47 protein-coding genes and 2 pseudogenes (1 of these 49 only partly in view) are annotated in these 49,666 nt (G+C 70.4%); 37 read left to right on the forward strand and 12 right to left on the reverse strand.

Going from position 1 to position 49,666, the window contains the following annotated elements; all coding sequences use genetic code 11:
• The 6 genes and pseudogenes from QCN29_RS07365 to QCN29_RS07390 form a co-directional block, all read left to right on the forward strand.
• Nucleotides 1–92, forward strand: the final stretch of a protein-coding gene (locus tag QCN29_RS07365; RefSeq protein ID WP_279926959.1) for a hypothetical protein. Its footprint begins 604 nt before the window's first position; 92 of the gene's 696 nt are visible here — the last part of the coding sequence; its start codon lies off the left edge, out of view; its stop codon occupies nt 90–92.
• 36 nt (nt 93–128) lie between these two features.
• A complete protein-coding gene (locus tag QCN29_RS07370; RefSeq protein ID WP_279926899.1) occupies nt 129–1,505 on the forward strand; it encodes an SCO6881 family protein in 1,377 nt (458 codons plus the stop codon).
• Nucleotides 1,506–1,586: 81 nt separating this feature from the next.
• Nucleotides 1,587–3,059 carry an SCO6880 family protein gene (locus QCN29_RS07375; protein ID WP_109296481.1) on the forward strand — a complete coding sequence of 491 codons (1,473 nt, stop codon included), beginning with the start codon at nt 1,587–1,589 and terminating at the stop codon, nt 3,057–3,059.
• A gap of 133 nt (nt 3,060–3,192) precedes the next feature.
• Nucleotides 3,193–3,657 (forward strand): DUF6238 family protein, encoded by a 465-nt coding sequence (locus QCN29_RS07380; RefSeq protein ID WP_279926900.1) that lies wholly within the window; start codon nt 3,193–3,195, stop codon nt 3,655–3,657.
• A 28-nt stretch (nt 3,658–3,685) separates the two neighbouring features.
• Nucleotides 3,686–5,200 (forward strand): VirB4 family type IV secretion system protein, encoded by a 1,515-nt coding sequence (locus QCN29_RS07385; RefSeq protein ID WP_279926901.1) that lies wholly within the window; start codon nt 3,686–3,688, stop codon nt 5,198–5,200.
• A 139-nt stretch (nt 5,201–5,339) separates the two neighbouring features.
• Nucleotides 5,340–6,195: pseudogene (locus QCN29_RS07390) on the forward strand (hypothetical protein).
• A gap of 167 nt (nt 6,196–6,362) precedes the next feature.
• Here QCN29_RS07390 and QCN29_RS07395 read toward each other — a convergent pair.
• Nucleotides 6,363–6,527, reverse strand: a complete 165-nt coding sequence (locus tag QCN29_RS07395) for a hypothetical protein (RefSeq protein ID WP_279926903.1) — start codon at nt 6,525–6,527, stop codon at nt 6,363–6,365.
• Nucleotides 6,528–6,614: 87 nt separating this feature from the next.
• On the opposite strand from QCN29_RS07395, the gene QCN29_RS07400 reads away from it, so the two are divergent.
• The 31 genes from QCN29_RS07400 to QCN29_RS07550 all read left to right on the forward strand — a co-directional run bounded on the left by QCN29_RS07400 (nt 6,615) and on the right by QCN29_RS07550 (nt 32,276).
• Entirely contained in the window at nt 6,615–7,400 is a 786-nt protein-coding gene (locus QCN29_RS07400) for a hypothetical protein (protein WP_279926904.1), read from the forward strand.
• A 291-nt stretch (nt 7,401–7,691) separates the two neighbouring features.
• Nucleotides 7,692–7,961 (forward strand): hypothetical protein, encoded by a 270-nt coding sequence (locus tag QCN29_RS07405; RefSeq protein WP_279926905.1) that lies wholly within the window; start codon nt 7,692–7,694, stop codon nt 7,959–7,961.
• Between the two features lie 166 nt (nt 7,962–8,127).
• On the forward strand, nt 8,128–8,547 hold the full coding sequence (locus tag QCN29_RS07410) for a hypothetical protein (RefSeq protein ID WP_318036699.1): 420 nt from the start codon (nt 8,128–8,130) through the stop codon (nt 8,545–8,547).
• A 45-nt stretch (nt 8,548–8,592) separates the two neighbouring features.
• Nucleotides 8,593–9,333: a glycosyltransferase gene (locus tag QCN29_RS07415; RefSeq protein WP_279926961.1), complete on the forward strand. Its 741-nt coding sequence runs from the start codon at nt 8,593–8,595 to the stop codon at nt 9,331–9,333.
• Nucleotides 9,326–10,438: a hypothetical protein gene (locus QCN29_RS07420; protein ID WP_279926906.1), complete on the forward strand. Its 1,113-nt coding sequence runs from the start codon at nt 9,326–9,328 to the stop codon at nt 10,436–10,438. Before QCN29_RS07415 ends, QCN29_RS07420 begins: the two co-directional genes overlap by 8 nt.
• Nucleotides 10,439–10,478: 40 nt before the next feature.
• Nucleotides 10,479–10,937, forward strand: coding sequence for a hypothetical protein (locus QCN29_RS07425; RefSeq protein ID WP_279926907.1), 459 nt, complete (start codon nt 10,479–10,481; stop codon nt 10,935–10,937).
• Nucleotides 10,934–12,118, forward strand: a complete 1,185-nt coding sequence (locus QCN29_RS07430) for a hypothetical protein (protein ID WP_279926908.1) — start codon at nt 10,934–10,936, stop codon at nt 12,116–12,118. The genes QCN29_RS07425 and QCN29_RS07430 overlap by 4 nt, the downstream gene beginning before the upstream one ends.
• A gap of 27 nt (nt 12,119–12,145) precedes the next feature.
• The gene (locus QCN29_RS07435) at nt 12,146–13,417 is read left to right on the forward strand and encodes an MFS transporter (RefSeq protein WP_279926909.1); all 1,272 of its coding nucleotides are present in this window, start codon (nt 12,146–12,148) and stop codon (nt 13,415–13,417) included.
• A gap of 38 nt (nt 13,418–13,455) precedes the next feature.
• On the forward strand, nt 13,456–13,953 hold the full coding sequence (locus tag QCN29_RS07440; protein ID WP_279926910.1) for a hypothetical protein: 498 nt from the start codon (nt 13,456–13,458) through the stop codon (nt 13,951–13,953).
• A 101-nt stretch (nt 13,954–14,054) separates the two neighbouring features.
• Nucleotides 14,055–14,486: a hypothetical protein gene (locus QCN29_RS07445; protein ID WP_279926911.1), complete on the forward strand. Its 432-nt coding sequence runs from the start codon at nt 14,055–14,057 to the stop codon at nt 14,484–14,486.
• Nucleotides 14,483–15,256, forward strand: a complete 774-nt coding sequence (locus QCN29_RS07450; RefSeq protein WP_279926912.1) for a hypothetical protein — start codon at nt 14,483–14,485, stop codon at nt 15,254–15,256. The genes QCN29_RS07445 and QCN29_RS07450 overlap by 4 nt, the downstream gene beginning before the upstream one ends.
• Nucleotides 15,253–16,110: a relaxase/mobilization nuclease gene (locus QCN29_RS07455; RefSeq protein ID WP_279926913.1), complete on the forward strand. Its 858-nt coding sequence runs from the start codon at nt 15,253–15,255 to the stop codon at nt 16,108–16,110. The genes QCN29_RS07450 and QCN29_RS07455 overlap by 4 nt, the downstream gene beginning before the upstream one ends.
• Nucleotides 16,111–16,123: 13 nt before the next feature.
• The gene (locus tag QCN29_RS07460; protein WP_279926914.1) at nt 16,124–16,819 is read left to right on the forward strand and encodes a hypothetical protein; all 696 of its coding nucleotides are present in this window, start codon (nt 16,124–16,126) and stop codon (nt 16,817–16,819) included.
• 23 nt (nt 16,820–16,842) lie between these two features.
• Nucleotides 16,843–17,592 carry a hypothetical protein gene (locus QCN29_RS07465; protein ID WP_279926915.1) on the forward strand — a complete coding sequence of 250 codons (750 nt, stop codon included), beginning with the start codon at nt 16,843–16,845 and terminating at the stop codon, nt 17,590–17,592.
• The gene (locus QCN29_RS07470; RefSeq protein ID WP_279926916.1) at nt 17,589–18,245 is read left to right on the forward strand and encodes a hypothetical protein; all 657 of its coding nucleotides are present in this window, start codon (nt 17,589–17,591) and stop codon (nt 18,243–18,245) included. Before QCN29_RS07465 ends, QCN29_RS07470 begins: the two co-directional genes overlap by 4 nt.
• A gap of 15 nt (nt 18,246–18,260) precedes the next feature.
• Complete coding sequence (locus QCN29_RS07475; RefSeq protein WP_279926917.1) at nt 18,261–18,668, forward strand: hypothetical protein; 408 nt, start codon at nt 18,261–18,263, stop codon at nt 18,666–18,668.
• A 278-nt stretch (nt 18,669–18,946) separates the two neighbouring features.
• Complete coding sequence (locus tag QCN29_RS07480; RefSeq protein WP_279926918.1) at nt 18,947–19,327, forward strand: hypothetical protein; 381 nt, start codon at nt 18,947–18,949, stop codon at nt 19,325–19,327.
• Nucleotides 19,324–20,127: a DUF317 domain-containing protein gene (locus QCN29_RS07485; protein WP_279926919.1), complete on the forward strand. Its 804-nt coding sequence runs from the start codon at nt 19,324–19,326 to the stop codon at nt 20,125–20,127. Before QCN29_RS07480 ends, QCN29_RS07485 begins: the two co-directional genes overlap by 4 nt.
• Nucleotides 20,128–20,156: 29 nt before the next feature.
• Entirely contained in the window at nt 20,157–20,513 is a 357-nt protein-coding gene (locus QCN29_RS07490; RefSeq protein WP_279926920.1) for a hypothetical protein, read from the forward strand.
• Nucleotides 20,510–21,346, forward strand: coding sequence for a DUF317 domain-containing protein (locus QCN29_RS07495; protein WP_398859139.1), 837 nt, complete (start codon nt 20,510–20,512; stop codon nt 21,344–21,346). The genes QCN29_RS07490 and QCN29_RS07495 overlap by 4 nt, the downstream gene beginning before the upstream one ends.
• A 50-nt stretch (nt 21,347–21,396) precedes the next feature.
• Nucleotides 21,397–21,945, forward strand: a complete 549-nt coding sequence (locus tag QCN29_RS07500) for a hypothetical protein (protein ID WP_279926922.1) — start codon at nt 21,397–21,399, stop codon at nt 21,943–21,945.
• 2 nt (nt 21,946–21,947) lie between these two features.
• Nucleotides 21,948–22,733 carry a DUF317 domain-containing protein gene (locus QCN29_RS07505; protein ID WP_279926923.1) on the forward strand — a complete coding sequence of 262 codons (786 nt, stop codon included), beginning with the start codon at nt 21,948–21,950 and terminating at the stop codon, nt 22,731–22,733.
• 34 nt (nt 22,734–22,767) lie between these two features.
• The gene (locus tag QCN29_RS07510; protein WP_279926924.1) at nt 22,768–24,552 is read left to right on the forward strand and encodes a TraM recognition domain-containing protein; all 1,785 of its coding nucleotides are present in this window, start codon (nt 22,768–22,770) and stop codon (nt 24,550–24,552) included.
• The gene (locus QCN29_RS07515) at nt 24,549–25,487 is read left to right on the forward strand and encodes an alpha/beta fold hydrolase (RefSeq protein WP_279926925.1); all 939 of its coding nucleotides are present in this window, start codon (nt 24,549–24,551) and stop codon (nt 25,485–25,487) included. Before QCN29_RS07510 ends, QCN29_RS07515 begins: the two co-directional genes overlap by 4 nt.
• Nucleotides 25,444–26,016 carry a hypothetical protein gene (locus QCN29_RS07520; RefSeq protein WP_279926926.1) on the forward strand — a complete coding sequence of 191 codons (573 nt, stop codon included), beginning with the start codon at nt 25,444–25,446 and terminating at the stop codon, nt 26,014–26,016. Before QCN29_RS07515 ends, QCN29_RS07520 begins: the two co-directional genes overlap by 44 nt.
• A 61-nt stretch (nt 26,017–26,077) precedes the next feature.
• Nucleotides 26,078–26,557: a hypothetical protein gene (locus tag QCN29_RS07525; protein WP_279926927.1), complete on the forward strand. Its 480-nt coding sequence runs from the start codon at nt 26,078–26,080 to the stop codon at nt 26,555–26,557.
• 96 nt (nt 26,558–26,653) lie between these two features.
• Nucleotides 26,654–27,517 (forward strand): adenine nucleotide alpha hydrolase family protein, encoded by an 864-nt coding sequence (locus tag QCN29_RS07530; RefSeq protein WP_279926962.1) that lies wholly within the window; start codon nt 26,654–26,656, stop codon nt 27,515–27,517.
• Nucleotides 27,514–28,785 (forward strand): DNA cytosine methyltransferase, encoded by a 1,272-nt coding sequence (locus tag QCN29_RS07535; RefSeq protein ID WP_279926928.1) that lies wholly within the window; start codon nt 27,514–27,516, stop codon nt 28,783–28,785. Before QCN29_RS07530 ends, QCN29_RS07535 begins: the two co-directional genes overlap by 4 nt.
• The gene (locus QCN29_RS07540; protein ID WP_279926929.1) at nt 28,785–29,894 is read left to right on the forward strand and encodes a DnaB-like helicase N-terminal domain-containing protein; all 1,110 of its coding nucleotides are present in this window, start codon (nt 28,785–28,787) and stop codon (nt 29,892–29,894) included. Before QCN29_RS07535 ends, QCN29_RS07540 begins: the two co-directional genes overlap by 1 nt.
• Nucleotides 29,895–29,960: 66 nt before the next feature.
• The gene (locus tag QCN29_RS07545) at nt 29,961–31,316 is read left to right on the forward strand and encodes a DUF317 domain-containing protein (RefSeq protein ID WP_279926930.1); all 1,356 of its coding nucleotides are present in this window, start codon (nt 29,961–29,963) and stop codon (nt 31,314–31,316) included.
• Nucleotides 31,317–31,436: 120 nt separating this feature from the next.
• Entirely contained in the window at nt 31,437–32,276 is an 840-nt protein-coding gene (locus QCN29_RS07550; protein WP_279926931.1) for a hypothetical protein, read from the forward strand.
• Here QCN29_RS07550 and QCN29_RS07555 read toward each other — a convergent pair.
• The 11 genes and pseudogenes from QCN29_RS07555 to pglX form a co-directional block, all read right to left on the reverse strand.
• On the reverse strand, nt 32,264–33,070 hold the full coding sequence (locus tag QCN29_RS07555; protein WP_279926932.1) for an aldo/keto reductase: 807 nt from the start codon (nt 33,068–33,070) through the stop codon (nt 32,264–32,266). The two genes, QCN29_RS07550 and QCN29_RS07555, sit on opposite strands and share 13 nt — an antisense overlap.
• Nucleotides 32,980–34,191, reverse strand: coding sequence for a JmjC domain-containing protein (locus QCN29_RS07560; protein WP_279926933.1), 1,212 nt, complete (start codon nt 34,189–34,191; stop codon nt 32,980–32,982). The genes QCN29_RS07555 and QCN29_RS07560 overlap by 91 nt, the downstream gene beginning before the upstream one ends.
• A gap of 9 nt (nt 34,192–34,200) precedes the next feature.
• Nucleotides 34,201–34,377: a hypothetical protein gene (locus QCN29_RS07565; protein WP_279926934.1), complete on the reverse strand. Its 177-nt coding sequence runs from the start codon at nt 34,375–34,377 to the stop codon at nt 34,201–34,203.
• Between the two features lie 435 nt (nt 34,378–34,812).
• The gene (locus QCN29_RS07570; RefSeq protein ID WP_279926935.1) at nt 34,813–35,697 is read right to left on the reverse strand and encodes a DUF5655 domain-containing protein; all 885 of its coding nucleotides are present in this window, start codon (nt 35,695–35,697) and stop codon (nt 34,813–34,815) included.
• Between the two features lie 80 nt (nt 35,698–35,777).
• Nucleotides 35,778–36,941 carry a helix-turn-helix domain-containing protein gene (locus QCN29_RS07575; protein ID WP_279926936.1) on the reverse strand — a complete coding sequence of 388 codons (1,164 nt, stop codon included), beginning with the start codon at nt 36,939–36,941 and terminating at the stop codon, nt 35,778–35,780.
• 6 nt (nt 36,942–36,947) lie between these two features.
• Nucleotides 36,948–37,754 (reverse strand): hypothetical protein, encoded by an 807-nt coding sequence (locus QCN29_RS07580; protein ID WP_279926937.1) that lies wholly within the window; start codon nt 37,752–37,754, stop codon nt 36,948–36,950.
• Nucleotides 37,755–37,910: 156 nt separating this feature from the next.
• Complete coding sequence (locus tag QCN29_RS07585; RefSeq protein WP_279926938.1) at nt 37,911–40,070, reverse strand: DEAD/DEAH box helicase; 2,160 nt, start codon at nt 40,068–40,070, stop codon at nt 37,911–37,913.
• Nucleotides 40,071–40,123: 53 nt separating this feature from the next.
• Nucleotides 40,124–41,476 carry a BREX system ATP-binding protein BrxD gene (brxD, locus tag QCN29_RS07590; protein WP_279926939.1) on the reverse strand — a complete coding sequence of 451 codons (1,353 nt, stop codon included), beginning with the start codon at nt 41,474–41,476 and terminating at the stop codon, nt 40,124–40,126.
• Between the two features lie 121 nt (nt 41,477–41,597).
• Complete coding sequence (gene pglZ / locus QCN29_RS07595; protein WP_279926940.1) at nt 41,598–44,516, reverse strand: BREX-2 system phosphatase PglZ; 2,919 nt, start codon at nt 44,514–44,516, stop codon at nt 41,598–41,600.
• On the reverse strand, nt 44,516–48,409 hold the full coding sequence (pglY, locus tag QCN29_RS07600) for a BREX-2 system ATPase PglY (protein WP_279926941.1): 3,894 nt from the start codon (nt 48,407–48,409) through the stop codon (nt 44,516–44,518). The genes pglZ and pglY overlap by 1 nt, the downstream gene beginning before the upstream one ends.
• Before the next feature lie 23 nt (nt 48,410–48,432).
• Nucleotides 48,433–49,503: pseudogene (gene pglX, locus QCN29_RS07605) on the reverse strand (BREX-2 system adenine-specific DNA-methyltransferase PglX); the annotation flags it as partial.
• Nucleotides 49,504–49,666 lie beyond the last annotated feature (163 nt).

The following is a 49,666-nucleotide window of genomic DNA, read 5'->3' on the forward strand; positions in this document are numbered from 1 at the left end:
GAGCCGAAGAACGCGCCGTGACCCTGGCCGTGCAGTGCCGGCCCAACCACGACTGCGCCCTGGCCGCCATCGCTCCGAGCGTCACGCAGTGACCCGCGCCTGACACAAGAGAGGAGCGGCAACCTCCCGTGGGTTTCTGCGATTTCCCCCTGGCAGACAAGCTGTGCGCCGTCGGCGACGCGGTCGACTTCGCCTCGGATCCCGGCAAGGCCATCGGCGACTGGATGGCGAAGTCGGCAGGTGAACTGGCCGCCGCTGCTGCCGACCTGGCGGCCAAGGCCGTCAACACCACCACCAAGGTCGACCTGAACGCCGGCTGGTTCCGCGACAACTACGAGATGCTGCTGCCGCTGGGCCTGGTCCTGCTGGTCGCGACGTTCTGCGCACAGCTCGTCCGGGCCGCCATCAGACGCGACGGCCAAGCCCTCACCCAGGCATTCACCGGCACGATGTCGGGCGTCCTGTTCGCCTTCTGCGCCATCGCCTTCACCACGGTCGCCGTCGAAGTGGTCGACGCGATCTCCGACGGCCTGTTCAAGGCCGCGAGCCTGGACATCGAGTCGGCCGTACGCCGCATCGTCAAGGTCAGCCAGATCGGCGCCCTGGCCGGACTGGGCTGGCTCGTCCCGGTCGTCGCCGGTCTCGGCGCCGCCATCGGCGCCTTCCTCTACTGGTGCGTGATGATGGTCCGCAAGGTCGGCATCCTCGTCATGGTCACCCTGGCGATCTTCGCCAGCGCCGGCGGCGGCTGGGAGGTCGCACGCCGCTGGCGCAAGGGCTGGATCGAAGCCACCGCCACCCTCGTCGTCTCCAAGCTCCTGATGACCGTGATCTTCGTGCTCGGCATCGCCGCCATGGGCAAGACCGAGGCCAAGGACGGCATCGGCGCTCTCGCCGACGTCATGTCCGGCATCGTGATCATGGTCCTGGTGCTGCTGTGCCCGTACGCGGTGTTCAAATTCGTGCACTGGGCTGCCGACGGAACCGACGGCGAGTCCATCCACCGCGCCGGCGGCGCCGGAGCCCAAGTCGCCAAGGCACACGCCGAGAACGCCACCCGCAAGGCCGCGGCGGCAGCCGCCACCGCCGGAACCGGCGGCGCGGCAGCCGGAGCGAGCGCCGCTCCCCAAGGCCCCGACGCCGCAGGCGGAGGCGGCTTCCCCGGCGACATCGCCTCCCACCCGACCGGTGGAGGCGGTGGCACGGAAGACGCGCAAGGCGGCGGTACGGGCGTCTCGCCCGGTGGCGATGCCCTCAAGTCCGGCCTGGAGAAGGCCGTCCAGCCCCCGCCGACGAACGTCTCCGACGACACCAGCAGCCAGGTGGGCGGCACTCCTGGCCCGGGTGAGTCCGGACCGAGCGCTGCGTCCGGGCAGGGCGGCGGATGGCAGTCCGCTCCCCCCACCCCGACCCCGCCGCCCCAGGGCGCACCACCCACCTCCGGCTCACAGGACTCCACGACCAGCGGAACGGCTGGCCAGCTCCCGCCCCCGTCCGGCCTCTGATCCTCTGCCCGCTTCCCGGGGGCGGGACGTACGTTCGCGCCCCGCTCCCGGGTCCCCACCCGCGCCTCCAGGACCCGCCCCATGACTGACCTTTCCGTCGCCCCGGTCACGGTGAAATTCCCGCACCGGTCCCGTCGCGGCATCCTCCTCGGCCTCTCCCTCCCTCAACTCGTCCTCGTGTCGTGCACGCTCGCACTGCTGTTGATGACGGTGCTCTCCACCGGGCTGCTCGGCGCCGTCGTCCTGACCCCGCTATGGGCCGCGTCGGGTGCTCTCGTCGCGATCCGGCGGCACGGCCGCTCCCTGGTCGACTGGGCACCGATCGTCACGCGCTTCGCCCAGCGCCGGCGTTCCGGCCAGACGCTCTGGCTCGCCCGGCCCGTCACCCGGCCGCGGCAGGAAGGCGTCCTTCATCTGCCCGGCACCGCCGCCTCCCTCAAGGTGGTCACCCCGGGCGACTCGGCCAACGGCGCCGCGGCCGTGCACGACCCGCACCGGCAGACCCTGACCGCCATCGCCCGCGTCAGCAGCCGTGCCTTCGCCCTCCTCGACCCCGCCACCCAGAACCACAACGTGGCCAGCTGGGGACGGGCCCTGGCGGGCATCGCGCGGAGCGGGCACATCGCCACCGTGCAGGTCCTGGAGCGCACCGTCCCCGACAGCGGCGACACCCTCACCCGCCACTGGACCCAGAACGGGCAGCCCCAGACCCCGGTCGCCGGACAGATCTACTCCGAACTCGTCGCCTCGGCCGGCCCCGCCGCCGCCCCGCACGAGACCTACCTCGCCATCTCCCTCGACCTGAAGGCCGCCAAGCGCCTGATCAGCCAGGCCGGCGGCGGGCTGCCGGGCGCGTTCACCGTCATGGAGCAGACCACCGCGTCCATCGCCCAGGCCGCCCGGAACGCCGGACTCATGGTCACCGGCTGGCTGACCGCGCGGGAGATCGCCGCCGTCATCCGCACCGCCTACGACCCCAAGGCCCTCGCCGCGCTCCAGCAGTGGTCCGAGACCGGCCGCGCCGAGGCGGACCCCGCAGCCGCCGGGCCCGTCGTCCAGGTCGAGGAGTACGACCGGCTGGCCACCGACTCCGCCCGCCACGCCACGTACTGGGTGGAGAACTGGCCGAGGACCGAAATGGGCGCGGGCTTCCTGCACGGGATCATGTTCACGGCCGGAGTGCGGCGCAGCCTGTCCCTTATATACGCGCCCCAGGGGCTCGAGTCTGCGCTGCGGGACGTCCAGCGGAAAAAGGCCGCGATCATCGCCGACGCGAACGAGCGAGCCCGCCGGGGGCAGGTCGACAGCGAGGAAGACTCCGTCGAGTACGCCGACGTCAAGATGCGAGAGCGCCAGCTCATCGCCGGGCACGCGGACGTGGCCCTGACCGGCCTGGTCACCGTCACGGCCGAGACCGACGCCCTCCTCGACGCGGCCTGCGCGCAGATCGAGACCAGCGCCGTCACCTCGGGCGTTGACCTGCGACGGCTCAACTACCAGCAGCCCGACGCCTTCACCCTCACCGCGCTGCCGCTCGCCCGCACAGCCCTGTGACCTGGCCCCACTTTCTCGCCAGCAGCGAGCGGTGCCCGATGGTCAGAATCCTGAACCGTCCCTTCTCGATCACACCGCGGCAGAGCAACCGCTGCCTGCCGCCCCTGCCTTTCGGCAGGAAGGACCACCACCTTTGACCCCTCCCACGCGTCCACAAGACGCGCACCCCTACCTCCGTGCCGCGAGCGCCGGAGTCCGCCACCACACCCGTGCTCTGGCACGGCAGGACGCCACCTCGCCCGCGCCGGTGGACCGCCTGCACCTTGACGTGCTGCACGCCCACCTCACCGCCCTGCACCAGCTCCTCGACCGGCTCGCCGAGACCACCCGGCCACCGCACCCCGCCGCCGGCCGCCACCTCGCCACCGCACACACCCGCGTGTGGCAGGCCACCGCCGAGATCCACTCCGCCTTCCACCTGCTGCCCAGCAACGCAGCGGCAGAAGGCGCCGAGGCCAGCGCGTGCCATCCGGAACGGCTGCCCGAGGGGCCGCCCGTGCTGACCATCTGCCAGCGCCACCTCGCCGCCGGTCACATCATCCGGCGCAAGACCACCCCCACCGACCTCCGCACGCACACCACGGCCTGCGCGCGATGAGCACCACCCGCAGAATCGAGGGCCCCCGATGAGCCACCGGCCCGCCCGCCGCGCCCGTCGCGCTTCCGCCTCTCCGCTGTTCACTCCCCACGGAACCGACCGGGCCAGCCGCAAGGCCGCCCGCCGCCAGCTCGCCGAAGCCACCGCCAAGGCCCGCGCCGAAGCCAGCGCCCACCAGGCCGAGAACAGCTCCACTGAGCACGAGACACCCGCCGCGCTCTACCCCCCGAGCGGACGCCCCGGCCCCGCCTCCGCCCGAAGGAACCGGCTGAAGCTCCCCGCACACCGCATGACCACCGCCGTGGCCGCCGGTGCTTACCCGTTCCTCGCCGAAGGCGGCCTCGGCGCCGAGGGCATCTACATCGGCCGCGACGTGCACGCCGAGGCGTCCTTCGTCTTCGACCCCTTCGCGCTGTACGGCAAGGTCGAGGGGTTCACCAACCCGAACATCCTGCTGGCCGGCGTCATCGGCCAGGGCAAGAGCGCCCTGGCCAAGAGCTTCGCGCTGCGCTCGGTCGCCTTCGGGTACCGGGTCTACGTTCCGTGTGACCCCAAGGGCGAGTGGACACCGGTGGCGGAAGCCCTCGGCGGACGGTCCGTGGCCCTTGGGCCCGGGCTGCCCGGCAGGCTGAACCCGCTGGACGCGGCTCCGCGCCCGGTCAGTGTGGCGGAGGCCGACTGGGTCGGTGAGATCCGCAAACGGCGTCTTCTCCTGCTCGGTTCCCTGGCCCGGACGGTTCTGGGCCGGGACCTGATGCCCATGGAGCACACGGCCCTGGACATCGCCCTGGACGCCGTCGTCACGCGCGCCGCCGCCACCGGTCGCACGCCGCTCCTCGGTGACGTCGCCGCCACCCTCAACAACTCCGGCGCGCTGGATGAGGCCGCTGGGATGGTGTCGGGACAGCTCGGCGACGCGGCCCGTGACCTGGCCCACGCGATGCGCCGCCTCGTCCACGGTGACTTGGCCGGCATGTTCGACGCCCCCTCCACCATCACCTTCGACCCGAACGCGCCGATGCTCACGATCGACCTGTCCCGGCTCGGCGGCTCGGGCGACGACACGGCGCTGGTCCTGGCGATGACGTGCGCCTCCGCCTGGATGGAGTCCGCCCTCTCCGACCCGAACGGTGGCCGGCGGTGGATCGTCTACGACGAGGCGTGGCGCCTGATGCGGCACGTCGGCCTGCTGCAGCGCATGCAGGCCCAATGGAAGCTGAGCCGCGGCCTGGGCATCGCCAACTTGATGGTGATCCACCGGCTGTCCGACCTGCTCACCGCCGGCGACGCCGGATCACAAGGCCGCGCTCTCGCCGAGGGCCTCCTCGCCGACTGCAGCACCCGCATCATCTACCGCCAGGAGACCGACCAGCTCCAGGCCGCGGCCTCCCTGCTCGGCCTGACCTCCGTCGAGATGGACGCCATCGCACATCTCAACCGCGGCAGGGGCCTGTGGAAGGTCGCCGGACGATCTTTCATCGTGCAGCACCTCCTGCACAGCCACGAGCTGGCGCTCTTTGACACCGACGCCCGCATGCACTGAGAGGCACATGGATCCCAACATCCAGCGTGAGTTGATTCCTCGCGACGGTGACGGTGAGGACACCCCGGACACCTCCGATCCGAGTACCCGCCGCACGTCTGTCGCGGCTTCGCTCGCTCCACTTCCTGACCACCGCAACGTGAACACCGCCTGGTGGCAGGAGCTGTGGCGTCGTCACGCGCACATCACCACGCCCCTGCGGCAGCGCGGGCTGGAGTGCGTGCGACATCGAGTTCGGACTCAGCACGTACATCGTGCGCGTCGCGCTCCCCGACGGCAGCTACCTGATCGTCGGCCCGCCGCAGGAGCCCTCCTCCGACCGTCCACCGGGGAACCCCGAGGGATGGATCGTGACTCGCCAACACCCCGAAGACCATGCCCTGTTCGAGGTGATCTACGACTCCACCCCATCGACCGACCCTTGTGCCCCTGACCGGCCCGAAACACGTAACGGCGGCAGCGCCACCCACGTGATCGAGGCCATCGATCACCGGCTCACCCAGCTCGGTCTGCTGCCCGTTTCTCGCTCGTCCACCGAAGGCCCGCTCGTGTCCACAGCCTCACAGCCCCACGCACAGGAGTCTCCGGACTTCTCCCACAGCGCGGACCGCACCCCCGCGTACGACTACGGCGACGCCCTCCTCGCTCTCACCGACCGGCTCAACGGGACCGAGTCGCATGCGGACGCAGCCGCCATGCTGCACCAGATCCTGGATCCGACCGACGGCCTGCTGGAGCGGCTCGGCGAGTTCTTCGAAGCAGCCGGGGAGAAGGCCAAGGAAGCCGAGCACGACGACGGCTTCGACTTGTCGTACGACCTCGCCGACGCCGCGGCCGAAATCCGCAACCTCGCGGAAGTCCTGCACGTCGCCGAGGACCGAATGCGGGCGCTGCATACCCCACCACCAGCACCCCCGCGTTCAGCGGCCCCGCCCCGTACCTCACCCCTCCCCCTGCCTGTCCTCCCGCTAGCACAGCCGCGGCACAGACGCTGACGCCCGCGGCTACCTCGCCGCGAGGCGGGCCGGTGCACCCGACGTGGTCGCGCTCTGCGTCGGTGACCGCGCCTCGTCCCTCATCCCGCCGCAACGGCAGCCACATCCACCCGGACGCGCCGGCCTGCCCGCCCGAGCACCACTGGAGTCCCCATCCGCATCACCCGTCACGCCCTGCCGCTGATCGCCTGTGCCGTCGCTGCCTCCTTGGCCCTGACCGGCTGCACCAACGACAGCGACACCGCCGAGTCCAAGCAGACCTCCACGGCCAGCACTGCGCCGAAGCCGACCCCGGTTCCCTCGCTGACCCAGGCGCAGGCGCGCGAGGCCATCGCCCACTACTCGAAGACCAACAACCTCGCTCACCAGAGCCAGGACCACGCCCTTCTCGACACCGTCGAGGCGGGCCCCGATACGCGATGTCGCTGGCCGACATCAAGCAGGACGAGGCCCTGCCCCAGACCGATCGTGAGCCGTACCGAGCGTGGTCGTACGACCTGTCCGCCACCGACGTCTACATCCCACGCCTGAAGGACGGACAGCAGCGGTGGTTCGCCGCCGTTACCCGGGCCGGCAGCCAGCAGCAGTACGCCCGCGTCCTGATCCTGGCGGAGAGTACGCAGTCCAAGCAGCAGTGGGAGATGGTCGCCACCGTCGACATCGACGATCCGAAGCAGCTCCCGAAGATCGAGCTCGACAAGGACGGGTACGCCACCGCGGTCGACGCCGCCTCGCAGTCCCTGGCCGCGCCGGTCGGCGTGCTTCGCTCCGCCGTGACCGACAACTTCGCCACCGGAGGCGAGACGACCGGGAAGAAGGTCTTCAGCCCGTCGAACGCCTCCCAGCGGCAGATCAAGGTCCACGACGAGACGACCCGGAAGTTCGGCCCGCGCGGCACCACACGCTTCGCCTCCGCCGACCCGCGGTTCGCCGACGCTTACGCGCTGAAGACCACCACGGGCGCACTCGTGATCTTCTCCCACACTCACACCCAGCACGACGCGGTGACCGCCCCGGGCCTCGGGATCGTGCCGGAGAAGCAGGACCGCGCCTGGCTCGGCACCAGCCCCGGCCCCGCCTTCACCTACACGTTCACCTGCACCGACATCGCCGCCGTCCCGAGCGCGCCGGCGCCGTCGAGCCTCCTGGGCTACGGCTGCCGACGCACCGACGCCAAGGCCGCTGGCTCCAGCACCTCCGTCTAGAAGGACCCGTGCCCCAAGACCCCGACTTCGAGCTGTACGACAACGTCGGCCGCGACGCCGACCAGATCGCCGCCGCCCGCTACGGCATCGCCACCCGCGGTGATCTGCTCCGGTGGGCAAGGCGGGACGCCGAAGCGTTCCTCGCGGAGCATCCGCTGCCGGACGAGCCCCTGCCCAGCCCTGACCTCGCCCTCCCCCTACCTGGCCGCGCTCGCCGCGGCCCAGACCCCTGCCGAGGTCAGCGCCGTCACCCAGCGTCTTCTGGATGCCGCCGAACCCGCACTCCGGGCGGTGAGCGACTACCTCTTCGCCACCGCCCAGTGGCGCGGCCAGCACCGCGGCGCGGCGAAGGGCTCGCCGCCCAAGCTCCTGATGGAGGCGGCCAGCCGCAGCCTGTCCGTGGCGGCCATCGCGGACGAGGCCGATCTCAGGACTCTGCGCGCTGCGTACGACCCGGCGCCGACGCCGAACCTCCCGCCGCCGGGCCCGGCACGGGCCTCGACGGCACTCCCCCCGACCCCGCCGCACGTTCCGCCCGCCGGCCCGGCACCCAGCCGGTGATCCTGAAACGCCCTGGAGGCCCCTCCTGTCGACCGGTTCCTTCATCGCCCGCCCCACCGAGACCGGCTACACCGGCATATACGTCCATCTCGACGGCCAGCCGAGCGAGAAACTGCCCATCCTCCTCGCCGCACACCGGTACCGGTTCGGCCGTGACGTCGAGGCCATGGTGCGGCATCTCGTGGACGGCGTCGCCGTGGGATGGGACGAGCTGGGCACTGATCTCCTGGACGGTGCCCCGCCCGAGTTCCTCTCGGCGCTGACCGGCGGTGAACAGTGGTCCAGCAGCACCCTGGACCACCTGGTCACCCCCGACGGCTCCCCGCCGGTCCGCATGGCGGTCACCGAGAAGACCGCCGCCGATCTGGACGTGCAGTGGGGGTACATCCTTCGCCCCCACGGGATCGAAGTGATCAGCGTGCTGCACGCCGCCGCCGGTCCCGTCATCGCTTGGGACACCGACCCCCGCGCCCGGTTCAGCAACCACCCGGCGCACTGGTCTGCCCCCGCCTCGGCCGCCGCGCCACCGGCCCGTCCCGCCCCCACCTCGCCTTCGGTCGCTCACCGCACCTCTGCCCGCCGCTGACCCTTCCGCCCGCGCTTCCCGGAGATTTCCCTGCCCACGCCCCCGATCACCGTCGTCATCGCCAGTCGCCTGCGCGAGGACCGCCTCGATTACCTGACCGCCATGCACGCCAGCCTCACCCGGCAGTCCGTACCGTGGGAGGCAGTGATCGCCCTCGACGGCGCCGACCCGAGCCGTCTGCCCGCCCCTCTCGCGGCGGACCCGCGCATCCGTACCCTCACGCTGCCCCGCGCGGTCGGCGCCGCCTGCGCCCGCAACCTCGCCCTCACCCAGGTCCGCACCACGTACGTGAACTGGGCGGACGATGACGACGAGTTCACCGACGACGCCATGACGGCACGGCTGTCCGCCCTCGAATCCACCGGGGTGGGCTGGTGCGCCGGCTGGAGTGAGGACCTGCACCCCGACGGCTCGACCACGCTGTGGCGCTGCCCCACGCCGCCAGGCCGACACGAGGCCGGCGACGTCATGAACTACTGGCCACGGCCACAGGACACGATCCCGATCGGGCCGACCACGATCCTCGCCCGCACCGACCTCGTGCGAGCAGCCCCGATGGGCGGCCTCGTCCAGGGCGAGGACTACATGGCGGCCGTCGGCGTCACGGTCCTCGCCCCGGGGATACTGCTGCGCCTGCCGGTCTACCGGTACCGAAAGCATCCGGGGCAGATGACGCAGCAGGCGTCGTACGACCAGTTGGAGGCGGCGGCCCGCCAACACGCGCACGGCTATGGACTCAGCCTGCGGGCCGCCCTTCGTACCCGCGAGGCCCTCGCCCGTGGCTGACGCGCACATCGTCCTCGCCTACAGCCGGGATGCCGGCATCGTCGCCATCGCCGGCGGCGAGCAGTATCCCTGGGCCCACACGGCGCTGGAGGAGTCCGGCTTCCGCCGTGGCGAAGCAGGCGTCTACCGCCTTCCGGCCGACGACGCGGATGCCTCCCGCGCCACGGTGGCCGGCCTGATCATCTGCGCCGAGCGGCACCGCACCAGCGTGTCCACCAGCAGCCGGCGCTTCATCGGCGACGCCGCTCGCGACATCGCGCGCCTTCTGCCCGGCCAGTGGAGTGCGGCGGTCGAGATCTACTCCCACCCCGTCTGGCAGGAGGACCTCGTGCCCTGGATATGGGACAGCGGCGAACTCGGCCGCGCCCTCCAGACCGAGCGGATCCCCTACGCCGCCACGCTCACCGACATGGTGCACGGCACCACCCTGTTGCTCACCGAGCGCCCCGGACGCCAACTCGACTACCTCGTCGGCGCCTTCGCACCGAAGGGGCTGGAGGAGGGCTACGGCGATCCGCACGCCCCGCGCAGCATCGTCCTGCCGCCATTTCCCGGACGCGCGGCCCAGGCCGTCGCCGACCGGTACCTCCCTTCCTATGAGCAGGCCGTCCATGCCCGCCGGACCGCGGCCATCTCCACCGTGCTCCAGCACATCCGCTCCGAGCGCGACACCTGGCAGGCGATGGCCGCCTCCGCCCGCTACCGCGACGCCACGCCGCTCAGCGTCAATGCCCTCGGCGCCGCGACCGAGGACTTCCTCGACCGCTCCTGGCGCAGCTTCCTCACCGTCGTGGACCACGCCCCGACCCTGCTCGAACGATGCCAGCCCGCCCGCAGCCCATGGCCACAGGACGCCGCCGCGCTCTCCCGCCTGGCCGATGCCGTGGCCGACGCCGAGGTCCTGCTGGAGGAGGCGGTCCACAGCGGGCCTCTCCCACCCCGGGAACGCCAGGCGCGGACGTGGTCGGCCATCGAGACCTGGCTCACCGATGGAGAAGCCTTCCTGCGCCAGGCCCGCGTGAGCACACCGCACCGGCGCCCGGCCCTCGCGGTGTCCGCGCCGCTGCGCCCTCTGCCTGCGGCGCGTCCGGCCCCCCGCCGCTGATCTGCTCCACCACCGACCTCGTGAGGAGTTGCCCGCCCTCTTGGAACCCGGCACCCACTTTGTCTTCGGCACCCACAAGGAACACGGCTTCGTCGCCTCCTTCACTTCCTCCATGCCTTCGCACCTCGCCCAGTGGTTCCTGGTGCGCGAAGAGTTCGAGCCCGTCCCCAGCCAGCCCGGGCTGTTCAGGCTCAGCGAGCCGGAACGGGACGGCCCTCGCCGTACCCGCCAGGCCGTCCACGATCTGCGGCGCCAGGGCTACGCCGTGCACGCCGACATCGCTCTCGACCCGACCGCTTCGGCCGGCCCGCCGCGGCCCGTTCTGCCGAACGGGCTGCTGGAACGCCGCAGCCGTCTCGCGCAGGCCGCTGCCGGCCGCACGACACAGCGCGGCACGGCGCCCACCACCTCGCCCCCGTCGGCCCGGCCCATCCCACCGAAGCCCACCTACGCACCCACCGTCCACCTGACGGCCTCGGGTGGCGGGCGCTCCCGGTGACGCCCGGAAGCGGCCCGGCCCCCGAAAGCCCGCTGCCCGTGGCACCCGACCTCGCAACGCGCGCACGCGACTTCCGACTACGGATGGCCGTCATCGCCCGCGAGACCGAGGTCGCGCTCGACATGACCCGCGACCGCTACGGCCGCACCGTTCACGAAGGCGCCGCGGCAGCCGCGCTAGCCCACCGGGACAAGTCGGCCGTGGAGGCATACGCCACGCACCTCGCCCCGTACGCCGATGCACTGCTCGATGCCGCCCGCCGTGCGCTCGACGAGCTGCCGCCCGCCCGGCACCTGGCCGGATGGCGGACCGTGCTGGACGGTCTCGCCGTCTCCGCCGCCGAAATCCGGAGGGCGCTCGACCGGCCCGCCGCCACTGGTTCCGCCGTACGCACACAGCATGCGGCCTTGTGGCCGCACCTCGCCGCCTGGGCGGACCACGGCTCCATTGCCGCCAACCTCGCCGATCAGAACCAGCACCAGCACCACAAGGCCCCGCCGACCGACGGAGAACAGCAGGCGTGGACCGAGCGGGCCCAGGCCGCGCAGCAGCGAGGCGAGCTGGAGCTGACCGAGTCGTGGTACGCCGCTGACGGGCAGCCCATCACCCTCGCCCATCTGATCGAGGACGACGACTCGAGGGTGGTCGCCCTCCAAGGTGACCCGGACGCCCCCGGCTGGCAGGTGATCGGGCACTTCGCCCACGAATACGAGGCCGGGCAGGTGCTGCCCGCCGCGGTCCCGCCCGGCGTGCTGCGCGCGGACGTCTCGGAGTTCAACCGCCCCGTGCCCGCTCCCGAGGTATCGCTGCAGGAACTCATCCGGGACGTCGTCGAGGCCCAGCACGCCGGCGACGCGTCCAACGCGCTCCTCGGCGCCACCCAGCGCGGCTACGACGCGGGCCCGATGATCCGCCTCCAGGAACTTCTGGAGACGGCAGGCCAGTTCGCTAGCGCACTGGAGACCGTCCAGGGCCGGCAGATCGCCGCGCGGCTCACCGCACTCGGCCGGCAGATCGATTTCTTCACCCGCGAAGTGCACGACGCGGCCGAGGACCTCGGCGCGACCGTCGCCGTCCTGCCGCCGCACCGCACCCCCGTCCTACGGGTCCGCCCGCGCCCCGCCGTGGACACCACACCGCCCACGCCGCCACCCCGCACCACCACCGTCCGCCACCGCTAGGCACCGCTCCCCGAGAGAAAGCACCCGTTGTCCCTGACCGCACCCCCGGCCCCGGCACCGCGCATCACCTATGGCGCGGTGCTGGGCAGCCCGTACGTCGCCCGCCTGCTCGGCGGCACCCTCACCGGCCGCCTCCCCAACGGCATGGCGCCCGTCGCCATCCTCCTGTGGGCCACCGCGACCGGAGGCAGCATCGCCTTCGGCGGACTGCTCAGCGCCCTGTACGGGCTGTCCTCCGCGCTGTCCCAGCCGGTCAAGGGACGCCTGATGGACCGCTGCGGGCAGACCGCCGTGCACCTGCCCGCCGCCCTGCTCAACTCAGCACTGCTGGTGACCCTGCCCGTGGTCGGACCCCAAGGAAGTCCGGCCCTCGCCACGGCGGTCGTCGTCGCAGCCGGACTAACCACACCGCCCCTGGAGGCCGGGCTCCGGGCGCTGTGGCCCAGCGTGCTGCCCAATCCCCGGCTGCGGCACGCCGCGCTCGCCCTCGACACCGGCACGCAGGGCCTGCTGTACATCGTCGGCCCGCTGCTCGTCGCCGCGCTCGCGTCCGCTTACAGCCCGTCCCTCGCGCTCGCCGTCACCGCCGCCCTCGGTCTCGTCGGCACCGCAACCGTCGCCTGCGCACCGCCCTCCCGGCGCTGGCGTCCCGCGCAGCCGACGAGCACGGACGGCAGGCCCGGGCGGCGGCTGACCAGCCCCGGCCTGGTGCTGCTGTTCGTCTCCCTCACCGGCATCGGGTTCGCGATCGGGTCCATGAACGTGTGGTCGATCGCCATGGCCGAGCACCACGATCAGGACATGCTGTCCGGGATCCTCCCCGCCGCGTTCTCGACCGGCAGCTTCCTGGGGGGCCTCGTCTACGGACGCCGCACCTGGACCAGCACCACCACCGGCCGACTGATCGCAGCCGGGGCCGCGTTCCTGGCCGGGTGGCTCCCCCTGCTTGCCCTCCTGGGACCGTACGCGGCCACCTTCGCGGTCATCGTGCCCGGTGCGTTCCTCACCGTCGTGGTCGCCTGCGCCTACGTCACCACCGACGCCCTCACCCCCGCGGGCCGCACGAGCGAGGCGTACGCGTGGCTGATCCTGTCGATCGGTGCCGGCCAGTCCGCCGGCACCGCCCTCGCCGGACGCCTCGCCGAGCACCCCCTCGCCAGCGCCGCACTCCCCGCCGCCGGCGCCGCGTTCGCGCTCACCGTCCTGCTCGCCGCGCGGACGCACCTCGGCCCCGCCAGCCGGCCCTTGCGGCAGGGCCGACACCGCCGCCCGTCCCGGGGCCGGCACAAGACCCCCTGAACCCCCTGACTTTCAGACTCATTTGAGGAGATTCGTATATGGCTGTCCGTACGCAGTGGACTGTCGAGCACTCCTGCTCCCACGAAGTCGTCCATGACCTGTCCAACCGTCCCGCCGACAAGCGCGCCGGATTCGCCCGCTGGCTCGCCGGCCGGGACTGCACCGACTGCTGGAAGGCAGCTCGCGATGCCGACACCGAGTCCAAGGAGGAGTGGCTCGCCGCCAAGCGCGCCGAGGAGCAGCAGGCTGCCGTCGAGTGGGCGAAGCAGTTCGACATGCCGCAGTTGGAGGGACCGGAGAAGGCCCTGGACTGGGGCGAGCGGTCCCGGCACCAGCTGATGACCTCCGCGCAGACCGCGCTGGTCGTCGAGGGGACCTGGGACGAGGCGGACTGGGCGGAGCTGGAGGAGAAGGCCCGCTCCATCACCCGCGCCGGATGGTGGATCGACCAGCGGGATGCGGAGGGCACCGACCTGCTCGAACTCCTCGACGCCGCCGGCGAGGACGACCGCGGGACAGAGAACCCGTTCCGCTGACGGCGGCGGAACATAGCCGAGGATCGCCGGTTAGCCAAACCGGCGATCCTCCGGACCATTGTTCCTCCCACCGCCACCCGCCTCGCGTGGAAGGAACCCCCATGTCCCAGCCCCCGCCCCCGCCCACTCCGGTGTTCACCCCGACACCCGATCCGCTCACCCCCGACCGGGACATCACCCACGCCCACTTCCAGGCCGGCGACACGGTCGTCGTCCTGAAGGGGGCCGCCGGCGGAGAACTGTGGGGAGACGCCATGCGCGTGGTCGCCCCGTCCTGGCACACCCCGACCGATGAGGACGGATGGCGGCTGCGCGATGCGACCGGCGGCGCGCAGTCGTACATCACCGCCCACCCCCGCTCCCTCGTGCACCTCTCCCGCCGCTGCCCAGACTGCCTCATCTACCTGCGGGCCATGGAGGACTACCTCCTACCGAAGTACGCGGACGGCGAGGCGATCGTCGACTGCGGCTGGTACACCACCACCGCCCTCGGCCAGCTCGTACACGTCGCCGACGCCCGGAGCGGCTCGTGACCCTCCCCGGCCGCGAGACCTCCCTCCGCGAAGCCAGGGTTTGTGCCACCGACTATCTGGCCGCCCCGTTCTGGCCTGTCCAGCTGGCGGAAGAACTCCGCGAACTCGGCGTGGACTGGAGGGAATCAGCCGAGGTGTGTGCGGATGCGGCATGGGCCGCCCGTGCCGCTGGGCGCAGCGTTCTCGGCCTGCTGAGTCCGGAAGAGATCACCGCAGCCGACCTCGATCCGGTCATCGCCCGTACGTACCGGCATCTGTATCTGAGCGCCCTGCGCTACGACTTCCGCTGCCCCACCCTCCAGGCGTTCGTCGAACAGCTCCCTCCCAGCGCGATCTCCGAGTTCGACTGCTACAGCCGGGCCCTGTACGCCTTCGCACTGCTCGGCCAGTCCCGCCCCGAGGGCCTGGACCTGATGGACGAGGTTCTCGCCGAAGCCGGCGATCACGCCAAAACCCTCCACGTTCTGCTGCACGGACTGTGGCTCGGGCACGACCTGGACCAGGGGGCGGAGCGGCTCCTCGCCCTCAGCGCGCGGCCGGCCTTCTGCGGCGGCACCGATCCGATCGTGCTGTTCCGGGTGGCCGGCGCCCTGCGCCGACTCGGCCGCTACGCCGAAGGGCTCGCGGCCATCGACCGGGCCCTGGATCTTCTACCGCCGGGCGACATCACCGTGCACGCCGATCTGGTGCGCGAGCGTTCCCTGACCGCCGCTGCCCGTGACGTGCACCAGCACCTGTCCGCCCGCACCTTCGGAGGCGCGGCAGCGTGATAACCCGCAACAACCCGCGCGCCCACGGGCCGTACGAACCGCTCGGTGAAGCGCTGGGGCGTTCGGTGCCCATCGGGGGCGGGCTGCCGGAGGACACCGTCGTGGCCTACTGGCCGGGGCTCGACTCCTACACCCTGGACGACGAGCAGGCCACGTGGACGGCCACCCAGTGGGCCGAGCATCTCGAAGACCCGCTGCTGGAGCACCCCTTCGTCGCCAGCCCACAGGGTGACCGCCGAGCGATCTTCCACCTCGACGTCCGGCTCCACCCCGACGACCGCGAGCTGACCGGCCCCGAATGGGCCGAAGCCGCCCACAGGCTGGCCCGCGCCGCGGGCATCGAAGCCCCCGGCGAGGCGAACGGCTGCCGGTGGATCGCCGTCCAGGCCCAGCCCGGACGCCTTGATCTGATTGCCAACCTGATCCGCCTCGACGGCTCCTGGCACACGCCGCCTGCCGAGGTCCTCCGGTGCCTCTCGGCCGAGGCCCGCCGCATCGAGCAGGACCTGCGCCTGGTCCCCGTCCGAAGCACTTCCCGGCCGCAGGCCGTCGCCCGGCCCGCTCCGACAGCATCAGCCCAGCTCGCGGCCATCATCTCGCAGCTCGCCGACGAGCGGACCGGTCCCTTGGCCACGGTGCGCGGACTCATCGAGCACACCGCCCACCAGGCCGCCCGCCAGCCGGGAGCCGCCGGTGCCGACACGGCGCATCGCCTGGAACTGATCGCCCGCCGCCTCTACGGCATCCAGCAGGACCTCGACACCGCCGCGACCCACCTGAGCGCACCCACCCGGCCACGCACAGGCGTCCCGGCACCGACCGCCATCACGGCACCTTCACGTCGATCACCGTAGGAGAAACGTCTCTTTGCCCCTGGCCGACCGATCCCTGACCGTCCGCCGCGATCCGCACTCCGAGGAGGTCCTCGCCCGCGGCGGAGACCCCGAGGCCCACAGCGTCCTGCAGCGTACGGGCTTCGTCCCGGTGGTCCGCGTCCACGAGACCTACCACCGCGCCCCCACCAACCTCATCGAGGGCGACGACACGCGCCTCGGGATCGAAGCCGTCGCCCGGCTTCGGGCCGTCGGGTACCACGTCGACTGCGACGAGGACTTCGACACCGACCACCGCCCGGTCCACGATCTGCCGCTGGGCGCCACGGTCGCCCATCTCGCCCAGCGCATCCGCGAAGCCACCACCACCTGGGATGCGGCTGGCGTACTCACCGAACTGACCGCCTCCCACGACGGCATCCTCGCCGCCCTCGAAGAAGTCCTCATCGCCACCGCCGAGTTCCACGACGGCCTTGGCGACGCGGCCGACCCGCACATCGCCCGACGGCTGCGCTACCTCGCCGACGAGCGTCTCCGAGCCATCCGTAGCGACCTCTCCGATACCCGTAACGCCCTCACCGACCGGCACATCCCGCACCCGGGCCGCAGCATCTGCGCCGCAGAGGTCCCCGCCACCGAACGCGAGCGCTCCGCCGTGTGCGCCTGCCCGCCCCCGCCGCGCACGCTGCCGGCCCCGCCGCCCCCGGTGGCCGCCGGGCTGCGCCGCTGACCTTCACCTCGCTCAAGGACACCATGCACGATCACGCCAACTCCGAGCGCCTCGCCTCGTACGCCGACGTCCTCGCCGGCGAACTCCCGGGCGCCTGGACCAGCTCCTACCACCCTCCCGAGCACAAGGACGATCTGGCCGAACTGGCCGACCGCATCTGGGACCTGGACCTCGTCGCCACTTCCCTCGCTGAGCACCCGCTCCAGCAGGCCGCCGTCCTCAGCCGCCTGGACGGAGCCCAGCTCGTCGTCCTGGAACGGCACGACGAGCGCGACGGATTCCTCGTTGCCGCCGTCGCCCCGCGCGCACTGCCCGACGAGGCATACCGCGCAGTACCCGAGCCCAACGGCATCGCGCTCGCGGACGACCCGTTCCTGAGCGCCGAGCAGGTCGCCGGCGACCTGCTCGCCCGCTACGACATCGCTCTCGCCCAGGTCAGGCACAACGCCCTGGGCGGCATCCAGCCGTCCCAGCCTGATCGGGTCGTCCTGACCTGGCAGCAGGACGGCAGCGTCGCCGCCGCGCCCGTCGGTGACGCAGCCGGCGCCGTCCTTCTGGCTCACGGCTTCATCCAGGATCGGCAGACCGGTATCTACCGCCTGGGCGCAGACGACACTAGGGCCCAGGCCCGCGCTCTGCGCGCGATCGGCCCGCAGCTCGACGCGCTGGGCATCGGCACGGCGCTCCAGCACCCCGCAGCTCGGACCGCCCCCAGCGCCGTCCTGCCGCCGGCCCCGGCCGCCACACGAACGTCGGCCACCAGGACTCGATGAGGCAAGGGGAGCCCGACTTCCTGGTGCTGGAGTACGTCACCATCACCAAGGACCCACGCACCGGGCTGGTCGTGGCGATCGGCGGGACCGAGCGGGCGGCGGACATCCTCCAGCGAACCGGTGGCTTCCTTCCCGCTCGCGGCCCCCGCGGGGACTACCACCGTCTTCCCCACGGCCTCCCCGTCGAGCAGCAGCGCCTGAAGGCCACCGCGGCATCGCACGCCCTGCTCTGCGCCGGTCACAGCGTCCACCTCGACCCCGCCTTGAACGCGCTGACCGCGCCGAACGGCGAACGCGACGCGGCTCTGCGCTACCTCGCCCAGCTCGCCGAACGGGCCTCCCGCGCCGAGAGCAGCACCGAGGTCGCCGAGGTCCTGACCGAGATCGCCGGGCCGGCCAGTGGCCTGCTGCCGCTCACACGCGACGTTGTCGTCAGGGCCTGGATCGCCTTGTCCCATGAGCCGGACGCCGAGAGCGCAGGCCCCGACCCCGTCGCCGACCTCGGGGACACCGCTGACGCGCTGTCGCGCGCCGCCCACCGGATCCTCGCCGCGCGCAATCACGCCGCGCGGGCTCCCGAGCGGTCGACAGCCAGAACACCGCCGCCGAGCCTCCCGAGGCAGCCGTCCGCCCCCGCACCCCGACGCCGCTGAACTGGAGAACCGCCCATGGGCAATCGTGCCGATGATTACGGCACCGACGTCGAGATCTACGTCAAAGCGTTGACGACCACCATCCACGCCGCCACTCCCACCGGCGCCCCGGCCAAGCTCCACGGCTTGCTGGAGCAGCTCGGTCTGGAACGCCACGAGTACCCCGTCGGCGCCCCTCTGTACGTCTGGCACACCGTGCCGGATCACCTTGGTGCCGAGGAGCAGAAGCGCCTGGCGAGCCGGGCGATCCCGCCGCTGCTGATGGCCGGATACAAGGTCAACATCGACCCCGACCTGTTCGACGAAACCGCCTACCAGCAGGCCGCGCGGGAGGTCCGCGCCAACAGGCCACGCCCCGCCAGACGGCAACCGCCACCGGCTGCCTCCTCCTCGCGCCCCACACCGTCCCGGCTTACCCCGTAACGCCCGTCGGGCGGCCCCGGCACCCGGGGCCGCCCGCTCCCGCACCGACAGCCTTATCGGAGAACCCCGTAACACCCCGCAAGCCCCCGCCGATCAGCCACCGCCTCACACCGCGCCTCGCCACCGCCCTGTTCCGCCGCTACCTGCGCGCCTGCATCACCACCGGCCCCCACCGCCCCTCCCCGCCGGCACATGCACGCCCCGAAGCCGTCCTCGGCGAAGCGCGGCGGATCGGCCACCGCCACCACCACTGATCCCGACCCCCGTCCTGGAGGAGCATGCCCCACTCCAACCCGTACGTACGGCTGGCCGACGAAATCGCCCGTCAGCTCGGCCAGCTCGGCGACCACCTCGCGATACTCCCCCCTCATGAAGCAACACAGGTCATCGCACGCGTTGTCGACCCTGCGGACGGCGTCCTCGCCGGCGTCACCCACCTCGTCTCCGTCAGCAGCATGTTCGCCAAGGTCCAGGCCGAGCGCGGCGCCCTGCCCGCCGAGGTGTGGCTCGCCCTGGGGCGGGCCTCCAATGAGCTCGACGCCATCGGCGGGGACCTGGACGAGCACCGAGAGATGCTCCAGCACGCCGGCAACCGGCCCGATACCGCACCGGCGAAGCCGCCGGCCCCTGCTCCACTCGTCGTCCGGCGGCGCCGGTGAAGAGGAAGCAGTGGCAGGGCTGGGGGGCGGGCGAGCAGGCCCAGCAGCACTACCTCGTCGAGCCCCGCGCCCTCGCCGGCGGTGGTGACCTCCGGCACGTCTCCGAGTTCCTGCGCGCTTCGGGTTGGCGGGACAAGTCCAAGGCCGGCGGTCCTCTCGCCATGGAAAGCCCGGACCGCGCGGTCCGTATCACCTACGACCCCTTCGTACTGCCCGGCGGGTGGACGATCCACGGTGCCGCGAGCGGCCATCAAGACGAGTGGTGGGCAGTCCTCGGGCGGCAAACGCCGGTGGAGATCGTCGCCGGTCTCACCGACGCCCTCAGCCGGCCCCGCTCCGCGCACGCCCCCAACGTGTGGGCACCTTTGCGGGAGCAGGGGTGGGACCGTCCGCCCAACGCCGAGCACGTGACCGCGACCAGCCCCGACGGCAGCGCCTGGATGCAGTTCCACCAGGGGCCTGACGGCGAGGCCATGTGGTGGTCCGGGGCGAAGGACAAGCAGGGCAACGGCTGGACAGCCCAGTTCGCCCCCAGCACCCCGATGCACCTGGTGCAAGCCTTCTCGACCGCGCTCGTCAGCCCCGAGCCCGTGATGCGCCCGCTCGGACGGGTTCCGCAGAGCGCCCAGATCCGCACCACGTCCGTGTCCGTCCTGCCCTCCCAGCTCAGTGCCTGGCAGCAGGCCCGGATCACCGCCGCCCGCGCCGCCACCTGGGCTCGCAACGCCGCCCGGAGCAGCCGGCCGCGCGCCACGGCCCGCCCCCACGCCTACTCCGGTGGCGCCCGCACCTACCGCTGATCACCCACACCCACCAACTGAGGAGCTTGATGCCCGCACTCACCCCGGACACCATCCGCACGGCGACCGAGACCCTGTCCCTTCTTACCGACTACCTGCGCGAGAGCCCCGACCCCGAAGAGGCGCTCGCCCTCGTCGAGCCTCTGCTCGACGAGTACACGGGCCTCCCCGTCCAGCTCGCCGACACCTTGCGCGCCCTCGCCCGCGCCGTGCAGGACCACCCGGACACCCCGCGCACCCTCGAGGTCAGCCTCCTGATCGCGGAACTACGCACCGCCGCATGGGAGCAGGGCGACCAGCACACCCTCCACTACGTCCTGGACGGCCTGCGCGGCCTGTACGGCAGCACCGTCGCCAGCGGACCGGGGTGCGGCCGGTGCCGGTGAGCGAACGACAGCTCGCCGCCTTCGCCGACAAGCACGCCTGGCGGATCCCGTTCGACACCAGCCCCCGCCACCTCGCCGGCCCCGGCGACGCCCGCCACGTCACCCACGGCCTTGCCACAGCCGGATGGACCCGCACGTCCGACCCGCTGAGCGCCGAGATCGTCCTGCGCAGCCCCGACCACCGTCACAGCCTGCAGTTCGACCCGCAGTCCGCCACCTCCGCGTGGTGGCGGCTGCGGGCCGAGCCCACCGGCACCGAGCCGGGCTGGTACGCCGAGTTCGGCGAACTCGTCCCCGCCGAGATCCTCGCCGGCCTCACCGACGCCCTCGTCGCACCTGCACCCGCCGCGCCGGCCAACCCCCTGCCGGCGCTGGAAGCAGCCGGTTGGCTCATCGACGGCCGCGGGGCCGCCGTCTCCGATCCACCGGGGTGCAGGGTGGAGCGTCGGTCGGAGAAGGGCGATGGCACCGTGCCATGGCGCGAACCAGACCGTGCGTCCTGGCACATCGAGGTCCGGGATCACCCCTGGCCCTTCTCTGCGGGCCCCCGGATCTGGCACGCCTGGTTCGACGGCAACACGCCGGAGCACCTCGTGACCGCCTTCATCACCACGCTCGCTGACAGCGCCCCGCTCCAGCGCGGCATGTACGACCGCACCGCCCACGGCGTCGTGCAGAAGCCGAGCCCGCTCACCCCGGAGCAAGTCGTCGAGGCTCACGCCGCCCGACTCGCCGGCATCCGCAGGCAGGCCCGCCTCGTGCGGCGTCGCCAGCCGGAAGCCGTGACGCGCCCGGCGACGGAAAGCACCACCCGTTCCACCGCTCGCCGCTGATCCCGATAGGACACCTCACCATCTCCCTTGAACCCGCCGCACACCGCGAGTTGCTGCGTCACCTCGCCGACTACGTCGCTGACAGCAAGAAGATCCTCGACGCCTGGGACACGTACTCCGACGAGCACACCGGCCTCGACGGCTGGCCGTACGACGATCACGCCTACGGGCTGCGCAAGAGCCAGCGCGACGCCGACACGGCCGCCGCGTTCGAGACCGTGCGCACCGGCGCCCGCCACCTGCTGGCCACAGCCGAGACCCAGCTCGCCCACCTGCCCGCCCACGCAGTGCGGAGCCACTGGGGGTGGCAGCTCGGCGTCCTGCGCGACGCGCTCGACCGCCTGGATGCGCTGCACGAGGAATGGGTCCAGACCCGTGACGGCCTTCCCGCCGCCGCCCGGCCGGGTACCCCGGCATTGGATGACGCCCTCGCCGAGCACCACGCCGAATGCTGGAGCTACCTCGACACCTGGGCCACTCACGGCAGCGTCGTCCGGGACATCAACTCCGCAGCCCGGCAGGCATCCACACCATCGGTCCCGTCGCCAACCGTGACCGCGGTCCCGGCGTCCGACCGTGCCAAGCCGGGGCGGAGGTAACCATGCCGAAGCCCCCCGAGATCGTCGATGTCGACTTCGTCGCCCCTCGCCACCTGGCCGGGGGCGGAGATCCCGCCTGGGTCACCGTCCCTCTCCATCGGGCCTGCGGCTGGAGCTACGGCCACGACCCCCTGATGCCGCGCGTCATCCTCTCCAGCCCCGACCAGAAGGCCCTCTTCCGGCTCGAGCCCGACCCGGACGGCCAGTGGTGGACGCTCCACCACGCCCAGCAGCCGGACCGGCCCGCCTGGTACGCGAGCTTCGGAGCCCGCACCCCGGTCGAGCTCACCGCTGGATTCATCGACGCCCTGACCGACCCCGCCGCGACCGCATCCGCCGAGGCCGACCTGTACGAGCCGCTCCAGCGGCTCGCCTGGTCACCCCCCGCCACCGGGGGCGACGGCCTCGTGTCGCCCGACGGCACCGCGTACGTCGAGCGCGTGGGCAGCGCGCAGGAACCAGGCGCCTGGTTCGTCACCGCCACGCTCGGCCCGGGCCGACAGCCGGTGTGGCAGGCCCGCTTCGGCGAGCACACTCCGCCGCACCTGATCACCGCGTTCACCACCGCGCTCGCCGATCCGAACCCTGTGCTGCGCACCGGCAGCATGCGCAGTCTCCCGATGCGTAACCCGGACGCGGTCACCCGCACGCGCCGGGAGGTTCCCGCCGTACAGGTCGCCTCGGCCCTGGAAGAACGCGTCCACGCCCTCGCCGCCCGCCGCGCCAGCAGGCCGGCGAGTCGGAGCCCCCTTCGACGGCCACCGGACAACAACCGCCGCAGCCGCTAACCCCCTTCGTCCCCGCCCGGAAGCACGTAGCCCTTTGCCACCCTCCTCCAACAGTTCCTCCGACGGGTACGACATCGTCTTCCGTCTCCTCCTCGGAGTGCTCGGCGTCGTCGTCCCGCTGTCCCATCTCGCCTGGCTGTCCGGCAACATCACCGCGTGGCTGGCCGTCGACCACTGGGCGCCTTACCAGCCGACCGCCGCCCTCCTCCACCCTGACCAGCTCTGGCCCCAGGTCGGAGAAACATCCCTGCTTGTCGGCGCTCGCATCGTCCCGATCGCATCCCTGCTCGCCCTCGGCGCCGTGACCGGCGTCCTGTGGTCCCGCCACAAGAGCAGCAGCGGCCGGAAGAAGATCACCGGCATGGCCAAGGCCCGGGACATCGAGCCACTGATGGCCAAGGCGATCACCACCAAGGCCCGCTCGCTGCGCCCGAGCCTAAAGGACGCCAAGCACATCGAGGCCCGCGACACCGGCATCCTGCTCGGCAACCTGCAGGGCACCAAACACGAGGTCCGCATGGGCTACGAGGATGTGGCCGTCGCCATCATGGCGCCGCGCTCGGGCAAGACCACCTCGCTCGCGATCCCCTCCATACTCGCCGCGCCCGGCCCGGTTCTGCTGACCTCGAACAAGGCTGCGGGCGATGCGTTCACCGCCACCTACGACGCCCGCGCACGCGTCGGCCAGGTGTGGTCGATGGATCCGCAGCAGATCGCACACGCAGCACGCGAAATGTGGTGGAACCCCCTCGCCGACGCCAAGACCCTGGACGGCGCCGGGCGGTTGGCCGGCCACTTCCTCGCCGCCTCGGTGGACGCGAGCCAGCAGGGTGACTTCTGGTCCAAGGCCGGATCCAACATCCTGTCCCAGTTGTTCCTGGCCGCGGCCCTCGACGAGCGGCCGATCACCGACGTCATGCAGTGGCTGGCCTTCCCCGCCGACCGCACCCCGCTCGACATCCTCCGTGACCACGACTTCGCCGCCGTCGCCGCCCAGCTCAAGGGAACGGTCGAGGGACCGCCGGAGACGCGCGATGGCATCTACGAGACTGCCCGCCAGTACGCCGCCGCGCTGCTGAACAGTGAGATCGCCGCATGGGTCACCCCGCAGAAGGACGTGCGCGAGTTCCGTCCGGCCGAGTTCGTCACGTCCACCGACACGCTTTACCTCTTGAGCAAGGACGGCGGAGGCGGCGCCAGCGCGCTGATCGCCGCGTGTGCGGACTCGGTGATGCGCGCCGCGACCGCGCAGGCCGAGCGCGCCGGCGGGCGGCTCGACCCGCCGATGCTCGCGATCCTCGACGAGGCCGCCAACGTGTGCAAAATTTCCGATCTTCCGGATTTGTACTCCCACCTCGGCTCCCGCGGGATCATCCCGATCACGATCCTGCAGTCCTACCGCCAGGGCCAGAAGGTCTGGGGGGACGCGGGCATGGACGCCATGTGGTCCGCCTCCACCGTGAAGGTGATCGGCTCCGGCATCGACGACCCCGACTTCGCCGACAAGCTGTCCCGTCTGATCGGCGACCACGACGTCGAGACCACCTCCACCTCGCACTCCGAGTCCGGCAAGTCGACCTCCGTATCGATGCGGCAGGAGCGGATCTTGCCCGCCGACGCGATCCGCGCCCTGCCCAAGGGCACCGCGCTCTGCTTCGCCACCGGCATGCGCGCCGCGATGCTCGACCTGCGCCCGTGGTACCTGGAGCCTGGCGCCGCCGAGCTCACCGCCGCCTCCAAGCGGGCCTCCGACGGCATCACCAAGCGGGCCGTCGCCAAGCACACACCGGGGCAGAGCGACTTCGGGACCGCAGCATGAGATCGATACGGCTCCCGGATGGTGCCCGGCTCGCCACCTACGTCGACGGTCCGGCACAAGCACCGGTGACGGCAGTCCTCGTGCACGGGCTCTCGGTCACCGCTGACCTGTGGCGCTCGCACGTACCGCTCCTGCTCCGTGAGGGGATGCGCGTCGTGCGTTACGACCAGCGAGCGCACGGCTACTCCACCCGCGGCACCGCCGCCCTGCGCCTCGACCAACTGGCCGACGACCTCGCCCAAGTTCTTGAGGAGACAACGCCACAGGGGCCGCTCGTGCTTGCCGGCCACTCCATGGGAGCGATGACGCTCATGCGCTTGGTCGCGCGCCACCCCCACCTCGCGCCGCGCATCCGCGGGCTGGTGCTGATCTCGCCCCCGTACGGTGGCATCAGCACCCGCACGGGCACCGGTCCGACCCAGTCCCTGCTCACGCTGGGCCGCAACCTTCTCGAATCCGCGTGCAGGCACGCGCCGTACCTGCTCGACGCGGTCCGGCGGCGTCTCCCCACCACCAACCGGTGGGCCCTGCGTCCAGACACCCATCCGGCATCCGGTGCAGTGCCGTTGCCGTGCCGGCAGGGCCTGCACACCACGGCGACCGGCGACATCGCCGCCCTGTGGCACGACCTCGCCAACCAACAGCCCGACCTCAGTCCGCTGCAGCAGCTCGGCGGCCGGGTCAACCTTCTGGCCGGAAGCCTCGACGCCCACATCCCGCCCGAGCAGACCGGTCGTCTTGCCGCCTGTCTGCCCGGCGCCCAGCTGGAGACGGTCGCGGACGCCACCCACGCATTGCCCCTGCGGCACGCACAGCTGGTCACCGACCGAATCTCCCGCGGCGCCTCCCCACTGTTCAGCTCTGACCGATCTCCCGGAGCCACACCACCCCATGCCTCCGCTCAGCCTTGTAGAACAGGCAGAACAACTCCGTGACCTGGCTCGCCAGTTCGAGGCCCTGCATGCACGCGTTCGGGACGTCTCCTATACCCCCGGCACCGACGCGCTGCGCCTCATCAGCCCGCTCCTGCTCAAAGCCCAAGACCTGACGGCCACCATTGTCGTCCGCCTGGGCGCGCTCGACGGCAGCGCGTACGCCAGCGTCGCCGGCAGTCGCGCCAGCCTGGAGTGTCTGGCCTCGGTCGTGGTCGTTTCCTCCCTGGCCGGCAACGACCTCGCCAGCGCGCTGTACGCCAACCCGTACGAAGGAGCGCCGTTCCCCGGCTACCCGGCAGACGACGAGGCGGTGCGTACCGCTCGCCACGCCGAGGCCATACCTCGTATGACCGGCCACCTCGCCGATGCCGCCCACCAGCTCGACCTGTGCGCCACCGGGTGCCACTACGTCGCCACCGGCATCACCCGCGACCTCGCCGCCGCACAAGAACAAGCGAAACCCGCGCAGCGAACGACCGGCCCCACCACAGCCCCCTCAGCGTCCCGTACTTCCCGCGTACGGCGTTGACGCTGTCCCCAAGCCGCCGCCGGCCGGACACGCCGACCTTCTCTCCCGCCGAGGACATCTCTTGCACCCCCTCCGCCTGTTCGCTCTCCAGCTCGCCGACCGTCTACCCGGCACCTGGACGGCCCTCTACCGCCAGTACACCCGCGCCGCCGACCAGTTCGCTGACACATGCCGCGTGTGGACGCCGCTGGACGCCCGGCCGCCCATCTCCTTCCGCATCAACGGAATTACCCTGCGGCGGGACGACGACCTGGAGCTCTACCTCGTCCAGCATCGGCAAGGCCGGGTCCTGATCTGCCCCGTGATCCCCCACGGGTTGCACGAGGACGTCACCGACCGCATCCCCGCGCCGCCGACCGTCGCCGGCCCTCTCGATCCGGCCCGCGCCGCCTGGCGGATCACCGACCGCGTCCTGCCCCACTACACCGCTGCGGTCACCAGCGCCCGCCAAGCCACCGCCGCCCTCGTCGCCCGGCGCTCCTTCGTCCCCGCGCTCCTGCCCGTCCCGCAATCAGGCAACTCCCGAGCCCGCGCCCGCTGACCCTCCCCGCCTCCACACTCCGCCCAAGGATTTCCCATTCGCCCCTGCTCCCAGTTCCGCGCCCTTTCTCTCGGTGCTGGCGTCCAGTCCAGCACCCTGCTCGCCCTGTCCGCCGAAGGCATTCTCCCGAAAATCGACTACGCGATCTTTGCCGACACCGGATGGGAGCCCAAATCCGTCTATGACCATCTCGACCGCCTCGAACGCGAAATAGCAAAGCCCGCCGGTATACCTGTTCTCCGGGTTTCCTCCGGAAATATTCGCAGCGACGCCCTGAACCCGGATCACCGTTTCGCCTCCATGCCCCTCTACATCCTGAACACGGATGGGCGACCTGGGATGACCCGGCGCCAGTGCACCGGGGAGTACAAGGTGAAGCCCATCAAGAAGAAGATCCGCCAACTTCTCGGCTACCCGTATCCGGCTCGGGTACCAAAGGGCGTTTTCGTCGAGCAGTGGATCGGCATATCCACCGACGAATTCCACCGCGCCAAGGACGCCGACGTGAAGTACATGCAGAACCGGCATCCGCTGATCGACATGGGCTGGTCGCGTTCCGACTGCGTTCGCTATCTCACCTCGCTCAATCTAGCCAAGACGCCGAAATCGAGCTGCCTGGGCTGCCCTTTCCACGGCAATGCTCAATGGCGGCACATCCGCGACAACTCCCCCGCCGAGTGGGAGGACGTCGTGGAATTCGACGCGGCCATCCGGAAGGGCAATGCCCGCGCCAACGCCAGCGGCAGTCGGCTGCTGGGCGAAGCGTTCCTGCACCGCTCCCGCGTCCCCCTCGGCCAGGCCCCGATCGACCACGTCACCGCCTCGGAGTGGGCGGCCCTCCAGCAGGAGCTCGCCGACGAGGACGAGTTGGAGCGGGGTGTCGCGGACGGCTGCTCGCCCTGGGCGTGCCGGGGGGATGCGGACGCGCTGGCGCAGGGCGGCTTCGGGCTGGCCACGTGATACTCGACCTCTTCGCGGGGCCGGGCGGCTGGAGCAGGGCACTGGGTGTCTTCGGCGTGCGTGACGTGGGGCTGGAGTGGGACGAGTGGGCGTGCAGGACCCGCGCTGCCGCCGGGCAGTTGACGATCCGGACCGACGTGACGATGTATCCGACGTGGCCCTTCCTCGGCCGGACGCGCGGGCTGATCGCCTCTCCGCCGTGCCAGGCGTGGAGCATGGCCGGCAAACGTCTTGGCCTGGTGGACCAGCCGCTGGTGCATGCGGCGGTCGAGGACCTCGCCGCCGGACGCGACACCCGCGAGCGCCTGCTCGCCGCCTGCCGGGACGAGCGCTCCCTGCTCGCGGCCGAGCCGATGCGCTACCTCCACGCCCTGAACACGGTCGGCGAGCCCGAGTGGGTCGCCATGGAGGAGGTGCCGGACGTCCTGCCGCTGTGGAAGCAGTACGCGGCGATCCTGCGCGGCTGGGGGTTTTCGGTCTGGTACGGGATCCTCAACGCGGCCGACTTCGGCGTTCCGCAGACGCGCAAGCGGGCGATCCTGCTCGCCTCCCGGGTCCGTACGGCACAGCCTCCCACGCCGACGCACGCCCGCCTCGCCGAGCCCGAATCGCTGTTCGGTCCGGGACGTGCCCGCTGGGTGAGCATGGCCGAGGCTCTGGGGTGGGGTGCGACCGACCGGCCCGTTCCCACCGTCTGTGCCGGGGGCGGTCCCGGCGGTGGCCCCGAACCGTTCCCGTCGGGCTCCCGCAGGACGCTCTTGGACGCTCGGGAGCGCGGAACGTGGATGCCGCGATCGGACGGAGTGGTTCTTCAGTCCCGCCGGGAAGGCGCGGGGTGGGCGGCGCGGCACGGCACTCGTGAGAACCGTGCTGCCACCGCTCCGGCGCCGACGTTCACCGCCGAGGCGCATCGCTGGTCGTGGTCCCTGCGCAGCAACAACCAGGCCAACGCCACTGTCCGGTCCATCGAGGAGCCGGCAGGCACACTGTTCTTTGGGCACCGCGCGAACGAATGCACCTGGGTCGCCGAACCGGTCTCGGCGCCGGCGGAGGACACGGTCGCGTCGGCAGTGCCGGAGCCGATCCGGATCACCGCTCGCGAGGCCGGCCTCCTGCAGACCTTCCCGGCCGATTACCCGTGGGCCGGGAACAAGGGGCAGCAGTTCTCGCAGATCGGCAACGCGGTCCCGCCGTTGCTCGCCGGCCACCTCCTCGCCCCGCACCTCGGCGTCACCCTCGATCCGAACGACTTCACCCTGGCCGCCTGATGTCCCTCAGTCCCGAAGCAGACGAGGACGACCTCGACACGATCCCGGCGCCGCAGCCGGTGTTCCACGTCGAGCAGGCCCTCGTCGGCGCGCTTCTTCTCGATCCGCACCGTCTCGGCGACGTGACCGGCATCTCCGCCGGTTCGTTCTCCACCGCCGTGCACTCCGCTCTGTTCGCCGCGATCAGCACGCTGCCGCCGCCTGACCCGGCCGAGCACGCGAAGAACACCACGTGGCTCAACCAGGTGCTTGCCGCGGGCCGGGAGCAGGCACGCGGACTGACCGCCTCCTACCTGCACACCCTCATCCAGGTCTGCCCCTGGCCCCGCCACGCACCCGCCTACGCCCGGATGGTCGAGGCCGAACACGCCCGCCGCCGACTGCGGGCCGCCGCCGAGCACCTCCTCCAGACCATCCACGACCCCTCCCTCCCGCACCCTGTCCAGACGGTGCTCGCCGAGGCCGACGCGCTCGCCGCAGTCGTGGACGACATCGCAGCACGCTTCCCGCCACGCGCCGGCGTCCTGCCCCGCACCCCGCCACCCCCGCCGGCCATCCCACCCGACCATGCCGAGGCCGCGGAGGAGGAGCAGTTGCTGCTCGCGACCGCCACCGCCCACCCCGCCGGCATCGAGTCCGCACGGTGGCTGCTCCCCGAGGACTTCACCCAACCGCTGCACGCCGGCCTGTGGCAGTGCCTCACCACCCTCGACCGCCGCCACGAGCCCGTCGACCCCGTCACCGTCCTCTGGGAAGCACAGCAGCGCGGCCTTCTTGAGCACGGCAGCGAACCGGGCGACGTGCTCCGCCTTCTCGCCGAACCGGCCGGCTCCATCGAGCACTGGGGCGAACGCACCCTGCAGCGCTCCCTCCTGGCCACCGCCGACCACGCCGCCCGCCGCATCGAGGCATACGCCGACGACCCGGCGAACACACCGTTCCAGCTCGTCGTCGGCGCCCGCCGATCCCTCGCCGACCTCGGCGCCATCCGCACCCGCTGGCAGCACGCCACCGGACAGATCCCGCCGCAGCGCCCGCGCCCCGCGGCCACCACCCGCGCCGGGCCGCCGACCACCACGGCCGCCCGCAGCGCTCGCGCCACCCGATAGCCCCCCGCATACGCCGGTGGCCGAGCCCGAAGGCCCGGCCACCGGCACAGGAGACGACACCCCCACGTGACCACCGCCCTGCCCATCGACGCGTACGTCCGCCTCGACACCCACCCCACCCACCCCAGCGCCGTGACCGCCGTCCTGACCGGCTCCCAGGCCCACATCCCCCACGTGGGCCTGGAGGCCGCCAACTGGACCGTCGTAGCCAAGAACACCCTGGTCCTGGCCCGCATCGATCACGAGGAGCCCTACTGGGCCGAACAGGCGGCCCAGCAACTGGCCGCTGACGGGGTCAGCGTCGAGATCACCGCGCGGCTCCGAGAAGCCATGGACGAAGAATGGACCTGGGCCGACTATCCGATGCCCTGGTGCACCCGTAGCGAAATCCGCGAGGTCTCCGACGCGGCCCAGAAGATCCATGACGACATTCGCCATGGTCAGCTCCTCATCCACGCCCACGCCGAGGACGGCCACACCACCGTCGCGGTCGGCACCTACCTTGGCAGCGGCAAGAGCGTCTATCTGCACGGCCAGAACCACCTGCGGCAGGTCGCCGACACCTTCAACTCGCCAGCCCAAGCTCTGGTCGCCTTCGAGAAGGTCCACGGCGCCGCCATGCGGCCCGGCCCCGCGCCCCTGACCGACACCGAACGCGCCGCCGCCCAAGCCCAAACGTCCCCACCCGCCACCGAACCTGAGCCGCCGGAAACGGTCCCCGCGTACGCGGCTGATGCCGGCGACCACGATGCTCTGCTGGAGGCGTTCCTCGACACCCACGGCGACTGGGAGAAGTGGCGGACCTGGTCGGACGAGACGACCCACGCGGTCCACGAATCCCAGACCCTGCGCATCGAGCGCATCCACGAAGCCCACCCCCGCGAGACCGCCTGGACCATCGCCGCGTACGCGACGCCCGTCTCCGACCGCATGTGGGTCCTCACCGCGACCGGCGCCACTCCGGCCCCAGTGCTCCAGGAACTGCTGGATCACCTCGCAGACGGCGACGGCTGGGACACGGCCGTCGGTGCCCCGGTGGACGAGAAGACCGTCGCCGCCGCCACGCAGCCCCTCTCCGAGGCCGGGTGGAAGCACACGGTGGACGGGCGATGGATCGGGTGGACTTCCCCCGCCGGGGACGCGGGGGTCCGGTTCGACGCGTTCGCCGCCCAGCATCCGAGCCAGAACCTCGCCACCTGGACCGTCTGGGCCGGCCTAAGTCCCGACCGACCCACCTGGGCCCTCACCGGGTCCCCGCACACCCCAAGTTCGCTGCTGGCCGACCTCTCCAAGACCCTCACCCACGGAACCGGCACCCGACGCACCAATACCGCAAGGCGCCCCCTCAGCGTCCGACTCCGACCCTCGCCGCCAGCTATCTCCCCGCCAGCGACCGGGCACACGATCAGCCGCGGTCTCTGAGCCCTCACCCGCACCTCACCTAGAGAGGCAGCACGGGATCGATCTTTTGGTCAACTACACCTGTGCGCCTTGCCCCGAATCTACCTCGGGACGTGGCTGGGACTTGGTACGTTCGGGCGCATGACACCGCGTTCAGTGGACCTGCGCAAGGAGCCCGTGGAAGCCGTGCTGGACCGTGTCGAACGGTCGCTTGGAGTGCGCCTTAGCCGGGAGGCTGTAGTGCGCAAGCGCCGGTCTCTGGGGGCGCGTACGGACCGCAATACGTGGGTGCGGATCGAGCGGCGCGGACTCGATCGGATTGGGGTCCAGGGAGGGGATGGCACCGCGTCCGCCGAGGCCCTTCGCGGGATCGCGAAACCGGCCTGGCTCACAGGCATCGCGTGGCGGGACGACACGGAGCCAGTGATGTGGCGGGCGGACGAGACGGAGGTGCTGCCGGCGGCGCCAGTGAGCAGCGCCGTGGTGGCGGAGGATCCACAGCTGCCCGAGGAGTGGTGGAATGCGCTGAACGCCTCGCTGGATGCCCTGGCCGCGCAGCACACAAACCGTATCGCGACACCGGATACCGAGACCCTCACTCAGGACCTGGTCAGGGGAACGATCCACAGCGTGTTCCCGGGTGTCGATGCGGCCGTAGTCGAATGGCGGCCGGCCCATGCGGATTTCAACTGGGCGAATATCACGGCGCCGGTGTTCTGTGTGTTCGACTGGGAGGACTGGGGCATGGCACCTCGCGGCCTGGACGCGGCAAATCTGTGGGGGGCCTCCCTCGCCGTCCCAGCGCTGGCAGACCGCGTTCGCAGCGAGCGGCGTGAGGATCTGGAGAGCCGGGACGGCATGCTGATGACGCTGTTCGTCGCTGCGAAGATCCTCGGCCCTTACGCCGATCCCGAGGACCCCCGCCTGGTCCCCGCGAGGAAGATGGCGGAGCAGCTGCTGCAGGAACTTCAGGCGCGCTGACGGGCTTTGAGGAGCTGCCTGTACTCCCGGACCACGTTCTCGTCGACCTCGTACGCCAGGGCCTCGGTCAGCTCCCGCAGATGGGCGACGTCGTCTGTGCCGACCGCGACCGCGTTGACCCGGGGCAGGCCGTAGGAGGATCGGAAGGCAGCCTGGATCTTCGTGGCGGACTGGGAGTTTCGCAGGAAGATCCTCGGATCGAAGCGTTCCCAAACCGCCTCAACCGTACTTCCGCCGAAGGGGCTCATGCCCCACACCTGCGATGGGCACCACCTCATGGCCAGGGCCTCGGCTGCTTCGAGGACCTCGACCCCGACCAGCAGCCCCGCTCGGACCATAAGGACATCAGGGCTTGGCACGTCGAAGTCCATGAGGGAGCGCGGATCCCAGGTTGAGACGCCCCAGGAACGGCAGAGCCCGGCCTGTGCTGCATCGGCCAGGGCCGTGCACGCCTGTTCCAGCGTTTCGGCGTGGGGTGCCGAGTGCTCTGGGTTGTGGAGAAGTACCAGATCAGGCTCCCGCCCGAGGTCCTTGATGGCTTGCTCGGCGGCTGCGAGGAGCCGGGCGGGAGCGAGGCTGTGTCCCTCGGGGAAAAACCCGACCTTGGTGGAGACCGAGAATTTCGGCAGAAGATCGCCGGCCGTCGTCTTCAGGACCTCGTGGGAACGATGGCTGAGGTAGTTGGACGCGGTGTCGAGGCGTGTTACACCGAGGTCGGCGGCTGCTTCGAGTAGGTCACGGGCGTGACCAGACCGGTGTAGCCCGAGGACGATAGTTCCGTCAGCGGTTCGCACAGCCCCTCCGTGATCAGCAAGTCGGCCAACGTCGTGATGTCGTCGGGGGCGCCATCGAGGTAAACCGGGTGACCCGACAGGAGCGCACGCAGGCTCGGTTCTGCGCGCTCGTGGAAGGTCAGCCGCTTGCCGCCACCACACACTTGGACAGTGTCACCGGAGCGGACGATGGAGGGCGCGAACTCGGTGACGGCCGCGACTCCGTCCGGCCGCCCGAAGGCGGCCACGTGCGGCATGTGGCGTGCGGGCGGAGTGCTGGACCGCAGTTCGTCCAGGTACCGCTCCGGGCTGTAGGTGGCACCTAGGGCGCTGAGCTTATCCCTCAGCGCTTGGTGTGCGATGCCCTGGGCACCCTCCAGGTCGTGACGGAACGCTTCGTCGGCGCGGGCGGCATCGGAGAGGAAGTTGGCCCAGGTGACACCGGTCCGTTTGGTGAAACCGAACGTCACGTGCAGGGAGTGTCCACCACTCCCCGAGCCAAGGCGGGTCGCTGTGTGCCAGAAGCCTCGTGGGATGTGCATGACGTCCCCGGTCCGCATCGTGCCCTTCCACAGCACTTCCTCGGAGGGCGTGCGGTTGCGTTCCGCGTCGCGGTACATCGGCGCCGGCCGCGACGGGCCGCGCACTTCCCACGACTTCTCACCCGAAAGCTGCACGGCGATGACCTCGTGGTCGTCCCAGTGCAGATGGAATCCGTCGGTGTCACCAACCGCTAGGTAGGCGTTGGCAGAGGTGAGTTCGCCGGACCACCAGCCCAGGGCCCGGCAGGCGACTTCCAGCGTCGGGTCGAAGAAGTCCACGTGATCCAGGACCACGGTGCCGCCGTCGTTAAGGATTCGTCCGAGGGCCGCCATATCCGCCTGGCTCACGGCCTGCCTGCGCCGGTTGACGTTGGTGGACAGGAACGTGGACGGGTGCACTTCGTCGCCCTCGGCATAACAGCGCAGCTGCGGATTGGCCAGATGGCGGCGCTTGATCAGGTCCAGCAGTCTGAGCGGGGTCAACAGCCGTGCGGGCAACTCCGGGTCCGTGAGACGGCCGCGCGCGAACGCGGACCCCACGGAACCCGGCCCGTCCCAGCCGAGAGCCTTCTCGATGTAGCTGACGAGCCGGTGCTCCATGGGTTCCCCTTACTCCTTCGGGAGGTTCAGGTCGCGGTTGTCGCCGTCATCTCCCGCGCTGTTCTGCGAGCTGGTGATGTCGGACCGCTCGGACTCGCTGCGGTCATGCGCAGTCGCCAGCTCTTCCACCGCGATCAGAAGCGCGGGGCTGGTCCCCGCCACCTGTGTGGATGACCTGTCTGCCATCGAGCTCTCCTCTCAGTTCTCCAACCCAGCTCTGGGCGAACGTCTGAGTTAACCCGCGTCCACCGCGTGGCAGTAGGGCGGGATTCGGACAGTGCTGGGGGATGCTCTTGCCCCTTCTCAGGGGAGGAGGCGAGGCCCTGATTCCGCCTGGACGACTGTCTGGTCTGGGCTGGGCGGAAGGCGTGTGATTCATCGGCCGGGAGCGTGAGCGAGGGCGAGAGCGACAACCACGGCGCTCACCATGGCGGCGAAAGGCAGGACATCGGAGCCCCGTCAGCGGGGCAACGTAGCGCGGGATTGCCGGTTAGCCAAACCGGCAATCCCGCCGATGATTCATGGTCCACCGCCACTAACTGCCCGTACGTCGAGAGGCATCACCGAGACGACGATCGAATCGACGCGTGGAGACGTGATCGGCCAGGACTAGTTAGCGCTTCACGCCGCCGCGTAGCTCATGCGAAACAGCTCCTGGGCGCGCTCCACATCCCGGAGGGTGCGCAGCTGCACCTCCAGGTCGCCCGTGCCGTGGTGACCGAGACCCGTCACGTCACGGGTGAACCCAGGAACGAGGTCGACCTGCTTCGGGTCGACCTTGAGATAGACGAGGAGCTTGGTCCTCTGCGGCGGGCACACGCAGGCGAAGTTCCGCAGGCGCTGGTACGCCCGGTACATCTTGCGCTGGACGTAGTTCACGCCCTCGCCCAGCCCCAGCAGCGACTCGTCGACCGCGTGCGCCAGCTCAACCAGGGCCATGCCGTGGCCGCCGCCCCCAGGCCCGGTCCCCTGTCGGCGAACGTGTCGGGTGACTTGCGACCGGCCGCTGACCGAGGCCACGGTCTCAAGGCCGAGCAGGTCGTTGCCGAAGAGCCGGTAACGTACCAGGTCGATGCTGCGCCGGTGCTCGCGCACGGCATGGACGTCGTAGCGGGTGAAGTCGCCAGCAACGCAGATCAGCCTCGGTCCGCTCCACAGCACCTGGGCCGCGGCCGTGGCCCCGAGCCGGTCGCGGGCCAGGCGCTCGAACTCCGCCCGGTGATCCATGAGCCAGCTGAGGTAGAACAGACCCTGGTTGATAACACCCGAGTCAACGCCCCGCTTGTACTCAACGATGACGGGGGATCCGTTCTCGTCGAGACCGAGCGAGTCGATGCGACCGCCGTGGACTGGTCCCGTGCTGTACTCGCTTGCCAGAAAGCGAACCCCAAGCAGCGCTTCCATGTTGGCCTCGACAAGGCTCTGCACATCTGTTTCGAACTCGGCAAGACGCGGTGCGACCTCGGTCACACCGCCATTCGTGCTGTAGAGCTTCAGGTTCGACACCACCCCTCCCATACACCAGTACCGCCGGTATTCAACAGTGGGAGCCGTCGGATCTATTTCCGACGCTGGCCATTAGACGCTTAGCCCGGAAAAAGCTGAAGCACCTCGGGCCCGTCCGTCGCCACATCTCCCTCATCAACACTCAGAGCGAGGCGGGGACGGGTCATCGTGGCCGTCGCATAGACCTCGTTCGCGAGCTCAAAGGGAAGACCCGACCGAGCAACCAGCTCGTCGAACGACACCCCCGTCTCCTCGCAGAGGCGAACTGCCCTCTCCAGCAGGAGAGGGGCTTCCCGAGGACCCAAGTCGCACGGCTCCGGATCCCCGTTCTGGGAGAGCATCATCATCGCGCGCTTATACGTTGCATCGCGGAAGGCGCCGAGAGCGTGAGCGCGATAGACGATTGCTTTCAACGACGTTCCCCAACGCCGCTTCAGCGCGTAGAGCGCCTCCCAATCGAGCCGTTGCGGTAGCTCCGCAAGGATCTCCGCACTCGGCATCAAGAACTCCGCCGCAAAGTCATGCGCCTGGTTCTCGATGATCCGGCTACCGGGCTCTGCGTCAAGATGCATGACCAAGTGCCCGGCCTCGTGTGCGGCATCGAACCGAGAGCGAGCCCTGTCGTTCTTGGCAGGATTACGGAAGACCATGGGCCTGCTTCCGTACCAGTGAGAAAAGGCGTCCACTCGTTCGGACATTGCTGGAAGCTCCAGAACTACCGCGCCATGAGCTTCCAGAAGCCGCGTCATGTGGGGAATGGGTCCCGTGGGAACCCCTAGCGCATCTCGAGCGTCCCGTGCCACGGCTGCGATGTCCGCCCGGCTGGGCTCGGACGGCAATGCCAGGCGAGGCAGCGCAACAGGAGGCAGCTCCACATAGTGCTCAATTGTGGTAACCAACCTCCATGCAATCTTGCCAAATGCGACAGCCTGGTCCCGTTGCAGTTGAGTCGTTGCCCGAAGGCTCCGGAAGTGGGCAGCGCTGGGCACGGTCGGGTGCGGGTGGCCGGCTGCGAAGAATGTGGCCGGCACTCCCAATGCCATGGCCAGCTGTGCAACCACCGCAGCCGACGGACGGCTCTGGCCCAACTCGTACTGACTAACCGCCGCTGGCGTGAGCGCGACCTTCTTGGCGAGCTCGTTCTTGCGGAGTCCTCGAAGCTGACGGGCCGTCGTCAAAGCTTCAGGTTCGAAGGAGCGGGAGGCGAGCTCAGCGCCTCTCGATCCTCGCAGCGGTGTCGGCATGATCTCTCAGTCTGTCTTCTCGCGCTTTTCACGCGGTTCTTCAGTACGCCGCCGCAGCGGCAGCTCGTGCTCGTCCAGGTCGCTGTAGGCGGGCGCCTTCGAAGCCTCCTTGGCAGTACGGCTCTCGTCGATGCCCGGCTCCGGCAGCTTGCGGTCCACGCCCGTGCTGACCTCTGGGGGCAACCCTTCCTGCTCGACCATGACGTCTTCGGCCGAGCGGGGAGCCGGAAGGCCGACCTGGAGATCATTGTGGATCTCGACCGTGCCATCAAGCCAAGGCGACCCACCCTCGCGGTTGTCCCGCGGGAGACCCACCTCGATGACACAGTTGCCCGTCTCGGGGTCGCCCATGTGCATGACCCGCACGTGGCCCTGGCGAACGGCTTCAGCGAAGCTCTCGGCCCAGTCGGGGTCTTGATCGAAGGTCAGCTGGTCGTTCATCGCACTGTTCGCTACCGCACCCCTGAGCCGCGCAACGCTACCGTCCCAGCTCAGTTGCTCCAGCTTGTCCCGCACCTTGCCAGGTGCAGTCAGCGGAAACTTGTAGATCCTCAGGACCCACGGCCCTGAGATGACCTCGATCGCTCCGCCGGCGACCTTGCGGACCGGAATACCTGCTTGGTTGAGCCTCTGGAAGGAGAGGTTGGCGATGTTGCGCCAGACCAGTTGGGCAAAGGTGCCGTTGTCATCCCCATGCGAGGGGTCATGACGGTCGGCGTTGGTCGCGTACACCTCGCGCGCGACATCCCGGATGATCTCCAGCGCACCCGCCTGCCGGAGATCACTCAATGCCTGCTGCAGAGTGATTTCCACACGCCGACGATAGCAGAAGCCGCCCATCTCTGCGCGAAAATCAAGTAGATGGGTCCTGTGCGTGTCGTTCCTCAAGCGGGAACACGAACCGGGAGGCTCGCCAAGTTGCTCGAGCTGAACCACTGTCAGCGGGCGGCGGGTCCTGATCTGGGTTGTTCAGCCGCCCCATTCCAGGCGCACGGGTTCGCGGGCAGCGGCGAGGGCGCCCTCTAGGTCGGCGAGTCGTTCGGCCAGCGTGGTGGTGGCGAGTCGGGGCGGGAGAGCGGCTGAGAATTTGAGGCCACGAACCGCACGCGGGTCGACGGTGGGCAGGGTGAGGGAGTCGGGGAGTTCCGCGCGGGCGGTTTTCCAGTCCTCGGGCGCGAGGTCCTGGCGAAGTCGGACGTGGGTGTCGGTGGGGCGCTGGACAGGGTCGGCGAGCTTGCCGAGGGAGGCTGCGAGGGTTGCGTTGGCACGGTAGCCGGCCCAGGTCCACCAGCGAGTGGCATCGGCGTCGCGGACCAGCAGGGTGCCTGCCGGGTGTACTTCGTGGGGTGCACGATCCATGCGAAGTTCGGCGAGGGCGGCGGTTGCGCGGCGGGTGAGGCGGACGTCCGGGTCTGTACCAAGGAGAACATCGCGCATGGCCCGGGTGAGGGCGTAGGAGAGGCCGCGGGCTTCGCTTCCCTGCCATTTGGCGATGCCGCCGTCTTCGACGGGTTCGACAAAGGCGCGGCGTCGGGCCCAGTCGATGAAGGTGACCTGCCAGCTGCGGCCGGCCAAAAGCAGGCGGCGCGGGCCTGGGCGTTCCTCGGTGAGGACGGTGGGGTCGGTGGTGCCGATCTCCTTGCGTCCGGCGAGCACGGTGAACTCGGGCGGTGCAGTGAAGGAGGCGGTCAGCTCCATGAAGTGCCGTCGGCCGAAGTGCTTCTCGGCTTCGGTCCCGATAAACAGCATGCCTCCGTCACTGTCGAGGAAGCCGCCTTCGACGAGGTGGGACAGGAGAGGGGCAGCGGAGCGGTCAAAAGGAGCAAGGCCGTTCCATTGTTCGGGCCACAAGCGATCGCCAAGGCGGTGCTCCTGCAAAGTGACGGCGAGGAGTTGCTGTGCAACGAGGTGGCGGGGCGAGGGGGGCGGGGTGACGGGTTCGACCCAACCGCGGGTCCACAGGGTGAGCAGGCCGGCGGCTTGGAGGAGAGTGTCGGGCCGGGTGGCGAGGAACAGGCAGTTGCGGCAGGTTCCGGTGCGGCGGCCTGTGCGGCCGATGCGCTGCAGGAAAGAGGCCACGGTACTGGGCGAGTCGATCTGGATTACGCGGTCGAGGTCGCCGACGTCGATGCCGAGTTCGAGGGTTGAGGTGGAGACGATGACGCAGTCGCGTGCTTCGGCGAATGCCTGCTCGGAGCGGGCGCGTTCGTCGGTGGAGAGGGAGGCGTGGGAGAGAAACACGGTGACGTCGCGGGCTCGTAGTGCCGCCCCGAGCTCCTCGACCTGCTTGCGGGAGTCACAGAAGACGAGCCGCTTTTCGCCCTGGTGCAGGGCAGAGATCACCTTGCCAGCGTTGGCGAGAGATCCGACGTAGTCAAGTTCCACCTCTCCTGCGGGGCGCGGGAGATCTTGGGTTTCCGCTGCAGCAGCGCTGGCCGCTGGCAGGGTGACGCCGGGGGCGACGACTCGGCCAGGGCGGTCGGCGGGGCTTGCGCCCTGTAGCCAGGTGAGCAGGGTGTCGGGGTTGCCGACGGTGGCGGAGAGGCCGATGCGTTGGATCCGGTGGCCGGCCAGTCGCTCCAGGCGTTCGAGTACGGCGAGCAGGTGCCAGCCGCGGTCGTCCCCGGCGAAGGCGTGCACCTCGTCGACGACGACGGCACGCACCCGGCCCAGCATGTGCGAGTGGTCGGTCTTGACGCTGATGAGCATCGCTTCGAGGGACTCGGGAGTGGTGAGCAGGAAGTCGGGGGACTCGGTGCGGATGCGCCGGCGTACGGATTCGGGGGTGTCGCCGTGCCAGAGGGCGGCTCGGCGTCCCAACCACTGGGCGTAGGTATCGACTCGGTGCACCAGGTTGTTGAGGAGCGCCTTGAGCGGGGCCAGGTAGAGGACGGAGGTGCCGGTCCAGCGTTTCTCCCGCATTGCGGACAGCATGGGGAAGGTGGCGGCCTCCGTCTTCCCGCCTGCGGTAGGCGCGAGCAGGATCGCGTCCTCGCCGTCCATCAGCGGGTGCACGGCGGCTTTTTGCAGGGGGCGTAGGTCTGGCCACGCGAGCGTGTTGATGATGTGGTGCAGGACGACCGGGTCGAGGCGTTCCACTGGGTCGGTGCCGCGCGGCTGATCCTGCACGTCTGTGACTCCTGCGCTGGTCGTCAGAGTTTGGGTCTTCGGAGAATGGGACTTCAGATCTCGAGGTCGAGGTCGTCCGCAGAGGCGGCTGGCGCGGGTGCGGCGAAGTTCCGTTCGGTTGCGGTGAGATCGCCGCTGGCCACTGTCAGCTTGTAGTGCGTGCGCGGGTCGAAGTCAGTGAACTGGTCGATCCGGTCGAGCACGTCCCCGACCAGCTTCTTCAGGTACAGCCGTGGTGCCACTCCGACCTTGCCGCCGAGAGCCCCACCCACTGCCCGCGCCAGGTCCGTCAGGTACGCGTCGTCGGCGAGCTGCTTGATCCGGTCAGGAGACCGGGAGCCTTCCGCGTACAGGTCACGGATGGTGGCACCGAGGCTGGTCAGTGATTCCTCGGTGAATCCGGGCAGCCGGATCTGGACAGCCCGAGGGTTGTCGAAGCGAGGATCGGTCGTGAAGTCGGTGGCAAGGCGCTGGGCGAGCGGCGCGAGTCGCTGTACGCCCTGCTGTCCGTCATAAAAGGCGGGCGTGCCGGTGATGACGAGGTACAGGCCCGGGAAGCGGCCGGAGTGGACCTCGTCGATGAGCTGCCGGAGCGCGTTCAGTGCCTTGTCGCGGGCGTCGGAGCGGACCCGTTGCAGGGTCTCCACTTCGTCCAGGACGAGGACGAGTCCGGCGTGCCCAGCATCCCGGAGCACGGTGAGCAGGCCCTGCAGGAAACCGAAGGCGCCGAAGTGGTCAAGATCGCCGCGGACCCCTGCGCTGCGCCTGGCGGCTGCGGCGACGTGTGGTTGGCCACCGAGCCAGGCCATGACCGCGGCGGCGGTGGCCTCGTCTCCGGCGTCCAGGGACTGCTTGTATCCACGCAGGGCGGTGGCGAACGCGGGTGCGTGCCGGGAGACCTCGGCGAGGCGGGCGGTGAGCAGCCTCTCCACGGCCTGCGGCAGCTCGTTCTCGCTCGCACCGTCGGCGAGCGCATCCTCTTCCAGTGCATAGAACCAGGCGTCGGCGACCGGCCGCAGAGCGCTGGGCGGGAAGCTCGCGGTGGTCAGGCGTTCGGTGAGTCGCCGGTAGACGGTCTCCAGCTTGTGCAGCGGGGTCTCGGTCTCCGACACCTGCACTTCAGCTACGGCGAAGGTGCGTCGTTTGGCGCGTTCGCCGAGCCAGCGGGTAAAGAAGGTCTTGCCGGATCCGTACTCACCGCGCACAGCCTTGAACACCGAGCCGCCGGCAGCAACAGTCTCCAGTTCCTCGTCGACTGCCTGCTCGAAGCGCCCGAGGCCGGTGGCCAGCAGGTCGAGGCCGCTCTCAGGGACGGCGCCGCGCCGCAGCGCGTCCACCACGGCGCGCCGCCGCACAGCGCCGACCGGGGTGGCGGCCCCGGATACTGAAGATCCAAACGCGTTCACCCGAACAGTCTCCCATCCGGCCGCCCACCTGGCCGGACGTCGATGCGGACGCCGGACCGCCGACACGCGGACCAGGCGGGCAGGGAAACCGGCCCGCACGTCGCAGTCGCAGTACGCCGATTCACAGCCCGAACTGCTCGATCAGCTGGGCGCGGTGCAGGCGCAGGGTGCGGTTGTCGGGCAGGATCTCCAGGATCTGAGCCCCGTCGTAGTTGAGGAGCTGGGCGAGGGTCGCTGCGAAGCCCGGCGCACGGGTGGCGGGCTGGCCCGCTCGTTCGGCAAGAGCAGTCATCGGCAAGGTGCCGGCCTCAACGAGCGCGGCCAGCGCCTTCGGGAGGACGGTCTTGTCGCGTGGCTTACGGGCGAGCAGCTCCAGCTGTGCCTGGTACAGCTCGGTGGCCATGAGGCGCTCGACCAGAGCGACAGCAGGGTCTTCGGACTGGTTGGAGGAGGGCGCGCTCTCAGGCTCGGCCGCCGACTCGGCGGGTTCCTGCCGTGTGGGGGGCGCCACCTCGTCCTCGCCGAACAAGCTGATGGCGCCCTCGGGCGCGGCCGGGGCGGCCTTCCTGGTCTGCTTGCGGCGCGGGCTCGCCACGGAGGCGTCGGGCACGGCACCTGCGTCAGCTTCGTTCTTGGCGCCGGCCTCGACTGCGGCACCGCCCTCGCCGTCCTCCGTCCACCAGGAGGGCGTGGGGTCGCCCAGCTCCCGCCATCCGATCGGCGGCTCGGCGCCGAAGGGAAGCAGGGCGAGGAGCGGGATGGTGAACTCTGCGAGAGTTGCCCCGCCGTGGTAGCCGGCCTTGAGTGCGATGTACCGGGTGTCGTGGTCCCGCAGCGCGACGATCCGCGATCCGGGCTCTGGCCAGACCACCCGAGGTCCGGACAGCTCGATCTCGGCCGGGGCGACGGGTCCACCAGGAGTGCGGTGGCGGGCCGAGCCAATCGTGCCGCTGGCCGCGTCGAGCTTGGTGCCGCGCCGCTCGACTACATGGCCGTGGTCGGAGGTGAGCAGCACGGTCATGCCATGCGCACGGGCAGCCCGCAGCAACGGTTCCAGACCGCCGATCTCTCTGGCCCGCCACGCGCCGTCGCCGAGTTTCTGCTCCTTGCCGAGGCGGTCATCGACCGTGTTGAGTACGACCGCGACATGGGTGCGCTCATCGGCGAGGGCTTCGGTGAGGGCGGTGGAGAACGGCGAGCCGGTGTCGGGGCCGCGCAGGTCGTCCTTGTGAAAGACGACCGCCGGTGCCCCGTTCCAGCAGGAGTGCTGGGGGAAGAGCCGCTTCTCGTCGTTCTGGTCGCCCTTCATCAGGGTGCCCGCGAACAACGAAGTCCGGGATACGGTCGTGAGGGTGGGCAGCGCGGCAGCCACGGCACGCCGGACGGGCGGTCCGGCCACAGTGGGCAGTGGGTCGAACTCCGCCCACTGTCCCCGGAGTTCTTCGCCAAGCTCCGCAGCTATCGCCGCGCTCATCCCATCCACGAGCAGGAGCAGGACCCGTCGGCCGGGGCTGGCCACGACGGGTGCAACAACACGGTCCAGCAAGCTCTCCACGGTGAGCATGGCGCCGGGGGCGGTGCCACCCGCGGTCCACACCGCGAGCCGCTCGGAGAATGCACGGTCCAGCTCGCGGCGCTTGTCCCGCACCTGCGCGCCGATCCGGCTGTACGCGTCGGCGAGTACGTCGTCCGGGTCGCCGCCCGCTTCGAGGTGTTCCAAGGCCCGGTCTACCCAGCCGAGCTCGCAGATCTGGCGGGCGGTGCCGTCAGCGACCGAGGCGATATCGGCCTCAGGCGAGCCGTCGAGCCACTGCCGCAAGCGCGCCGCCATCCTCACCCGCTCGATTCGCGCGCGGGTGGCGCCGTCGGCGGCCAGAGCATGGTCGGCCAGCGCGATGACGGCAGCGGTGATCGTGTCGGTGCCGCCGTCGGCAAGGGCACGACCAGCCGCGGTGAAGCGGGCATCGAGTCCGGCCGAGAGCAGCGGGCTGGCAGTCGCGGCAGCCTGTGCCCCGAACTGTGCCACGAGCTGTGCGGCCCGAGTCAGAACCGGGTCGGCGAGCCGGTGCTCGCCTCGGTCGACAAGCCCGCGGACGAACGCCTCGCCACTGGATCCGAAGGAGGCCAGGAGTCTGTCGAGGTCGTCGCCCTGGGCAGGAGGCTGTTCACCGAGCCAACGCTCGGCGCGCCCTCGTGCCCGGTACAAGTCGTGGTCGGCCTCCGCATGCCCCCACAAGGCGGCGCAGACGACCGCGTAGGCGGCTGCGTCTGCCCCGTGTTCGGCGTTCACCAAGGCGGTGATGATCTTTCCGGTCGAGCCGCCTTGTTCGGGTTCGGCGAGGAAGCGGGCCAAGCCGGCCCGTTCCGGTCTGCGAAGGTCGCGCAGGAGGTCGGGGCCGCCAGGGGTGAGGGTCCATCGGAACAGTGCGACGGGGTCGATGCGATCTCCGTCGTCGTGTGCGGCCGGCCCGCCCAGCGCATCCGTGTCGTGACGACCGATCCTGAGACGGCGCCTGGCCAGCCGGGTGAGCGCCTCGTCTCGGGAGAGCACTCCCTTACCCAACGATGGCCAGCCGCGGGTGGCCGCCGCGTCCAGGAGCGCTTCGGCCGCCCAGGTCTCGCTGCGCAGTCGCCCGTCGAGACCGCGTGCGTCGAACGCCTCTTGCACGACTTCCCAGTTGTCGACGGACCGGATCCCGCCACCGTAGACGCGGGCGAGCAGCCCGGGGTCGAGGTCGGTGTCCTCGCAGTCGGTGAGGACGACCAGGACCTTGGGGTCGGGGGCAGTTGCCGCGTCGAGATGGCCCAGGATCTGCTCGTGTACGGCCAATACCGAGGGCCCGACGGCCACGCGCGCCCGCAGTCCGCCCGCTGTCTGTTGCACTGCGGGCCCGTCCCAGGCCGGATCGGCCCGCAGCAGCAGGACGCGGACCGTGCCGTCGCCAAGCCGGCTGCGGGCGGCGAGATACTGGCGGACGGTCCCCGCCGGCAGCCGGGCGAGACCGGCGGACTCGGGCGCTGTGGTGACGGTGTCGGACATCAGTCGACAACCTTCCAGACGACCTCGACGGTGGCGTTGGGGTTCTCGGCCGCGAGCGCCGCGATCTCCGCCTGCAGCTCGGCGGCAGCCCGCGAGGCGGTGGTCCGCCCGCCGCCGGAGCGGACAACGGGCCGAGACGGCGTGCGGGGCCCCGGCTGCGCCACCGGCTCCGGCAGCACCTGTGGGTGGGCGGAGCCGCCGATCAGGTCCACGTCGTCCGAGCTCGGCGACGAGGTGGCGGGGGTCTGGGGCTGCTCGGCCGTGGTCTGTCGGGACCTCAGCAGGGACAGCACCTCCCGTCCACTGGCCTGCAACACGCCCGGCAGGTCGGGGTAGTCTCCCGGATCGCCGGCGGCGGCATCTCGCACCCGCTCCAGGACGGCCGCGCCGTCCACCCCGAGGGTGTCGGCCAGGCCCAGCTGGTCCCAGCTGGTGTTCTGCAGCGCGGCAGCGACCTTCCCCGCGCCCTTGAGGGACATGGCGTAGCGGTGTGCGGTGAAGTCACCGAGGTCGAAGCGTGCGATCCGGTCGACGACGGTCTTGGCGTCTATGCCGACCTCTGTCACCGACTTCACCAGCTCCTGCGCCCGCCGGGCGAGGACGAGGCGGGGCGAGTCGTCGTCGAGGCGCAGGAAGGAACGGTGCTTCTCCAGTTCCCCGACGAGCCGTCCTGCGTCCTGGGCGAGCGCGGCGGCGGCCTGCTTGATCTGTCCGGCGAACTGGTTGACGATCCGCCCGCGACGCAGTTGCGGCGCCCGGTCCCCGAGCACGGTCTCGTACCGCTTGCGCGCCTCGGTCCAGTCTTCCTCGCTGGGCAGCGCCTGCTCGCGCAGGGCGTAGTCGCGCTTCAGCTCATGCGGTGCGGGTGCCGGTTCGACGGGGACACCGCCGCGCACCCACACCCGGTCGGTCATCTCCGCGTAGGCGGCGGCGAGCAGCCGGCGAAGCGGCTCGGGCAGTCCGCGCGGCTCGGGAAGGTCGCTCCAGTCGGAGAGCTTGACCAGAGTCGGCTCGGCGGTTCCGTCCCGGCGGGCCTGGCTGGTGAAGTGGTCAGGCCAGGTGGTGGACTGCCGGTAGTACGCCTCCCGCATGGTGCCGAGGCCGAGGCCGCCCGCGATCCGCGCCATGGTCTTGCGGTCCTTGCCATCGACCTCGACCTGTCCGTCGCGGTCCTCGGCGGCCTTGCGCACGTACTCGAAGACGGTTTTGATCTCGGCAGGCTTCACGGGCTTGCCGGTGCCGTCAGGGTCCAGGTCGGGGTGGGCGGGGTACTGGTGGGCAAGCAGCTTGCCAGCCAGGTCGCGGGCGGCGGCGTCCAGCGGTGCACCGAGCGGAAGCCGAAGCTCGGGCACATCCTGCTGGGCGACCAGGTGGGTGTCGAAGCCGAGGTCGACGACCCCTTCCTGCTTTTGTGCGAGCCCGTACGCCTGCCGCAGCGCCTGGGTGACGCGCTCGGTGAGGATGTTGCGCTGCGACTGCAGCATGCTCTTGGCGCGCGCCTTGTCGTCAGCGTTGAGGCTGCGCGCGAATTCGGAGTCGAAGCGGGCCTCGTCGGCGAGGGCCTTGTCGATGACGACGAGACGCTCGAAGTCACTGCGGGAGGCGTCGGTCAGGTGTGTGGGCAGCCAGGCCAGGGTGCGCGAGTCGCCGCCCGGCTTCTCCCGCAGGGCACGCAGCCGCTGCAGGTCGTCCATCGGGCCGAACTCGCCCTCGTCGTACGGGAAATCGACGACGAGCCGCCAGGCGTCGTCCTGGCTGGGCCGCAAGGTCGCCTCGGACAGCGAGTCGACGTCGGCGACGTGGCCGAAGACCACTTCGATCTGTCGTTCGGTGCCCTTCCACACAAGGTCAAGCACGTCGTATGCGTCGAAGCCTCCGGGCCCGTCGCCAACCCCGAGCGCGTCCTTGAGCAGGCTGCGCATCTTGGCGCGCCGGTTGCCCAGGTTGTTGTGGACCTGTGCGTTGGCGAGGACGGCGTCCAGGTCGACGCCGGTGAGCTCTAGACGGACCACCGCGCCCGGCCCGGTACCGGCGACCTTGATCTCGGGGAAGGTCGCCGCCCACTCCTTCACCTTCTGCTCGAGCCGGCCGACCTCGGTGCCCGCGATGCGCGTGGTGATGGAACCGTGGTTGAGGGCGTGCAGCCGCGCCAACGTGAGGTCGGCAAGCGCCGGCACGCTGGGCGCGAGCGCCGACAGCAAGAGGGTCTGCAGGAGCCGGCTGTCGCCGGTGAAGTCGCGGCAACGGGCCGCGAGCTGCGGGTCGCCCAGGCTCTCGGGAGAGCGTCGGTACGCCTCGACCTGGTCCTCGGTGACCTGGTTGGTCTTCAGCAGGTACGGGCGCAGCTTGTCCCGGTACAGCTTGTCGGCAGCCTCGAAGTGGACGTTGGTCTCCCCGCTGAACGCCTTGTCGCCGCCGCCCGCGATCGCCGGATACAGATCGCCGAGCGGCACGAGCTGTCCGAGCCGCCAGTCATCACGGTGGTCGACGAGCAGCTGACTCATCAGCTTCAGGCCGGTGCGGGAGCGCTGCAGCGCGGCAGAGATGTGCACCAGGGTATCCATGAACGCCGGCGGGAACGGGTACGTCCGCCTAAAAGCATCCTCGTCCGCGCCGGTGGTGGACTTGTCGTGACCCAGCAGGGTGTCCCACACATCCGGGCCGAGCTTCTTGGCCTCGGCGAACGCCGCGTCCACCTTCGCCTCGGCCCCCGGCACGGGCTTGAGCAGACGAGCCTGCGCGATCTGAGGAAGGTTACGGTCCTCCAGGACGATCTCGTCGTAACGCCCGCCGTTGAGCTTCAAGGTGTCCTGCACTGCCGCCTCGGCGGCACCCGACATCTCCTCACCGACCAGCTCACGCAGATCACGCTGACGGGCGATGAACGACACCACGGGAATGGCACGCCGCTCGTCACCGCCCTCCACGAAGTTCGTCACCTTGCTGGATTCCCTGCCCAGCACCTTCTGGTCGTGGATGAGAGTGGCCAGCCACAGGATCAGCTCGTCCATGAACAGGATGAGCCCGTCGTAGCCCAGCGCCTTGGCGTGCGCCGCGATGACGCTGAGCCCCCTGTCGAGGGAGATGAAGCCGCTGGCGTCCTCGGAAGCATTGCGCGCGAAGGCGGGGAACAGCGTTCTTGTGAGGTCCTGGACGAGGCGGGCACGCAGTTCCCTCGGCGTGGAGGGATTGTCCAGATCGAGGCTCTTGGTGTTCTCGTGTTCCTCCACCGCGTCCATGGCCTCGTCGAGAAGGCTGCTGGTCCAGGTGAAAGAATCACCCCACTCGTCCTCCTGACCACCGGCATCGGCGAGCTGCGCGATCACCCAGTCGTCGCCGTTACGGCGGCGCTGCTCGGCGAAGTCCTCGAAGATCCCGTCGGTCCGGTAGACCTGCGGCAGCGGGCAATCCTCGTGCAGCTTGCGTACGTGCTCCACGTACTTGCCGAGCACCCGCTGCTCCAAAGATTTGGCGCCGAGCATGTGGTACGGCACCAGCAGGAACTTACGGTCATCCGCGTCGAGCCAAGAGTGCCGGGCCCGCACCGGATCGAGCTCGCTACGGTTCCGAGCGGCCTGGTTGCGCGAGAGCAGCGCGTAAAGCACCGCCATGAAGTGCGACTTACCGGAACCGAACGAACCGTGCAGATATGCCGCCTTCGACGAGTGGCTGTCGAGCGCCGACTTGATCAGGTCCAGGGCCTCGTCGAAGTTACCCAGCAGCCGGTCGGTGACGACGTAGTCCTTCAGGGCCGCCTCAGCCCCCTCGGCGGTGACCGCCTCGTTCAGCTTCAGCACGAAGTCGGAGGTGGACACCGACTCCGGGATGTCGATCAGCTCCCGCAGAAGCGGCCGGTCCTCGGGGCGAGAGTTGTTCCTACTCATGAACGCCATGGTGTTTAAGCTCCTCGCCCTGATCAGTCGGACTCTGCGCCGGCGACGGCATCGGTGACGTTGTCCGTGACGGACATCTGGACGGCGGCCTTCGCGCCCGTTCGCCTCTTGGGCGCGGCTGCCTTCTTCGCGCCTCCGCGGGTGGCCGCGGCCGGGCGCCAGGCCCGCAGAGCGTCGTCGGTCAGCCCGAGCTCGCCCTGCTTCTGTTGCCGGAATGCCAAAATCTCGGCGGCCGGCGATGCACCGAACTCCGGGTCGTACTCGCCATGCCACTGCTCCAGCCACGGCTGCAGCTCAAGCAGCCCGGCCAGGTATGGCACGAGGTCGTCCTCGCCGAGCCCAGCCTGCTGGATGTGGGAGGCGAGCGCGAGGGCCTGCTCCAAGTGGTCCCAGCCAGCCCACCCGTACAGGTCTGGCGACTGTGCGTTGGCCGTGCCGTACGACACGAACCGCTCCTTGGGTACATCGAGCTTGCCGCGCGCACGCCAGTAACTCGGCTTCAGGAAGTCTGCCGCGGTGTACTTCGGCGGCACGGGCGTCCGCTCACGTACCTTCCGCTTGGCAAGCTCGTCCGGCGCGGCGTCCTCCTCGCGCTGGAGGTCCCACACGTGCTCCCAGTCCGCCCGCTTCTTCAGCGCGGCGGGCTTGTAGCGGAGCGCGGCAACGAACGGCACATGCTCCTCTGACAGCAGCTCACGGACCGTCTTAGCGAGATCCTGCTGGGGGGCGTAGAGATCGGCAACAGACGTGAAGTCCTCGTCCGCGGAGAGCGCTTCAGCGAGGCGGCCGAGAGTGATGACGGTCGGGTTGCCGTTCGCGTCAAACCAATACGCACGATCCTCGATCCGGTCGAGCAGCCAGGTCCTCAACGCCTTCTGCCGCATCGCGGCCCAACCCTCGGTCGCCCAACGCCTCTTGTACTCGGGGCGCTCGACCATGCCGATGGCTCGGTTGGACTCGATGGCGTCGATGCGCTTCTGGACGAGGGCGCGATAGTCGGCGGACCAGTGGTCGGGGATCTCTCGGATCTGCTCCGATCCGTGCCGGTTGAACCACTCCTCGCTGGCCTCGCCGGCTTCGACACGGCGCGCGAGCTGTCGACGATCGCGTAATTCCCCAGGGGTGTGGTCACGTAATTCCCCACCCCCTGGGGCGAGGGGCGGTCACTTGACCGTGGGGTCCTTCGGGTCGATGGGGCCCTTCGGCCGCTTGTTCGGTCGGTAACTGGGGCCGTTCATGATGACCTGGTGGCTGGCG

Origin of the sequence: Streptomyces chengmaiensis (genome assembly GCF_029846775.1) — a bacterium.
In the GTDB taxonomy this organism is placed as follows: domain Bacteria; phylum Actinomycetota; class Actinomycetes; order Streptomycetales; family Streptomycetaceae; genus Streptomyces; species Streptomyces chengmaiensis.

Excerpts from the sequence above, each read along its gene's own strand:
- QCN29_RS07490 (WP_279926920.1), top strand. The coding sequence starts at position 20,157 with ATGCCCGCACTCACCCCGGACACCATCCGCACGGCGACCGAGACCCTG.
- QCN29_RS07505 (WP_279926923.1), top strand. The coding sequence starts at position 21,948 with ATGCCGAAGCCCCCCGAGATCGTCGATGTCGACTTCGTCGCCCCTCGC.
- QCN29_RS07375 (WP_109296481.1), top strand. The coding sequence starts at position 1,587 with ATGACTGACCTTTCCGTCGCCCCGGTCACGGTGAAATTCCCGCACCGG.
- QCN29_RS07465 (WP_279926915.1), top strand. The coding sequence starts at position 16,843 with ATGCACGATCACGCCAACTCCGAGCGCCTCGCCTCGTACGCCGACGTC.
- pglZ (WP_279926940.1), bottom strand. The coding sequence starts at position 44,516 with ATGTCCGACACCGTCACCACAGCGCCCGAGTCCGCCGGTCTCGCCCGG.
- QCN29_RS07440 (WP_279926910.1), top strand. The coding sequence starts at position 13,456 with ATGGCTGTCCGTACGCAGTGGACTGTCGAGCACTCCTGCTCCCACGAA.
- QCN29_RS07445 (WP_279926911.1), top strand. The coding sequence starts at position 14,055 with ATGTCCCAGCCCCCGCCCCCGCCCACTCCGGTGTTCACCCCGACACCC.
- QCN29_RS07575 (WP_279926936.1), bottom strand. The coding sequence starts at position 36,941 with ATGCCGACACCGCTGCGAGGATCGAGAGGCGCTGAGCTCGCCTCCCGC.
- QCN29_RS07565 (WP_279926934.1), bottom strand. The coding sequence starts at position 34,377 with ATGGCAGACAGGTCATCCACACAGGTGGCGGGGACCAGCCCCGCGCTT.
- QCN29_RS07475 (WP_279926917.1), top strand. The coding sequence starts at position 18,261 with ATGGGCAATCGTGCCGATGATTACGGCACCGACGTCGAGATCTACGTC.
- QCN29_RS07395 (WP_279926903.1), bottom strand. The coding sequence starts at position 6,527 with ATGGCCTCGCGCGCCTGCGCCTGGGTCAGCGAGGGAACCGGGGTCGGC.
- QCN29_RS07480 (WP_279926918.1), top strand. The coding sequence starts at position 18,947 with ATGCCCCACTCCAACCCGTACGTACGGCTGGCCGACGAAATCGCCCGT.
- QCN29_RS07410 (WP_318036699.1), top strand. The coding sequence starts at position 8,128 with ATGGTGCGGCATCTCGTGGACGGCGTCGCCGTGGGATGGGACGAGCTG.
- QCN29_RS07550 (WP_279926931.1), top strand. The coding sequence starts at position 31,437 with ATGACACCGCGTTCAGTGGACCTGCGCAAGGAGCCCGTGGAAGCCGTG.
- QCN29_RS07385 (WP_279926901.1), top strand. The coding sequence starts at position 3,686 with ATGAGCCACCGGCCCGCCCGCCGCGCCCGTCGCGCTTCCGCCTCTCCG.
- QCN29_RS07540 (WP_279926929.1), top strand. The coding sequence starts at position 28,785 with ATGTCCCTCAGTCCCGAAGCAGACGAGGACGACCTCGACACGATCCCG.
- pglY (WP_279926941.1), bottom strand. The coding sequence starts at position 48,409 with ATGGCGTTCATGAGTAGGAACAACTCTCGCCCCGAGGACCGGCCGCTT.
- QCN29_RS07560 (WP_279926933.1), bottom strand. The coding sequence starts at position 34,191 with ATGGAGCACCGGCTCGTCAGCTACATCGAGAAGGCTCTCGGCTGGGAC.
- QCN29_RS07520 (WP_279926926.1), top strand. The coding sequence starts at position 25,444 with ATGCCTCCGCTCAGCCTTGTAGAACAGGCAGAACAACTCCGTGACCTG.
- QCN29_RS07470 (WP_279926916.1), top strand. The coding sequence starts at position 17,589 with ATGAGGCAAGGGGAGCCCGACTTCCTGGTGCTGGAGTACGTCACCATC.
- QCN29_RS07400 (WP_279926904.1), top strand. The coding sequence starts at position 6,615 with ATGTCGCTGGCCGACATCAAGCAGGACGAGGCCCTGCCCCAGACCGAT.
- QCN29_RS07515 (WP_279926925.1), top strand. The coding sequence starts at position 24,549 with ATGAGATCGATACGGCTCCCGGATGGTGCCCGGCTCGCCACCTACGTC.